Below are 57,671 nucleotides of genomic sequence, written 5' to 3' on the forward strand. Positions count from 1 at the left end.
TCACTTGTGGTTGAAAGGAAATCGCTTAACCCCATGCCGGATGAGAGTCCGATAGCTGCGATCAAAGCAAAAAATAGCCAAGTGGAGCTGATACTAAGTATTTTAACGTATCGAATATCTGTGCTGGAAATAACCGCAGCTAGAACAACACCGGCGACTAATAAATACCGAGTAAAATCATTAATGCCTTCGATGTAATCAGGTAGATAGGTTAAAAATAAAAAACCAGTAAATGCACAAGTGGTGATAATAACAAAGTTATTAATTACTTTGATAATAGGTATTTCAAAGAGTTTTAATTTGGGCTCTATGACGCTGAAATAAAAAGTAGTTAAGAAATAAAGTCCCCAAACTAAAAATCCCCAAAAACCGAATTCAATCGCTAAAGGATTTGTAAAGCTGTAGGCGCTATCTTCAGCATAGACCGGAAATTCGGTGAGCGGAAACATAATGAGTCCCACATCGAGACCGGAGGTAAACAAAATTGCGATAAACGTAAAGAGTGAAACAGGAATGGGGCCTTTGCATTTAACAGATCCCCATCGTATAACGATAAATATAGCCGTTGCTAAGACCGCAATAAATGCGGCTGATAAAATCATTTGCATGATTTTCTCCTTTTATTTTCTATTTATTTAGCCTTTAGTTACACTATATGCAACTGTTTAGCGGGAGTGGTTTTTCCTCGTACAAAAAATAGGGGACTTAAGGTTGTGCTAGTTGTTATGCCAAAGCGATATCACTATCGCTTTGGTTGGTTTAAACGTTGCTGTGTTTGCCAGTTTGGATCGATCCAAGTGGATGCATTTGCAGCAGGTAACAATGGCTTATTTAAAATCATATCGGCGGCACGCTCGGCTACCATGATCGTGGGAGCGTTAAGATTGCCATTGGTAATGCTCGGAAAAACAGATGAGTCTACGACACGTAATCCCTGAATGCCGCGCACTTGGCAAAACTCGTTGAGCACAGCAAGCGGGTCGTCATCCTGACCAATCTTGCAGGTGCAAGAGGGGTGGTATGCGCTCTCGACATTATTGCTTACCCAGGTGTCGATCTCTGCATCCGTTTGCACGGATTGGCCAGGTTGTATTTCATCACCTCTAAATTCATCCATGGCAGGCTGACGAATAATTTCACGTGTGAGGTGTATTGTATTGCGCCAATCCAATCGATCACGCTCGTCTTGTAAGTAATTAAACTGAATCAATGGCTTTTGACGGGGATCGCTGGATAGAATTCGAACAAATCCACGGCTTTTTGGTTTATTCGGCCCAACATGCATTTGAAAACCGTGACCTGAAAACGCGGCTTGGCCGTCATAACGCATGGCTGCGGGTAAAAAATGATATTGAATGTCTGGCCATTTTAAATTGGCTCTGGATCGAATAAAGCCGCAAGACTCAAAATGGTTTGTTGCTCCGAGCCCTTTTTTCTGGGTGATCCATTCCACACCGATTAATCCTTTGCTCAGAAGGTCGAGCTTACTGTTCAGGGTAATTGGCTTTAAGCATTTGTATTGAAAGTATACTTCAAGATGATCTTGAAGGTTTTCACCTACGCCCGGCAGCTCATGAACCAGAGGAACGCCAGCTGCTTGAAGAACAGGAGCAGGGCCGATACCAGAAAGTTGCAGGAGTGTTGGAGAGCCGATTGAGCCTGCGCTAAGAATGACTTCTTTGTTGGCCATCGCTTGGTAAAGCGTATTGCCGATTTGGTATTCAACCCCTTGTGCCTGTTTATCCTTGAGGATGACGCGGTGCGTTAATGCATGCGTCACTAAGGTGAGGTTTGGGCGATGCAAAATGGGTTTAAGATATGCATTGGCCGTTGACCAGCGAACGCCATTCTTAACCGTCATATGCATTTTTCCAAAGCCTTCTTGGCGATATCCATTATAATCTTCGGTGGTTGGATATCCTGCCTCTTCGCCTGCTTTAATAAAGGTTTCGTAGAGGGGGTTGAGCTTCATGTCATTGCCCGCACAGGTGTTTAGTGGACCAGATCCACCTCGATACCCGTCTTTTCCTTCAATCCATTGCTCGGCTTTCTGAAAATAGGGCAAACAGTTTTGATAGTTCCAGTGTTTAGCGCCTAGGCTTTCCCACTCGTCAAAGTCGCAGGCATGACCGCGTACATAGACCATTCCATTAATTGAAGAGCTGCCGCCAAGCACTTTTCCACGTGGGCAGTGCAACTTACGTCCATTTAGTCCAGGCTCACTAACGCTCTCGAATTCCCAGTTGTACTTTGGGTTATTCATGGGATAGGAGAGTGCGGTGGGCATCTGAATAAAGAGGCTCTTATCACTACCGCCTGCTTCAATCAGTAAAACGCTGTGCTCACCGGACTCGGTTAGGCGCATCGCCAGCACACAACCTGCTGACCCCGCACCTACTATTATGTAATCGTATGTTTTATTCATGACCTGAACTCGCCTGCTAAAAGAATTACGCGTAAGGACTGTCTACGTCGCCAAGTTCCACATAAACGCTTTTTAAACGTGTATAGTGATGGATGGCTTCTGGTCCATTTTCATGACCGATACCCGACAGTTTGAAACCTCCAATAGGCAGCTCAATCGGGGTGATGTTGTAATTGTTGATCCAGCAGGTTCCGGCATCAATTTCGGCAATGACGCGGTGAGCACGTGCGAGGTTTTGTGTAAAAATACCCGCTGCAAGTCCGTAATCTGTTTTGTTTGCACGTTCGATTACGTCGGCTTCATCGTTAAATTCAAGAATCGACATAACAGGCCCAAAAATCTCATCCTGACAAATCGTCATATCATCACGACAGTCAGCAAAGACGGTGGGTTCTACAAAATACCCCTGAGGAAGGCCTTCGACCTGAGCGGCTTGTCCGCCACAGACAAGCGTTGCACCTTCATCCACAGCCGATTGTATGTAACCGAGCACTTTTTCCATGTGATCCTGTGAAATGAGCGCTCCAACTTGGGTTGTTGGGTTCATAGGGTCGCCAATAATTAATTGCTTTGTGCGATTTACAAGGCGTTCGATGAACGCATCTTTAATATCTTTGTGGACGAACACGCGGGTGCCATTGGTGCAAATTTCACCCTGAGTGTAAAAGTTAGCCAGCATGGCGGCAGAGACGGCATTGTCTAGATTTGCATCATCAAAGATAATTAATGGCGATTTGCCTCCAAGTTCCATACTCACTTGCTTAAGTGTCGTAGCGGCGGCGGCCATTACCTTTTTGCCTGTAGCCGTGGAGCCAGTTAAGGAGATTTTGTCGATACCTGGGTGAAGTGAAAGCGCATTTCCGACGTCAGCCCCACCTGAAATAACATTGAAAACACCTGCTGGTAGACCCGCTTCTGTAAAGATTTCGGCCAGTTTATATGCGGTGAGTGGAGTCAGAGTGGCGGGCTTATAAATTAAGCTGTTGCCACAGGCAAGCGCCATGGCGGCTTTCCAGCAAGCAATCTGGATAGGGTAGTTCCATGCACCAATCCCTGCACAAACGCCTAAGGGCTCGCGGCGAGTGTAGCCAAAGGCGTGGTTTAGATCGACATGATAGCCACGAAGAGTGGGTGCTAAACCTGCAAAGTACTCAATGCAATCAGCACCGGAGGCGATATCAACAACCGAGGCTTCTTGCCAAGGTTTGCCAGTATCCAAAACTTCAAGCTGCGCTAGTTCATCGTTGCGCTCACGCAATAGGTCAACGGCGCGCATTAGAATGCGGCTACGCTCAGTTCCGGTCATTTTTGACCATATCTTAAAGCCGGCACGCGCGCTTTTAACGGCTACATCTATGTCTTCTAAGCTGGCCTCCTGAATGCTGGCCAATACTTCCCCTGTTGCAGGATTATGTGTCGTAAAGGTTTTGTTTGACGTCGCTTGGTAATATTCACCGTGAATGTAAAGTGCGTGCTCGGGAAAGCGTGTCATGTTCATTAATCCTGCATTGAGTAAGTCGAAATCGTAAAGTATAGATCAAGCAAAAAATCATTGATCTGCGTCATTCTTGTTTTGAATCTATAAAAATAATTTTGTATTGTCAAATAGGAATCTTGATGATCATCAAGTTTTGTGGTTTATTATTAGTTGTTGATAATTCAAAGAATCTTTTCATTTTTAGACGAATATCAACCGCATAGAGGTCATGCGGGTGGCGCAGATGGGATGTTATAGGTCGTGTTTGAAATAGATAAAAAAAACACAGGCAATTGATGCTGTATAGCAATACTCATTTCCGTGCATGCAACAAAAACTACATGCTAAACGTATCAAATTCAGTTACTGTTGACCCAGAACGTGCCCAAAAACGACATCGAGGTTCAGTGAGCTATCAATCTTTTCTCACAAACCATAATAACAATAAAAACGTCGCTGACAGATCGAAAGTGCAAGTTATGCTTTTTTTGGCATTAGTCTTGCTTAAGATTTTTTAGCGACACAAAAAACTCGGAGTTTTGTCAATGTCATCAGATCTTTCTTATTCTCGTGCTCGACCCAGCACAAATACCAGTGTTAAGCATATAGGTTTTTTATTACTGGATAATTTCACTTTGATTTCATTGGCATCGGCCATTGAGCCGTTGCGCATGGCAAATCAGCTTTCGGGGAAAGAGCTGTATCAATGGTATACCCTAAGCTTGGGTGGAAGGGTTGTGCAGGCAAGTGATGGCTTGAGTGTTACGCCGGATGCATCTACGCATGAAGCCCTGCCGCTGGACATGGTTATTGTCTGTGGTGGTATTGCCCCTCAGCGCAGTGCCAGTAAAGAGCATTTACAGTGGTTGCAATTGCAAGCTCGTCAGCACCGTCAGCTTGGCGCCATTTGCACGGGGAGTTGGGTATTGGCGATGGCGGGTTTATTGGATCATTATGAGGCAAGTATACACTGGGAGTGTATCGCTTCAATGCATGAAGCTTATCCGCGTGTAGAGTTAAGTTCGCGTTTGTTTAGTATCGACCGTGATCGTTTAACTTCGTCAGGTGGAACCGCGCCGTTGGATATGATGCTGACGTTAATTGCGCGTGATCATGGTAAGGACCTGTCTGCAGGTATTTCGGATATGTTTATTTATGATCGCGTCAGGGGAGAACAAGATCAGCAGCGTGTCCCTTTAAAGCATGTGTTGGGTTCAAATCAGCCTAAACTCTTAGAGATTGTGGCGTTGATGGAGTCTAATCTTGAAGAGTTGTTAACGCTTGATGAGTTGGCCAGTTATGTCGATTTGTCTCGGCGACAGCTTGAGCGTTTGTTTCAAAAATATTTGGATTGCTCACCATCACGTTACTATTTAAAGCTGCGATTAATCCGTGCTCGGCAACTGCTTAAGCAAAGTGGTTTGTCTATTATTGAGGTTGCGTCTGCATGCGGATTTGCTTCAACGCCTCATTTTTCTAAATGTTATCGAGAGTATTTCGGTATTCCACCACGTGAAGAGCGCCAAGGCATGCATTCAAAAGCGGCAGTATCAGAAGAGGTCTCGCTTGCTCCTAAGATGACGCTGACATTACCGTCTATGCCAAATGAGGGAATTAAGGATCGAGTGTCTTCGGCGATCAAGGCGTTGGCGCAGGCACGAGACGAGCCCACCTTTGCCAGTATAGCGCTTCATTAAACAAGGAGGCTTAGTCCTCTTGTGAATGAGTGTTTTTATGGAAGGGTAGATAGGTTCTTAGGTCATCCTGTTGCGCTCGGATGTGCTGATGTTCCTCTTCTAAAAATTGTGTCAGCGCTGGCTGAAACCCTGTCTCCGCCAGCCAGTGCAATGACCAAGTGTCAACGGGCTCAAAGCCGCGTGCAATTTTGTGCTCTCCTTGAGCCCCAGGATCGAAGCGCTGCAGCCCATGTCGTATTGCGTACTCGATTCCTTGATAATAGCAGGTCTCGAAGTGCAGGCCATCGATCTCTTCTGTAGCGCCCCAGTAGCGTCCAAATAAGGTCGTCGAGCTTTTAAAAAAGAGGGCGCTTGCGATGACTTCCGTGCTTCTTTCGACACTGCACAGCATAAGCTGTTCGGGTAGTTTTTGGACGATTTGTTCAAAAACGCGCGGTTTAAATAGCCTTTGCGCCCGCGTTTCAAATGCGTGATTTGGTAAAATTGATAAAAATGATTTAAAGCCGTGCTGTCAATTTCATGTCCTTCTAAACAACGAATCCTTAGATTGAGTTTGCTAATTTTATCGCGTTCCTTGCGGATGCTCTTTCGCTTTCGGGACGTCATGTGCGCTAAATAGTGTTCAAAGTCAGAGTATTGGCGGTTGAACCAGTGGTATTGGGTGCCGAGTCGAGTGAAAAGCCCTTGGTCTTTACCTATTTGCGTCAACTCAGGCTCGGTAAATAAACCGTGCCATCCGCTGGTGTTAAATGATTCACCTAGTGCTTGGATGGCTTCAATAAATAAGGGTACTATTTTATTGAGTGGGTGATGTGTGCCGATACGTGGACCCGTGGCGGGCGTGAAGGGGATGGCTGTCAGTAATTTGGGATAGTAGGGTAAACCGTAGCGTTGCCAGGCGTCTGCCCAGGCCCAGTCGAACACATATTCACCATAAGAGTGTGTCTTGATATACATGGGCATGACAGCAATAAGCTGACGACCCTCATTCATTAATAGATGACAGGGTGTCCAGCCTGTTGAAGGCGATACAGCTGAAGATGCTTCCAGCGCATGTAAGAACTCATGTCGAAGGAAAGGGTAGTCTTGGCCGCATAAATGATTCCAATCCTTAGCACTTATTTCTGAAATGCCTTCAATACTTCTGACTTGATACATAATCACCTATACTGTTTTTTAGATACCCCCATCCTATACGTATTAAGTGTATTTTTATATCACGGGAGTGAGTATGGACGAGTTAGAGTTAGAGTTTGAACTGCATCCTCGGCTTGAGGCAGATACCTTTATTATGGGGGATTTTCCTCTATGTCGCGTATTGCTGATGAATGACAGCCATTATCCTTGGTTTATTTTGGTGCCCAGAAGAGCTGGTGTAAGTGAGATTTACCATTTATCTGAAGAGGATCAGATCCAGTTGCTGAAGGAATCATCTGTATTGTCTCAGGTTTTAGCTGACTCTTTTTCGGCTCGCAAGATGAATGTAGCTGCATTAGGGAACGTTGTTCATCAGTTGCATGTTCATCATGTCGTTCGGTATGAAGATGACGTCGCTTGGCCAGCCCCTATCTGGGGAGTGGTTGATGCAAATCCTTACTCAGATGAGGAGATTGAGTCAATTCGTCAGCGTATTCATACGCTGCTTGAGGGCGAAATGAGTTTTGCACCTTTCTAAATTGAATCATAGCGCGGACGCTGTCAGGCCCGAGATAATAGGGTATAATCCCGCGCTTATTTGCTTTTACAGTTACGGGAACAGGAACAGTCAATCATGCGCAGCCATTATTGCGGCGATCTTCGCAAAGAACATATCGGCCAAGACATTACTCTCATGGGGTGGGTTCACCGTCGCCGTGATCACGGTGGTGTTATCTTTCTTGATGTTAGAGATCGTGAAGGGATCACTCAAGTCGTGTTTGATCCTGACAGGCACGAGTCTTTCAAGTTGGCAGACAGTGTGCGCAACGAATACGTCATTGAGTTGCGTGGCAGCGTTCGTGCGCGTCCTGCGGGAACTGAAAATAAAGACATGCCAACGGGCGACATAGAGGTTTTGGGTAAAGAACTGCGTATTCTGAACAAGTCAGACACGCCCCCTTTCCAGCTGGATGAACATCAACAAGTCGGTGAAGACGTTCGTTTGCGCAATCGTTTTATTGATTTGCGTCGTCCTGAAATACAGCGTAAGTTGCGTTTCCGTTCACAAATTACGCACTATATACGTAACTATTTAGAAAATAACGGGTTTATTGATATTGAAACCCCTATTTTGACGCGAGCAACACCTGAGGGTGCGCGTGATTATCTTGTTCCTAGCCGTACCCACGAAGGTCATTTCTTCGCGTTGCCACAGTCACCACAGCTGTTTAAACAGTTGTTAATGGTGTCTGGCTTTGACCGCTATTATCAAATTGCGAAGTGCTTTAGAGATGAGGATCTTCGTGCTGATCGTCAGCCTGAATTCACTCAGATTGATATCGAGACCTCGTTCTTGTCTGAGGATGAAATTATTGCCATCACCGAGACCATGATTCGCGGTTTGTTTAGCGAATTGTTGAATGTCGAGCTGGGTGACTTCCCGCACATGCCATACTCTGAGGCAATGCAGCGTTACGGTTCGGATAAGCCTGATTTACGTTTTCCGATGGAGCTTGTCGATGTGGCTGATTTGGTGGCCGCAGTGGACTTTAAAGTCTTTGCAGCGCCTGCACAGGATCCAAATGGACGAGTCGCTGCGTTGAATGTACCTGGTGGTGCTGAGTTAACGCGCAAGCAAATTGATGATTACACCAAGTTTGTCTCAATTTACGGTGCAAAAGGCTTGGCGTGGATTAAGGTCAATGATCTTGCTCAGGGTGCTGAAGGCCTACAATCTCCGATTGTTAAGTTTTTGGGCGAAGATGTCGCTTTAAAAATCATGGAGCGTGTTGGTGCGAAAAACGGAGACTTGGTCTTCTTTGGTGCAGATAAAGCGAAAGTTGTTAATGAAGCACTCGGTGCTCTGCGTTTAAAAGTCGGCGAAGACTTGAAAATGCATCAGTGCGAGTGGGCACCTTTGTGGGTCGTGGATTTCCCAATGTTCGAGGACGATGGAAAGGGTGGCTTAACCGCTCTACATCACCCATTCACTTCACCCAATTGCACACCTGCCGAGTTGATTGAGCAGCCTGAAGGCAAGTTGTCTCGTGCATATGATATGGTGTTGAATGGAACTGAGCTTGGTGGTGGATCGGTTCGTATCCATGATCAGGAAATGCAGCGTGCCGTCTTTAAGGTGCTGGGCATTACCGATGAAGAAGCGGAAGAGAAGTTCGGCTTCCTGCTAAATGCATTGCGCTACGGTGCGCCTCCGCACGGAGGTTTGGCGTTTGGTTTGGACCGTCTAGTTATGTTAATGACGGGCTCTTCATCCATTCGTGAAGTGATTGCCTTCCCGAAAACCCAAAGTGCAGCCTGTTTGTTAACAGACGCGCCGGGTGAGGTTAGCGCAGCGCAGCTGAGAGAGCTCAATATCAAAGTGCGAAAAGCACCCTGATAGATTCATATGAAATCTTAAAAGGGGTGCTCAGGTGCCCCTTTTTACTTTATACGCGTATTACTTAGAGACGTGTTCGATACGAAAGTGAGGGAGTAGCATGGCAGGTCATTCCAAATGGGCCAATATAAAGCATAGAAAAGCGGCTCAAGATGCTAAGCGTGGCAAGGTGTTCACCAAGCTGATCCGCGAATTGACGGTGGCTGCAAAAGAAGGGGGTGGTGCACCTGAGGACAATCCTCGCCTTAGGGCTGCCGTAGATAAAGCGCTGGGCGCTAACATGAAGCGCGATACAATCGATAAAGCTATTCAGCGTGGAGTGGGTGGAGCCGAAGGTGAAAACTACGATGAGCTGACGTATGAAGGCTATGCGCCAGGTGGTGTTGCGATTCTTGTTGAATGCATGACCGATAATATTAATCGTACGGTGTCGCAGGTAAGGGCTGCTTTTTCTAAACACGGTGGCAATTTAGGAACGAATGGCTCTGTTGCCTACTTGTTCACTAAGCGAGGCCAGATAGTGTTTGAGGCACCTGTCACTGAAGATATGATCATGGATGTTGCCCTTGAGGCGGGAGCAGAAGACATCGTGACCCATGAGGAAGGCACTGTAGAGGTCTTAACCAGCTCGGCAGACTTTATGGATGTTAAGCAGGCGTTGGTGGATGCGGGTTTTGCACCTGTGGACGCTGAGGTTGGCATGGTGGCGTCAACACAGATAGATCTCGATTTGGAAGCCGGGCAAAAGGTTATGCGTTTGCTGGATGTTCTGGAAGATCTTGATGATGTACAGAATGTCTTTCATAACGCCAATATACCGGAAGAGGCAATGGAGTAATGCCTCTTTATACAGAGAGATCTGAATGATTGTGTTGGGTATTGATCCGGGGTCACGGATTACAGGGTACGGTGTGATTAACAGTGTATCGGGTCGAAACGAGTATATTGCCAGCGGCTGTATCCGCATCAAAGGAGATGAGCTGCCGGACCGTTTGCGCCAAGTGTATGCCGGCGTGACGGAAATTATTGAGCGTTACCTCCCCCAAGAGTGCGCCATAGAGCAGGTTTTTATGGCTCGCAATGCAGACTCTGCATTAAAGCTCGGTCAGGCGCGTGGAGTGGCGATCGTGGCCGCGAGTAATCAGTCGTTACCTGTCTATGAATACTCGGCAAGAAAAGTAAAGCAGTCGGTAGTGGGCTCAGGCTCCGCTGATAAAACACAAGTTCAACACATGGTTTCGCATATTTTGAAATTACCTGGATTGCCACAAGCGGATGCTGCTGATGCATTAGCGATTGCGCTTTGTCATGCTCATTCTCGTAGCTCTTTATTGAGTGTTGTTACACATCACTCAGGTCGTGGAGGGCGTTGGCGATGATTGAGGTGACAGAGTTTGTCTATTATGCCGATTTGGCGGGTATTGCGGTGTTTGCTGCAACAGGGGTTTTAGCGGCGCAAGGTCGCCAAATTGATATGTTTGGTGTCATTGTGCTGGCAATTGTGACGGCTTTGGGTGGAGGAACGCTGCGAGATCTCTGCTTGAATGCACATCCATTAATTTGGATTGCAGATCCCGTGCTGTTGTGGACGGCCGTGATTGCTGCATTGTTTACCTTTGCAGTATGTCGTTATAGACCTTATCCGCGGCGAGCCTTGCTGACACTCGATGCCGCGGGTCTAGCATTGTTTGCGGTGGCTGGGGCTGAAAAAGCACTGTCGTTGGGTTTTACACCAACCATCGCGGTGGTTATGGCCGTGGTGACGGGCTGCGCGGGTGGGATGATCCGTGATTTAATGACGGTTCGAATCCCCGGTATTTTGCGACACGATGAATTCTACGCGACCTGTGCATTGCTTGGGGCAATATTTTACGTGTCATTGCATGGCATTATTGAGTCGGGTTTGCTCGCCTTAATCACGATCGCCATTATTTTTATCGTTAGAATGCTCGCGATAGTGTTGGAGTTGCGTTTACCTGTCTTTGTTTTGGCGGGTATGGATCATCCACCCCGTTTGCCCCGTCTCTTGCGGCGTTTGTTCAAAAAATCTAAACATCCAGAGGAATGATGCCCCATGATTGGACATTTGCGTGGAATCTTGCTTGAGAAAAATCCTCCCTTTATGTTGTTAGATGTTGCAGGAGTGGGGTATGAGATTGAAGCGTCAATGAATACATTTTATCGGCTACCAGAGGTGGGGAAAGAGGTTTCCTTGTACACTCATATGGTGGTCAGAGAAGATGCGCAGTTGTTGTATGGGTTTGCGGATATTCAAGAAAAAGGGTTGTTTAGAGAGCTGATTAAGACCAACGGCGTTGGGCCTAAATTGGCCATTACAATCTTGTCGGGTACGCAAGGCGATGCTTTATTCGTTGTGTAGAGTTAGAAGATGTAACGACTTTATGTAAACTTCCAGGTGTGGGTAAAAAAACAGCCGAGCGTCTGATTATTGAAATGAAAGACCGTTTGAAAAAACGTTTTTCATCTGCGCATGATTTGTTGTCTCCTGAAATTAGCACGCCTCAAGTGGAAGTTGAGCGTATGGACAGTCGCTTGGAAGCTGAAAGTGCATTGGCGGCCTTAGGTTATAAGCCTGCTCAGGCAACGAAAGCTGTAGAGCAGGTGTACAAGCAGTTGGGTGCTCAGGCGAGTTCCGAGGATCTGATTCGCCATGCGTTGAAATCGATGATTAGTTAATTGGGAAGTGTGTGCGGATGATAGAAGCAGATCGATTTTTAACGCCTAAGCCTGTCAGTCGAGTCGAGGAAGTTCAGGATCGAACGGTGCGGCCTCAGACGTTGGCGGATTATCAAGGGCAGCCTGTTGTCCGAGAACAGATGGAAATCTTTATTCATGCCGCACGTAATCGTAATGAAGCGCTTGATCATACGTTGATTTTTGGCCCGCCGGGTCTAGGAAAGACCACGCTTGCAAATATCATTGCGAATGAGATGGGGACGCAAATCAAGACAACATCAGGGCCTGTGCTTGAAAAAGCAGGGGATGTCGCTGCAATGTTGACCAACTTGGAAGCGGGCGATATTTTATTCATTGATGAGATACACCGTTTAAGCCCAAATGTCGAAGAAATTCTGTATCCAGCAATGGAGGATTATCAGCTGGATATTATGATCGGAGAAGGTCCGGCGGCTAGGTCAATCAAGATAGAGTTGCCGCCATTTACGCTGGTGGGGGCAACGACACGCGCAGGGTTGCTAACATCGCCGCTGCGAGATAGGTTTGGGATTGTTCAGCGCTTAGAGTATTACTCTGTTGATGACCTTACGTCTATTGTCTCTCGTGCTGCGGCTTTGACGAAAACCCCGATTGATCCTGATGGGGCAAGGGAGATTGCAAAGCGCTCTAGGGGGACGCCACGTATTGCGAATCGATTATTGCGACGTGCAAGAGATTATGCGGAGGTCAAGGGAGATGGTGCCATTACAGCGGCAATTGCTGACCTTGCATTGAATATGTTGAATGTAGATGAGCGCGGCTTTGATCATATGGATCGGCGTATGCTGTTAGCGATGATCGAAAAGTTTGATGGTGGGCCCGTCGGTGTCGATAGTTTGGCGGCTGCCATTAGTGAGGAGCGGGATACGCTTGAAGATGTGCTCGAACCCTACTTGATTCAGCAAGGCTTTATTATGAGAACGCCGCGAGGTCGAGTGGTTACTGATCATGCCTATGCGCACTTCGGTTTGTTAAAAAAGACGTCAGAATAATACGTTTTTCTGACGCTGATCAACGTTTCTTTGATTGTGCTTGTTACTATGGAATCTGAACGTAGCGATTGAGATTCCGGGTGAGATAATGGTTCAGTCAGTGAGGTTATCAGCACGCTCGAATGTTCAAGAAGAGCTAAAGCAGATGCGTCAATATCTGTTGGATGAAAGGGAGTTGTTGCTGCAGTCAAACAGGCAGCTTCCTCCGTCTCTGGAACTTGAGATACGTGAGTGTGAACAGGCGCTGTGCAAATGCGCTGAAGGTCGCTACGGTTATTGTGATTCGTGTGGCGAATCAATAGAATTAAACCGCTTAAAAGCTGATCCTTTGGTGCGATACTGCTTGGCTTGTTCAAGTCGGTATAAAATCGAATAAGGTATGCGAAAAAAATTTCTCTATAAAGTCCTTTGCCTCTTGTATAAATTTGAGCGGCTGATATTGTGTCGTCTGAATTATGCATATGGTGAGGGTAATGTCATTCACCCTGGAGCAAAGAGTTTATATAGAAGATACTGACTTTGGCGGTATTGTTTATTACGTAAACTACTTGAAGTTCATGGAGCGAGCGAGAACAGAAATGCTTCGTTCGTTTGGATTTTCGCAGCAGTCCTTGTCTGCGGATAATGTATTATTTGTCGTTAGTCAATTGGAGAGCCGATACCTTCAGCCCGCCTGTCTTGATGATGAACTATTAGTCGAAGCTGCAATCGAAGCTTCAGGCGCAGCAAAACTGTTGTTCAAACAGTCAATTCGCCGTAAATCCGATTCCGAATTATTATGTACAGCCCATGTAACGGTTGTCTGTGTGAGTGCTGATTCGAAAAAGCCTCGCAGGCTCCCGAGTGGGCTGAAAATGTGTGTATCAGAAACGATAGAACTCTCTACTGACCGAGCAGGAGTAAAAGGTGCAGGATAAGTTGTCAATTTGGGGCCTTATTTTAGAGGCCAGTTTGGTCGTACAGCTAGTAATGCTGGTGTTGGTTTTGGCCTCATTTTTATCATGGATCATGATTTTTGAGCGTCGAAGTTACATTCGCAACGCCAAGCGTTCGATGCAGGAGTTTGATGAGCGCTTTTGGTCGGGTATTGACTTAGGTCAACTCTACCGAGAGGTTAACCATACACCTAATGATGATTGTGGAACGGAGAATATCTTTAGGGCTGGCTTGCGTGAATTTACGCGCTTGACCCAAAAAGGCCATGCCGATCCTGATGTTGTGATGGCAGGTGTTCAACGTAGCATGAGGGTCGCTATGTCGCGTGAGCAGGAAAAGATGGAGAAGCATCTCTCCTTTCTGGCGACAGTGGGGTCTACTAGCCCCTATATCGGCTTGTTTGGAACTGTGTGGGGGATCATGAACTCCTTCCGTGGTTTGGCAAATGTAGCACAGGCTACGCTTTCGGCTGTTGCTCCAGGGATTGCAGAGGCATTGATTGCGACAGCAATTGGTCTGTTTGCGGCTATCCCAGCGGTTATAGCGTACAACCGTTTCTCGGCACAAGCCGAAGCCTTAATGGGTAATTATGAAACTTTCGCGGATGAGTTTTCTAGTATCCTTTATCGTCGCGTTCATGCACTGTAGGGGTTGAGCATGGAATGGCGGACGCGTAAAAAACGAAGCTTAAATTCTGAAATCAACGTCGTACCCTATATTGACGTGATGTTAGTACTGTTGATTATTTTCATGGTTACAACTCCAATGTTGACCCAAGGTGTGAATGTGGACTTGCCTCAGGCAAGTGCAGATCCAGTACAAACAGACGATGAAGAGCCTTTGATCGTATCCATTGATGCAATGGGGAATTACTACATTAATGTGGGTGGCGATGATCAAGAGGCCGTGTCGGGCGATATTATTCGAGATAGGGTCGAGAAAATATTGAACGTTAATCCGCAAAAGATGCTGTTGGTGCGTGGGGATAAAAAGGTTGAGTATGATCGGATTATTCAATTAATGGTCCTTTTGCAGCAAGCTGGCGCTCCTAGCGTCGGTTTGGTAACTGAATAGGTTTTGTGTTGTGAATAATCGCAATTACATTGTGCCTACGATTTTGGCAACATTTGTCCATTTAGTGGTTGTATTTATCATTGCGGGTCATTGGTTTGATCATGCAAAGCCCGAGCATAAGGTAGCAAGGCAAATTCAAGCGCAGATGATTGATCTGGCGTCTTTAAGCTTGCCGGATGCGACCGCGAGCCAGCAGGTAACGGAAAACAGAAATCAGCAGGCTGTTCAGCAAGAGCAGCAACGGCAAGAGCAGCAACGGCAAGAGCAGCAACGGCAAGAGCAGCAACGGCAAGAACAGCAGCGGCAAGAGCAGCAGCGGCAAGAGCAGCAGCGGCAAGAACAGCAGCGGCAAGAGCAGCAACGACAAGAACAGCAACGGAAGGAAGCCGAGCAGCAGCGCGAGAGAGAATTAGTGGCTCAGCGCGAGGCGGAGTCAAGGCTAAAAGCGGAACGAGAGCGGCAGGCAGCAGCAGAGGCCGAGCGTAAGCGAGAACAAGAGCTCGCAGCCCAAAAAGCGGCCGAAGAACGTAAGCGCGAAGAAGAGGCACGTAAAGCGGCAGAAGAAAAGCAGCGTCAAGAAGCAGCCGCTCAAGCTGAGCGTCAACGCCAAGAAGAGGCAAGGCAGCGTGAAGTGGCTGAACAGCAGCGCCGAGCGGCTGAGGAAAAAGCGAAGGCAGAAGCTCAAGCGGCAGCTCAGGCAGCGGCACAGGCGGCTGCAAATGCAGTAATTGGTGACATTGGTAGCTATATTAGTGCAATGTTGACGCAAAACTGGCGTATTCCAGCAACTGCGCGAAATGGGATGGAAACAGTCATTGAGTTGCACTTGATGCCAAACGGTGAAATCAGTGATGTTCGTATTATTAAAAGCAGCGGTGATGCTGCGTTCGATCGATCTGCAGAGCAGGCAGCAAGGCGTACAGAGCGGCTTCCGCGTGTTGCAGAAGTTGAACCTTTATTATTTGAACGGCGCTTGAGACGAACACAAGTCGTATTCAGGCCTGAAGGATTGAGGTGGTAGTCTATGGTTAGAGCAATAGTGTGTGCATTCGTGCTTACGATGAGTACTTGGGTTAGTGCACAGTTGGTCGTAGAAGTTACACAGGGAGTTGACAGTCAGAGTCCTATCGCAATCGTTCCATTTGAATGGCGCGGTGATCAGGCATTAGATGAAGACGTTGCTCGCGTTGTTGAGCAAAACTTGGAAAGAACGGGTTTCTTTAAGGCCTTGGCGCGTGAAAATATGCTGAGTTTTCCAACGGCTCAAAGCCAAGTCTTTTTTCGAGATTGGCGGATGTCGTCTACCGATTATCTTGTGATTGGTCGAATGGAGTCTGTTGGTGGGGATCAGGTTCGCTTAACCTTTGAGTTGTATGATGTTCTTAAAGAGCAAACGATTCATTCTCAGCAGGTCAGTGGTTCTCGCACAAATCTTAGGGATTTGGCTCACTATGTTTCAGATATTCTGTTTGAGCAGCTCACCGGAATTAAGGGTGCCTTTTCGACTCGTCTAGCCTACGTGACGGCTGAAAGTTTAGGGCCAGATCGTCAACGCTTTAGATTGCAAATGTCTGACTGGGATGGCATGCGTCCAAGAACTCTGTTGGAGTCAAGTGAGCCTATTCTGTCACCCGCTTGGTCATTTGATGGAAGTCGACTTGCCTATGTGTCTTTTGAAACATCAAGACCTGCCATCTATGTTCAGCATTTGGCTACGGGGCAGCGTGAACAGGTTCAGTCCTTCCCGGGCCTTAACGGCGCTCCTGCTTGGTCGCCTGACGGTAATCAATTGGCGATGGTATTGTCGAAGGATGGAAACCCAGAAGTGTATGTTCTGAATTTAAGCAGTCGTCATTTAGAACGTATTACCAACAACAGTGCTATTGATACTGAGCCTTTCTGGGCACCGGATGGGCGCTCATTATACTTCACCTCTGATAGGGGTGGTTCGCCACAGATTTATAAGTACAACTTTAATACCCGCGCAGTTGAGCGAGTGACCTTTGAAGGTAACTACAACGCTGCGGGAAGGCTTACTCAGGATGGTCGCTTTTTAGCGATGGTGCATCGGGGAAGCTCGCGCCGTTTTCAGATAGCCGTTCAGGACCTACAGAATGGTCGTCTGGATATTTTGACCAACAGCGATTATGATGAGTCGCCAAGTATAGCTCCAAATGGTACCATCATCATCTATGCAACTCAGCAGGGATCAAGAGGCGTTCTTGGTGCTGTTTCAATTGATGGAAGAGTGCGTTTTAATATGCCTGTTCCGCAAGGGGACGTTAGAGAGCCTGCGTGGTCGCCTTTTCTTAGATAAACTGATATTCAATAATTGATTGGGTCTGAGACCCGCTTGGGAGAAAAAAATGCGTTCAACCAACTTAAGTAAAGCTTTGGCGTTGGCGGCCGTTATGGCTTTTGCTGCAGGCTGTGGTTCAAAGAGCACCAAAACGGATTCAGGTGCAATGGGTTCTGACGCGGCAGGCGGTGCAGCGGCTTATGGATCTGGCACGGGATCTGATGTTTCTGGTGGTAGCTGGGCTGATGTTGCAAACCTTCGTACTGTTTTTTACTTTGACTTTGATCGCTCTGTGGTAAGACAGGATGGTTTCTCTGATCTTGAAGCGCATGCGCGTTACTTGTCACGTAACCCATCAGCGTCTGTTCGTTTGGAAGGTCACGCTGATGAGCGTGGTACTCGTGAATACAACATGGCACTGGGCGAGCGTCGTGCGCAAGCTGTTGAGCGTTTATTGATTGTAAACGGTGCTAATGCACGTCAAATCGAGACCATCAGCTACGGTGAAGAGCGTCCAGCTGTATCTGGCAATCACGAAGGTGCTTGGTCACAAAACCGTCGTGTTGAGCTGAAATACGTTAGTCGATAAATAACACTATGAGACACTTACTACGATCAGCCATCCTTATTGCCCTTTATCCTGTCGCCATGCACAGCATGGCACAAGTACCTGTTTTGCAAATCAGTGGCGTCAGTTCAGATCCAAGCCAGGATCTTTACCAGTCAAGCCAGTCTGAAATGGTACAGGTATTATTTCAGTTACAGGAAGAGGTGCGGCAGCTTCGCGGAGAGTTAGAAACGATGCAGCATAAAGTGGATCGTTTAGAGACTGACTCTAGAGATCGCTACCGTGATGTCGATCGTAGGATAAGTGTGCTCATGCAAGCGGCTCTTGAAAACGAAGATGCCGCTCTCTCGGCTGGAGGAGCGGCGCTGCCGCCTCCTTCGGTTGATATGGGGTCTGAATCAACAGCAACACCACCCTCTACAGCCTCAACCTCCAGCACATCCAGTCCGGCTTCGACGTCATCTCAGTCTGCTCAAGCGGGTTCGGGTTTGGTGAGTGATCAGGCGGCGTATGCGAGTGCTTTCGAGTTGGTGCGGGAGCGTAAGTTTGATGAAGCCTTAAAGGCATTTGAAGCGTTTGTAGTGACCTATCCAAATAAGGATAGCACGGCTAACGGGTATTATTGGATAGGCGAGCTTCACTTAGCTCAACAAAATCCAGAAAAAGCTAGAACAGCTTTTGAGAAAGTGATGGTTGATTTTCCATCCCACCATAAAATTCCTGATACCCTCTATAAATTAGGGGTAACCTATTCTCAGTTGGGCGAGCATGAGCGTGCTCGTAATGTGTTGAGTTTAGTCATTTCTGAGTATCCGCAAAGTACTGCGGCCTCCTTGGCTCAACGGTTTAGACCAGCAGCTAATAATTAAGGCTATAGATTCATGTTAGAAAAAAAACGTGCAGTAGTGTTGTTGTCTGGCGGTCTAGACTCGGCAACCGTGTTGGCCATTGCCAAAAATAGTGGCTATGAATGTTACGTTTTGAGTTTTGATTACGGTCAGCGCTCCCTGACGGAGTTGAATGCGGCTCGTCGTGTGTCTGAGTCTTTGCATGTTGCTGATCACAGGGTTTTACGTTTGAACCTTGAAGATTTTGGTGGATCAGCACTGACGGATCACAGTCTGCAAATGCCAGAGGAAGGGGAGCAGCCAGGTATTCCTCTTACTTATGTTCCCGCTCGTAATACGGTTTTTTTATCCCTGGCCTTAGGTTGGGCAGAAGTTTTAGATGCGCAGGCAATCTTTATAGGGGTGAATGCGGTTGATTATTCCGGTTATCCTGATTGTCGTCCAGAGTTTATTAAAGCCTTCCAAGATATGGCTGCGTTAGCAACCCGTCAAGGTGTTGAGGGGCAGCCTATACGCATCGAAACTCCTTTGATTAATTTGACTAAGGCAGAGATTATTCGTCAAGGATTAGCGCTTGGCTTGAACTATGCTGCAACTGTGTCTTGCTACCAAGCGGATGACGAAGGCAGGGCTTGCGGTCGTTGCGACAGTTGTCGTTTACGTGCGAAAGGCTTTGCTGATGCGGGTGTGGCGGATCCGACGCTCTACTCCCCACGCTAGTCGATTATCTTTAGTTAAGTCATGTGGTATTATTTGTCTTTTGGTCTTTGTGACCAGTCCTCATAGTTTTCGGATTGATAAATGACACGTAATCATGATTTCTCAGATCGTATTCTTGTGCAGGAGCATTTTGCTCAAGAGCACTTGCCCTCTGCAATGAGTCTGGACGAAGCAAATCAATTAAAAGAAGAAATTAAATCATTACTGAACGAGAAAGATGCTTGTTTAGTTGCCCATTATTATACCGATCCTGTCATTCAGCAATTGGCTGAAGAAACGGGAGGCATCGTATCTGATTCACTCGAAATGGCTCGATTTGGTAGTCGCCATAATGCCTCGACGCTTCTGGTCGCTGGGGTAAAGTTTATGGGAGAGACGGCTAAAATCATCAGCCTGAAAAGCGCATTTTAATGCCAACCTTAGAAGCAACCTGTTCTTTAGACATAGGGTGCCCTATTGATGAGTTTTCGGCGTTCTGTGATGCACATCCCGATCATGTCGTAGTGGTATATGCAAATACATCGGCGGCGGTTAAGGCTCGAGCGGATTGGGTGGTGACCTCAAGTATTGCACTCAAAGTCGTCGAGCATTTGGCAGAGCAGGGCGAAAAGATCATTTGGGCACCAGACAAACACCTAGGGGATTATGTACGACGTGAGTCAGGTGCTGACATGCTTCTGTGGGATGGTGCTTGCATTGTTCATGAAGAGTTTAAAGCAAAGGGTGTGATGGATCTTAAAAAAATCTATCCCGATGCGGCCGTGCTAGTGCACCCAGAGTCGCCAGAGGCAGTCGTTGCTTTGGCTGATGTGGTGGGCTCAACCAGTCAGTTAATTAACGCAGCGGCAAGCATGAACAACCCGATGTTTATCGTCGCAACCGATCGCGGTATTTTTTATAAAATGCAGCAAGCGGCTCCAAATAAAACCTTTATTGAAGCGCCGACAGGTGGCACAGGTGCAACCTGTCGCAGCTGTGCACATTGCCCATGGATGGCAATGAATGGCTTAGAAAATATTCGTAACGCGCTTCGCGACGGTCAAGATGAGGTCTATGTCGACTCGGACTTGATTCTGAAGGCGCGAGTTCCTTTGCAGCGAATGCTGGATTTTCCAGTTAAAAAAGCCTAACGGAATTTGGCCACTCAGGATATCTGTTGCGCAGTGGCCACTCTTTTTAAAAATCTTCTTTTATTTGTCGTCTAATTTCGTGGATTTCTGCTTCTTTTCGATCAAGTCGAGCTTGGTCTGTTGGGCTTATATTGCGTTCGCGTCTAGCAAACTCGACCTGTCGTATCGCACTGTCAAAGTTGCCAGTCAGTAAAAAATACTCAATTCGAGCGTCATGTACGCCCGCTATATTGCCCACTAAGCCTTCAGCCTCAGCAAGCTCATACCATGTCTCAACATCATTGGGATGGTCGCGAACAATCTGTTTGTATACAGCTGTTGCTTCTTGCGCTTGCCCAGATTCACGAAGTACTTTGGCGTGAAGTTTTAAAATAGGCAGCGATCCGGCGTAGAGTCGGAGCAGTTGCTGGCTTTCAGTTAAAGCTTGGGTGAGCTCTTGGCGTTTTAACAGCAGTTCAACATAGCTGGCTCGTATGTACATATGTTGCCGCCATTGTGGCGATAACGCTTGAAAATGCACATGTGCTTGTTCAAGTTGCCCTATACGTGTTGCTGCCAGCATCGCACCATAGTGATTGAGGTCGCTGGGCTCTGACTGAGCAAGTGTTTGAAAATTTCTATAGATATCATTGGCTTGGTGCGCATAATGGACTTGCATGCGCGTTCGGATGATATCAAAGTCAGGAGAGTAGGGTCTTGCTCGCGGTGTAGGTAATGCAGCGGCTCTGTTGAGGGAGTCTGCGATTCGGGCTTCAGTAACAGGATGGCTAAGTAAAAATTCAGGCATGCGCTGTCCGTAGAAGCGATAATTTCGTTGCAAGCGTGAGAACATTTGCGGCATTGCATGAGGGTCACGACCAGCGGAGACCAGGTTTTGCATGCCGACTCGGTCTGCCTCTTCTTCATTGCGTCGGCTGAAGGCAAGTTGTGACTGAGCCGATGCGGCCATTGTCGAGGATAATACGGCGGTTCCTCCTTGAGTGTCTGCGGCTGCAATCAGAATGCCCGCTAATATGCCTGCGAGAACCATTGGTCGATTGCGGCGTTCCTCCTCAATCCGTTGTGCAAAATGCCGCTGACTTAAGTGTGCCAATTCATGCGCTAAAACGGATGCGAGCTCATCCTCATTTTCAGACGCAAGGATAAGGCCCCCGTGCACACCGACAATACCTCCGGGAACAGCAAAGGCATTAAACGTTGGGTTGTCGACCATCACTAACTCTAGACGCCTGTCATTGATTTGGCTATGAGGCACTAAGTCCCAAAGTAAATCATCTACATAATGCCAAGTGAGCGGGTCGGATAGTAATGGGGCTTGTCCTCTTAGCATTCGAACCCAGTTTCGTCCTAACCGATACTCGCTATCCAGCGTCACAGATGAAGATAAACTATCGGACAGGGTTGGTAGCGATGATTGGGCTATCACCTTTGGCGATAGCAAAGGATGAAACAGCATTCCACTGATTAGAGTCGCAATTAGCAAATGTTTCAACTGTAACCTCCCAAGGTTAGGGGTGAATAGGAGATAAGGTTGTAATAAATAAAGGTTGTAATACTATACAGAGCATAAAATAGTACTATGATGGCGTGCCTTTCATTATATCGTCAGCTATTTGTCATTCGAGGGTCATTTTCATGCATCAACATACCATAGACCAGCGCTTAGATACATCCGGTCTGCATTGTCCACTGCCGCTATTAAAGGCTAAGCAGGCCTTAAATAAGATGTTGGCAGGTCAGGTCTTAGAGGTTATCGCAACTGACTCAGGATCCGTTAGAGACTTTGATGTCTATGTTCAACAGTCAGACCATTCGATGCTAGAAACGTTCACGCAGGAGGGAACCTATGTTTACATTATACGCCGTGGGTAAAGGTGAGCTTGCCATTAGTAGGAGATGCCAGCATGCTTAATATTCTGAAAAAGTGGATACATCGTTATTTTTCAGATGAAGAAGCATTGCTGTTCTTTTTCTTGTTGGCAGTGGGGTTGGTTGTCATTCTGACCTTAGGTAAAGCTTTGGCTCCAGTGTTCTTTAGCATTATTCTGGCCTTTTTGATGCAGGGAGGCGTGAATCGTCTCAGTCCGTATTTACCTAAGAAAGTCGCGGTTTTTGTAGTTTTTGTCAGTTTTATGGCCATGTTTTTGGCCTTTATGTTGTTTATCATGCCGCAGGTTTGGCGTCAGTTGATTACGCTGTTAAATGAGGCGCCACGAATGGTCATGGAGGTGCAAAATGTTCTGATTTTGTTGCCAGAGCGCTATCCTGATCTGGTGTCTGAACAGCAAATCAGGCAGTTCATTGCCATGGCTGCAAATGAGATAGGTAAAGCTTGGCAGTGGGCGCTGACCTTCTCCTTGCATTCGATTACCAATATTGTCGCACTGCTTATTTATTTGATTTTAGTTCCTATTCTAGTGTTCTTCTTCCTTAAAGATGGAGATCATTTGACTCAGAGTTTGACCGCGTATCTACCTGATAAGCGCGATATGATGCGTCGGATTTGGACCGAAATGGATGCCCAAATAGCCAATTATGTTCGAGGGAAAGTGATCGAAATTCTGATAGTGGGTGCGGTCTCATTTGTCGTATTTAAGTTTCTTGGATTAAATTACGCGGCGCTTTTGGCGCTCATGGTGGGTCTGTCGGTTGTCATACCCTACATAGGTGCAGCATTGGTGACATTGCCCGTTGCAGGTGTTGCCTTTTTCCAATGGGGGTGGGGTGGTGAGTTTATTACCCTGATGATCGCTTATTTTGTCATTCAAGCCTTAGATGGTAACGTGCTTGTTCCCATTTTATTTTCCGAGGCTGTGAATTTGCACCCTGTCTCCATCATAGTGGCTGTTTTATTGTTCGGAAGCATATGGGGAGTGTTGGGTGTCTTCTTTGCGATTCCATTGGCGACTCTTATTAAGTCAATCGTCAATGCTTGGCCAAACGCAATGGAGTTGCATGTGGCTCAGATTGAAAAGGAGTCTGAGTGATTCATGCACAGCCGACTGCTCGCCTGAGTCGGCTGTGCTTCTGGAAGGGTTAAAGTATTTTGGCCGCTTCAAGAACCTCAGCCGCATGGCCAGCGACTTTTACCTTTCTCCACTCTTGGCGTAAAACCCCCTCCTTGTCCACTAAGAATGTACTTCTTTCAATACCGAGTGATTCTTTGCCATACATTTTTTTTAATTTAATGACATCAAAGAGCTGGCAAAGTGTTTCGTCTGCGTCACTAATCAACTCGAAGGGGAAAGACTGTTTTGCCTTGAAATTTTCATGGCTGCGAAGGCTATCACGTGAAACGCCGAAAATCTCAGTGTTCGCTTCTTGAAAGGACGAATACAGATCTCTGAAATCTTGGCCTTCGGTTGTGCAGCCTGGAGTGCTGTCTTTGGGGTAAAAATAGATCACCCAGTTCCGCCCTTTAAGATCATTTAGCGCAATGGTTTTATCGCTTGTGGCGGTGGCTGTAAAGTCGGGAATGGGTTCGTGCAGCTGTACGGTTGACATATTTTGTCCTCTTGATAAAAAACCTTAACTAAAACGCCCTTTCTACTACGCTTCGGGGCCCTTATTCGTTTAGAATGGAATAAACAATAGCAAAAGCAGGATGATATATTAACCCTGTGAGTTGCGTGGTCGGTATGGACCCCCTAGCATACCCTGATATAAAGACAAGTGGAGAATAAAATGATTCGCGGCAGTATCGTAGCCCTAGTAACCCCGATGTTAGAAAATGGCGATGTTGATTGGGTTGCGCTCAAAAAGCTTGTCGAGTTTCATGTTGAAAAGGGAACCGCATCCATTGTTGCCGTCGGAACAACGGGAGAGTCGGCTACCTTGGATTGTGAAGAGCATACAAAAGTTATTCAATTTATTGTGAATGAAGTGGCAGGGCGTATCCCCGTGATTGCTGGAACAGGTGCGAACTCCACACGTGAAGCCATTGCTTTAACGCGTGACGCAAAGGCCGCTGGAGCGGACGCCTGTTTGTTGGTGACACCTTACTACAACAAACCCACTCAGGAAGGACTCTATCAACATTACAAGGCAATAGCGGAAGCCGTTGATATCCCTCAAATACTGTATAATGTCCCTGGAAGAACAGCCTGTGATATGCTTCCAGAAACCGTTCTGCGCTTAGCCGAAATTGACAATATTGTCGGTATCAAAGAAGCAACGGGTAATTTAGAGCGTGCTCGGTACTTAATTGAATCAACACCCGATGATTTTGCTGTTTATTCGGGTGATGATGTCACAGCAATAGAGCTGATTTTACTGGGTGGTGATGGAAATATTTCGGTGACCGCGAACGTTGCGCCTGCCGAGATGTCTGAATTGTGCCGTCTTGGTTTGGAAGGGCGTGCAGATGACGCTCGTGCGTTGCAGCTCAAATTGATGCCAATGCATACAAAGCTCTTTGTGGAAGCCAATCCTATCCCGGTAAAGTGGGCAATGGCTGAAATGGGACTCATGGAAGGAGGTATTCGTTTGCCCTTAACTCCTTTGTCTGAGCCCTATCATGAAGTGGTGCGGAACGCATTGATTGAAAGTGGAATCTCATTAAAGGTTAACTCATGAGAAAAGTTCGTTTATCTACCGTGATGACAGGCACTTTGCTTCTGTCTATCGGCGGATGCAGCATGGTAGAAAAAAATCCAATTTATGGTGAGCATGCGATTATTCGAGATCGAAGCCAAGACTATACTTTGGCTGAGGGGGGGCAGCGTTTGCAAATCCCTGACCATATCCGTGCTCGACCGATGCAGGATCAGTTGACCGTTCCTGATGTAGGGTTGGTCGGTACACAGAGTCAAGAGCGCTTTCAGGTGCCGAGGCCAGAGTTCTTTTATTCTGAGCCAGGTTCCGAGACAGTCAATTTGCAGCGTTTTGATGGTGATCGGGTCATCATTGTTGATGAGCCGATCGCGGATGTATGGCAAAAGGTTGTTGATTTCTGGGAGTTTAACGGCGTAAATATTGCCCGCAAGGATCCTAGAATGGGCACAATTGAGACAGAGTGGATCCGAACAGATGGGCGTGATTACAGCTTCATGGATCGCTGGATTAAGCGATTAACCCTTCAAGGCTTAGAAGGGCCGTCTGATAATAAAATTAGAGTCAGTGTGCGGCCTGATCCGGAGGACTATGCTCGGACTTCTATTCGTATGCAGCATGTACAGTTTGCTCAAGGCGCTGTTCCTGCGAATGTCGATTGGGATGCAAGCGTTGCCGATATAAGCTATCAGTCCGAGATGATGTTTGAAATGCTGCGATATCTCAGTCGCACCTCTGCTCAGCCGACGGCGCAAAGCCTTTTGGCGCTTGAACAACGTCAGCGCAGTCGTCCACAATTAGGACGTGACTCACGAGGCAATCCTGCATTACGCATTAGTACTGATGCACAAACTGCATGGGGGTTGCTAGATGCTGCTGTTGATGCTTCTGGATTTGATGTTGGGACTCGGGATGAAAGAGCCGGTATCTTTTATCTGACCTACACCACGTCAACGCCTTTTGATGATACTCAGAAAATGGGCTTCTTTGAGTGGCTTCATTCTGACCGCGGTGATATCAAGTTGAATACTAATATCATTACGAATGCATTGGGCTTATCGAATGATACGCCTGAGGGAAATGTTCGTTATAGTTCGGAAGGTATGGGAGCAGCTAGTCGTTCTCCCGAAGAAATTGCACTCGATTTGAATGACCCTGATAACCCTGCAAATCAGCAGGGCTATAAAATCTGGTTGGGTGGTCGAGTCTTGTATGTTTTCGGCAGTGGTCAAAGTGGTTTCTTTAACCGAAACACTGGAGAGGTTGAGCATACAGGTCGCTATCAAGTGAAGCTGAATCGGATGCGTCAGGGTGTCATGGTTACTGTGCTGAATGACCAGGGAATCGAAGCCCCTGGCATTGTTGCTGAAGAAATTCTCTGGCAGATCAAAGATCAGTTGCCACAGGGTATTTAATGATTTTATTCCCAGCCTCGAAAGAGGCTTGGGTAGGTGGAGACAATAGATGGAAAAGCGCGAGGAGCTTTACTCAGGTAAGGCTAAGTCTGTTTACAGCACAGACAACCCAGATTTAATGGTCATGTTGTTCAGAGATGACACGTCAGCATTTGATGGTAAAAAAGTAGAACAGCTTAACCGAAAAGGCATGGTAAATAACAAGTTCAATGCCTTTGTGATGCAAAAACTTGCCGCTGCTGGTATACCGACACATTTTGAAGCGTTGTTGTCTGATACGGAAAGTCTGGTCAAACGCTTAGACATGATGCCGATTGAGTGCGTTGTTCGCAACTTGTCAGCTGGGTCTATTTGTCGTCGTTTAGGTGTTGAAGAGGGGTTGGAGTTGAACCCACCGACATTTGAAATGTTTCTTAAAAATGATGCGTTGGGGGATCCGATGATCAATGAATCCCACATCGTTTCATTTGGTTGGGCAGATATTAAATATATCGAGAAAGCAAAAGATCTGACCTTTAGAGCCAACGCAATCTTGAAAAAAATGTTTGCCGATGCTGGTATCCTGTTAGTGGATTACAAGCTAGAGTTTGGTTTGTACAAAGGGGAAGTGGTTCTTGGGGATGAGTTCTCTCCGGATGGTTGCCGTCTGTGGGATAAAGAGACCCGTGCTAAAATGGACAAGGATCGCTTCCGTCAAGGTTTGGGCGGTGTTATCGAGGCCTACGAAGAGGTGGGGCGTAGACTAGGCATTGACTTTGATGCTCCTGTTAAATAGTTAGGTTGGATTATGCGCATTGTCTTTCTGGATACACTTGGGCTTGATGATCTTGATTTAAGCTTATTGCAAACACATGCCACTTCATGGGATACGTATCAAAAAACGGATATCCATCAGGTTGCTGAGCGCATAGCAGGTGCTGACATTATTATTACAAATAAGGTCGTCATTACTCAGGAAGACATGCAGGCAAATCCAAGCTTACGATTAATCTGTGTTATAGCAACCGGCCTCAATAACGTTGATTTGCAAGCGGCAAGTCGTTTGGGTATCGCTATATGCAATTGCCAAGCCTATGGTACGGATTCTGTCGCCCAGCATGTGATGATGCTGATGTTGGCCTTGCATACGCGTTTATTAGATTACCATCGAAGCGTTCAAGCGGGTGACTGGAACCGTTCGTCTCAGTTCTGTCTACTGGATTACCCCATATTTGAGCTTAAAAACCGTACGCTCGGTATTTTGGGGTATGGTGTGTTGGGGGCTGAAGTCGAGCGCTTGGCGCGAGCATTTGGTATGCGGGTGCTCATTGCTGAGCGCCCCGGAGAGGCGGTTGCTCGCCTAGGCAGGGTGGCTTTAGATGAAATGTTGCCACAAATAGATGTGTTGACGCTTCATTGTCCGTTAACGGATCAAACACGAAATATTATCAATGCTGAGCGTATTGCACGTATGAAGCCAGGCAGCTTTATTGTCAATGCTGCTCGGGGCGGTATTGTCAATGAGCAAGACCTTGCAGATGCTTTGCGCAGTGGGCATTTAGGTGGTGCTGCCACTGATGTACTGTCGCAAGAACCACCACGTATGGGAAATGTGCTACTGGATTCCTCTATTCCTAACCTAATAGTGACTCCTCATTCCGCATGGGGAAGTCATCAAGCAAGAATGCACTTGGTTGAGCAGACCGCCGAAAATATTGCGTCCTTTATCAAGGGTGCACCTGTACGCCAAGTGAACTAGCCTGTCACATTAAAAGGGGCACTCTGACGAGAACTCGAGCCAGTCTTGGGTTACAGGGTGTCGTAATGTCAACTGGTCAGCGTGAAGCATCATTCTAGGAAATGCTGTGTGTTGACTTTCCGGGGTGTAGAACACATCACCGAGTATAGGGTGGCCAATTGATAATAAGTGCACGCGCAGCTGGTGAGAGCGTCCAGTGTGAGGGTATAACAACAGGCGACTTGAGGATTCAGCTCTCTCGATACACTTCCAGTGTGTTTCGGATGGTTTGCCAATATCGTGGTCGACTTTCATTAAAGGACGGTTATCCCAGTCCTGTGTGAGTGGTAAAGAAATGTCTCCTTCATTGTCTTTCACGACGTGATGCACGAGCGCTTGATAGCGCTTTTTGGGAACCCTATTTTGAAACTGAATGCTTAAATGGCGATGTGATTCAGCATTGCGTGCCAGTACGATGAGGCCTGATGTGGAAAAATCCAAACGATGCACAATGCGTATACCCGGAAATTCCAGTTGTAATCGACTGACAAGGCAGTCTTTTTTGGCCTCACCAATACCAGGAACCGAAAGCAATTCGTGAGGTTTAGAAACCACCACCATTTCATCGTCAGCAAAAATAATTTCAATCATTTAGATCGCTCAAATAGGGCAACCGACTCAATATGAGCAGTGTTAGGAAACATGTCTAAAACCGTAAAACGTGAAAGTTGATATCCTGCAGCGCAGAGCACTTGGGTGTCGCGCGTTAGGGCGGCAGGGTTGCAGGCAATGTAAAGAATTTTCTTTGCCTTCTTAGAGGCAATTTGGCTGACAAGAGCGTGTGCACCTGATCGAGGCGGATCAAGTAAAATCATGGTGATGGGCTCTTTGAACCAGAATGCGTGACTGACATCAGAGCTCAGGTCTGCACAGTAAAAAACGGTATTATGGATTTGATTCTTGTCTGCATTGTCTTGGGCTTGTTTTACCATCGACATCATCCCTTCAACGCCTATTGCTTTGTGGGCCTTTTTAGCAAGCGGTAGCGTGAAGTTGCCAAGGCCACAAAATAAGTCCAATACATAATCCTCAGCACTGGGTTGTAGCCACTCCAGTGCAAGTTGAATCAGTGCTTGGTTGATCTGACTGTTTACTTGCAAGAAGTTGCCAGGTTTGAAGCTCAGTTCGACTTCAGGCGACGGGCGGTAGGTTAGCGCCGGATAGTTGCTTTGTACTGGCGATAGATTGCCATCGTTGTCTTCCACCCAGCCTTGTAGATTTAGATCATTGCAAAGGTTGATCATTGCGGACATGAATGAATTCGTGGGCTTGCGAGTGACTCTAAACGTTAGCGCCCCTGAGTCATCTCCCAACAGCGCGTCAATATGCGTTAAGGATTTGTTATCTGGCTGCTCAGAAAAATAATGGCGTGTGAGTTCAAATACCCGTTCAAGGCGTGTATCGAGAACTGGGCAAGTCTCTATATTGACAAGTTTGGAGCTTTGTCTGCGTCTAAAGCCCACCGCTAGACTTTGATCGCGTTGCAAACGATTAACACCAATTCGTGCGCTACGACGATAGTTAAATGAAGGCGAGGGTATGGCGTTATCCATGTGTATGGGTTGACACTGTGCAAATCGCTGCAATTGATCCAGCACTAGTGCATATTTTAAGCTAAGGGCCTTTTGAGGGTTTAAATGCTGCAGGTCACAGCCACCACAGAGCTGGTAATGATCACAGGGGGGGATTTGACGATCAGGGCTTGCGCTGAGTACCTCAAGGGTCTCTGCCTCATCAAACCGTTTGTGCTGAGCTGTGATTCTTGCCACAATTTGCTCATTGGGCAAGGCGCCGCGCACAAAGACAGTTTTGCCATCTAGATGACTAATACCTCTTCCTTCAATGCTGAGGTGGCTGATGGATAGTTCGACTGGAGTAGCAGGGAGGGTCGGCTTAGATGGTTTTTTTTGACGATTTAAATGGCGCATACCGAATTCCTTAAAAGATGTGTGAATTCTAGCAACTTTTGTCGGTTAGGGCAGTAGGATTTTTTGACTGAATAATATCCGATAAATTTACTCGGGTTTATTTTCGGTGTATGCTTCCAACAATAATGGTAATAGGTGAGTGCTGAATTATTATGAGTATAAACGTTACGAAAGGTGCAGAAAATTATCTTGCTCAGCTTCTTGAGAAACAGAACGTAGAGGGAATTGCTGTTCGTCTTTTTGTTACTCAGCCAGGAACGCCTTACGCAGAGACCTGTCTAGCATACTGCCGGCCGGATGAAGTGAATTCTGAAGATGAAGTGTTGGATTACGAACTGCTCCGCTTTTATTTGGAAAAAAACAGTCTTCCTTATCTCGATGAAGCGGTCATTGATTTTTCAGAAGACAGAATGGGTGGGCAGCTAACAATCAAAGCCCCCAACGCAAAAATGCCAAAAGTAACAGCCGACAGTCCAATGCAGGATCAAATCAACTACATTTTATACTCCGACATCAATCCGGGCCTGTCGGCTCATGGTGGTGAGGTGAAATTGGTCGAGTTGGTTGAAGAGGAGCAGGGGGTTTTGGCAATTTTGAAATTTGGAGGCGGGTGCCAAGGGTGTAGCGCAGTGGATTTAACCCTTAAAGACGGTGTGGAAAAAACATTGATTGAAAAGGTACCCGGCTTAATCGGCGTCAGGGACGTTACGGATCACACCAACACATCTAACGCTTACTATAAGTAAATTTCTTGCACTAAATCGGAAAACAAGTCGTACAAATGTAACCTTCTTATGGGTTATCGGCTTGTTTTTTTCGGTTGATGTCCCCATAGTCTTAGAAAGTATTTTTGCACAACTCAACCTGAGTTGTTGCTCGGCACAGAGGCACGCATATTATGGATCATTTAGAAGCAAAAGATGGCGCAATTCACGTTGAGCTTCCCGTATTGCCGCTTCGTGATGTTGTTGTCTACCCTCATATGGTTATTCCATTGTTTGTAGGCCGTGCGAAGTCAATCAATGCGCTAGATAAGGCGTTAGCACAAGATAAGCAGATACTATTGGTCGCGCAAAAGAGTGCTTCAGAAGATGAACCTGTGGCGTCTGATTTGTTTCATGTGGGAACGGTTGCCAATATATTACAAATGCTAAAGCTCCCAGATGGAACAGTAAAGGTTCTCGTCGAAGGCGAGTACCGCGCTGAGATCCAATGTTTGACAGACGAAGGGAGTAACTTTGAGTGTACATTGGGTCCCTTAGTCACTGAAGAAATCTCTGAAGCTGAGTCCGAAATCTATAAACGTTCGGCGCTGGATCAGTTCGAGCGTTTTATTCAAGTAAATAAGAAAATTCCATCAGAAGTTCTCTCCTCGCTTCAGAATATTGATGATATTGGTCGGTTGGCTGACACGCTGGCAGCTCATATGTCACTTAAGTTGGAAGAGAAGCAGCAAGTATTGGAAATGCTAGGTGCCCGTGAGCGCTTAGAATTATTAATGGCCAAAATGGAAGCGAGATTGACTTGGTTGAAGTCGAAAAACGCATTCGTGGTCGTGTTAAAAAGCAAATGGAAAAAAGTCAGCGCGAGTATTATCTGAATGAGCAAATGAAGGCCATTCAGAAAGAGCTGGGCGATATGGATGATACGGGCGCGAACGATATGGATGAACTGCGTCGCCGTATAGAGAGTGCTGGTATGCCTCAAGAGGCATTAAATAAAGCACTTGCTGAGCATAAAAAATTGCAAATGATGTCTCCTATGAGTGCTGAAGCCACGGTGGTGAGAAGTTACATTGATTGGATGTTGCAAATTCCGTGGAATAAGCGTTCTAAAGTACGCCTAGATATGCAACGTGCGGATAAGATTCTCAACGAAGATCACTTTGGCTTAGAAGAGGTCAAAGAGCGGATTATTGAGTACTTGGCGGTACAGAAGCGCGTTAAAAAACTGAAAGGGCCAATTTTATGCTTAGTTGGGCCTCCTGGGGTAGGTAAGACCTCTTTAGGTAAATCGATTGCACGTGCAACTAATCGAGAGTATGTCCGAATGGCGCTGGGCGGTGTTCGAGATGAAGCTGAGATTCGAGGTCATAGACGCACGTACATAGGTTCGATGCCGGGCAAGCTGGTCCAAAAAATTGTCAAAGCGGGCGTCAAAAACCCTCTATTCTTGTTAGATGAAATTGATAAAATGGGTATGGATCATCGTGGGGATCCATCGTCTGCACTGCTAGAGGTGTTAGACCCAGAGCAAAACAGTACGTTTAATGACCATTACCTTGAGGTTGATTTGGATCTTTCGGACGTTATGTTCGTCTGTACATCCAACTCAATGAACATTCCTGGTCCATTGCTTGATCGTATGGAAGTCATCCGTATTCCGGGTTATACCGAGGATGAGAAGCTAAATATTGCGCGTAACTATCTTATTCCGAAACAATTGAAGCAAAATGGATTAAAAGATAGTGAAGTTGTGATTTCAGATGCTGCAGTTATTGATCTGATCCGTTATTATACGCGCGAAGCTGGTGTTCGTGGGCTTGAAAGAGAAATCGCGAAAATTTGCCGTAAGGCTGTTCGTGAGATGGCGTTAGCCAAAGTGGCTGCAGGCTCGTTAACGATTGCATCTGAAAATCTAGAAGATTACTCCGGTGTTCGTAAACATACATATGGCAAAGCCGAAGAAGATGATCTGGTAGGACAAGTTACAGGTTTGGCTTGGACTCAAGTTGGAGGAGAGATCCTGACAATTGAGTCAGCCGTTGTGCCTGGAAAGGGACGTCAGATACATACCGGATCTTTAGGTGATGTCATGAAAGAGTCGATTCAGGCAGCGCTGACAGTCGTGCGTCATCGTGGTAAGTCTCTGGGCATAGCTCCAGACTTTCATGAGAAGCATGATCTACATATTCATGTACCCGAAGGTGCCACACCGAAGGATGGTCCTAGCGCTGGTATCGGAATGTGTACAGCGTTAGTGTCAGCTTTAACAGGTATCCCTGTTCGCTCTGATGTTGCGATGACGGGTGAGATTACACTTCGAGGTCAAGTGCTTCCCATCGGAGGTCTGAAGGAGAAGTTACTGGCGGCTCATCGTGGTGGTATCAAGACGGTCATCATACCGGATGAGAACAAGCGGGACTTAAAAGAAATACCTGAAAATATTAAAGCTGATCTGAACATAAAAGCGGTAAAATGGATTGATGAGGTATTGGAGATAGCGCTTGTTCGTTACCCCGAGCCTTTACCGGAAACAGATCCTGAAATCGTAGGTAAGGAAGCGAGTGGCGTAAAACCTGAGCCAGGGCAAGTAAGTACACATTAATGTGAGCCCTCGCAAAGAAAGCCCTTCGGGCGTGTTGACACTCGTTTCTTTGAGTTGGTATAAAGTGCACTAAGGTTGCAGGGTACATAACTGATTTAGTAAAAAATAATGATGCATTAAGGGGAACAATGTGAATAAATCTGAACTAATCGATGCAATTGCGGCTTCTGCGGATCTGCCAAAAGCAGCTGCAGGGCGTGCATTGGATGCTACACTAGAAGCCGTAACAAAAGCTTTGCAGAATAACGAATCTGTTGCACTTGTTGGTTTTGGTACTTTTTCAGTTAAAGAGCGTGCTGCACGTACCGGTCGTAATCCACAGACAGGTCAACCTATTGAGATCGCAGCTGCTACTCTGCCGACGTTTAAGCCTGGCAAGGCGCTGAAAGACGCTGTTAATAAGTAATGGGGCTGTGCTAGCTCAGTTTTTTAGACAAGGCAGTTTGATTATAATCTTACCCTTATTTGAACGAACTGATGCTGGTTAGTCATTGTCAAAAAAAGCGCATTCAGAAAGGGTGCGCTTTTTTTATTTTTACTAAGGTGTATTGCGAACAATGCTTCAATCCATAAGGGACAACTCAAAAGGTATAATTGCCAAAATTATCGTAGGTCTGATCGCTCTGACATTTGCACTTTTTGGTGTAGAGTCACTGGTTGGACTCGGTTCATCCGAAAAGCCAGTAGCAACAGTCAATGGTGAGGCTGTTAGCACTCAAGAGCTTATGCGAGGTGTTGAGCTGCAGCGCCGACAAATACTGTCACAAATGGGCCCCGATGCAGATCCTACGATGCTGGATGACAATCTGCTCAACCGTATGGTGTTAGAAAGCTTAATAGAGCGCTCGTTACTATCACAATCTGTTGAGAAACAAGGCCTGTATTTCTCTGAAGAAATGCTTGATCAGTTGATTGTTAATACGCCTCAGTTTCAAGTGGATGGTCGCTTTGATCGAAACCAATTCGAAATGGTTTTGCGCAGTGCTGGCTTCACTCCATTGACCTATCGAGAGTTGTTGAGACTGGAAACCTTGATCGATCAAGAGCGGGCAGGCTATGTGCTGTCCTCATTTATGACTCGACCAGAAATAGAGCGTATTGTGTCGTTAGATCAGCAGACACGTGATTTTGCCTATGTAAATTTGCCCTTGTTGCCAATTTTGAATCAAGTGAGTGTGACTGAGGAGGAGATCCGTGCGCGCTACGATCAAAATGCAGCGGCATTACAGACGGAAGAACAAGTAATACTGGACTATGTATTGCTTGAAAAAGTCGCTTTTGTTGATCCTGAGCAAGTGAGTGACTCGGAGGTTGAGTCCCTTTACCAGCAAGCCCTAGCTGAGTTTAGAAGTGAGGAGTTACGTGATGCTGCCCATATTTTGATTGAGGTTGATGAGCAGCGAGATGCTTTGGCAGCGTTGGCCCGAATTCAGGAAGTTAAGTTGAAGCTAGAGGAAGGGGAGGATTTTGCTACCCTCGCCCAAATGTATTCTGACGACATAGGTTCAGCATCTGAGGGTGGTGCGCTAGGCTTCATGTCACGTGAGATGCTGGTGGGTGCATTTGCAGAAACACTGTTTGCCATGGAAACCGTGGGCAGTATTTCTGAGCCTTTTCAAACGGAGTTTGGTTATCACCTCATTAAGCTTGAAGGTGTGAAGCAGGAAGAAATGCCGTCTCGTGCAGACCTAGAAATGGAACTGCGTTATGAAATTGCAGAGCGTGATGCAGAGCGTTTTTATGTCGAAGCATTGGAACGTTTAGCGGATTTATCATTTTCTTCAGCTGATCTTGTTGCACCCTCTGAAGAGCTAGGTTTAGAGGTCATGACATCCGAAGCGATATCTCGAAAGGGTGGGACGGGTTTGTTAGGTGGTCACCCTCGAGTTTTAGATGCCGCTTTTAGTCAAGATGTCTTAAGGGATAGGTTGAATAGTCTCCCAATCGAATTGGATCGTGAGCGGGCCGTAGTTGTGCGTCTGAATCAGCATCAGCCCTCTCGGCAGGTGACGTTTGAAGAGGCAAGAGATTCGATAGAGCTCGAGCTCATAACTGAAGTCGCCAAACAGCAGCTTCGTGGGCAAGCGGATGCTTGGCTTGCCAGTTTTAAAAATGGTGAAGTTCCGCAGGATATGAGTGATGAATATTCTTGGGTTGATATAACGGGTGTAAACCGTGGCGCTCAAGATGTTTCTTCCGAGATACGCAATGCGGCTTTTGCTATGAGTTCTGACCAGTTGCCAGCATTTGAAGTGATCTCGTTACGAAATGGTAACTTCGCTCTATTAAGATTAGACAGCGTTAATCGTGTAGAAGCGGATCTAACAGAAGATGAAATGGCGTTTATGCTCTCTTTCCTAGGTTCAAATCAGGGGCAGATAGAGTATGAGGGTCGTGTACAAGGGTTGCGACAAGCGGCGACAATTGAACGTAACTAAGGCGACAATTCGTTTTTCGTTTTAACAAAAACCCCAGCCAAGTGCTGGGGTTTTTTGTAGGTGTTTAGTGAAGTGCGAAGGCTGCATTCATTAACGATTGTGTATAGGGGTGTTTGGGCGATGCAAAGACTTCATCTGTGAGCCCTGATTCAACCGTAATCCCATCTTTAACCACCATGACGCGATGACTAAGTGCTTTAACAACGGATAAGTCATGGCTGATAAACAGATAGCTGAGCTCATAACGCTTTTGTAGCTCTCTGAGAAGTTCGACGATTTGTCTTTGTACCGTGCGGTCTAAAGCAGAGGTAGGTTCATCGAGGACGATAAGGTCGGGACGGAGTACTAGGGCTCTGGCAATGGCAATGCGTTGACGTTGGCCACCCGAAAACTCATGGGGGTAGCGCTCAGCCGATGACGGTTCTAGGCCCACATCAACCAAGGCTTCTTCAACACGCCGCCGAATTTCGTTGGGGTCTTTAACGCCATGAACCTCAAGCCCCTCGGCAATCGATTCTCCGATCAACATTCGAGGGCTCAGGCTGCCAAATGGGTCCTGAAACACAATTTGCATTTGCTTACGTAAGGGTTTGACGTGCTTTTGCGTGAGTGAGTGCAAGGGGTGAGATTGAAAATGTATTTCACCTGACGATTGGATTAAACGTAGGATAGCCAGGGCTAAGGTTGTTTTGCCTGAGCCTGATTCCCCCACAACTCCTAGAGTCTCTCCTTTTCTAAGCTCAAAGTCAGCGCCTGTGATGGCTTTGTGGTAATCGGTGACGCGTTTAAATAAACCGGTGTAGATGGGAAACCATACATTTAATTGACGAACGTTTAAAATCACAGGGCTATTCGGTTTTAGGGGGTAAGGTTGGCCAGAAGGATCTGCTGATAGTAATTTTTGCGTGTAGCTTTGTTGGGGGTGATTAAACAGTAATTCAGTGCTTTGGGTTTCAATAAGCTTCCCTTTGCACATGACGCATACACGGTCAGCAAAATGCTTCACAATACCTAAATCGTGAGTGATCAGCAGTACGGCCATATTGAGTTTTGTCTGGAGAGTGCGCAGCAGTTCGAGTATTTGTTTTTGAATTGTGACATCTAAGGCTGTTGTTGGCTCATCCGCAATCAAAAGTTCTGGTTGGTTTGCAAGAGCCATTGCAATCATTACACGCTGACGTAATCCACCTGAAAGTTCATGAGGGTATTGTTTGAGTCGTTTTTCTGGAGCAGGGATTCCGACGAGTGCAAGCAGTTCTAAACTTCGCGATTTTATCTCTGCTTTTTTCAATGCTTGATGTAACTGTAAAGACTCAGCCAATTGCTTTTCAACCGTATGTAAGGGATTGAGTGAGGTCATGGGCTCCTGAAAGATCATGCTTACTTTGTTTCCTCGAACGTTTCTTAGACGCTCTTCTGGTTCATTCAGTAATGATTCTCCTCGATACAGTATCTCACCGCTCGGGTAGCGGGTTATGTTTTTCGGCAATAGCTGTAAAATAGATAAAGCTGTCACTGATTTACCTGAACCTGATTCACCAACCAATGCTAAGCACTCACCCGGTGCTATTTCGAAGCTGACGTTATCAACGACTGTTTTATTTGAAAAAGCAATCGACAAGTTCTTTACGGAAATCAGAGACGTGTCCTTCATATTAATGCACCTGTAGCTGGATATTAAAGGTTGTGCCATAGTGAGGATCGGAGGTCACAGCAATATGTCCTTGGTGTTGCTCGGTAATGATGAAGTGCGCAAAAGACAGGCGTTTACTCATGTCTTCACTTGCTGAATCGGAAGGGTTATTGAAAAAAGGTTCAAACAGTGTCATTTGCTCATCATCCGATAGTGTTGCGCCGTTATGATGAATTTTAATCCAGATAGCATCATATATCCGTTCAATCTCTATTCGAATAAGAGGATTGGTTGTACGCGCTGCAATGAGAGCATCGTAAGTATGCCGGAACAGGCTTAGCAATGCCTGTTGCATTTCAATGATATAGCAGGCTATTTTCGGTAGGTGAGTATCAAATGATTTCTCAATCCGGATTTCAGAGAAGTTAAGGTAGTCGGAAGACGTAAGTACATCACCGGCAAGTGTTAAGGCATGTTGGGTAATTTCAGTTAGATCCGCGGCTTGGCGAATATCACTACGTTTACGGGCAAAGGTGAGTAAATTGTTAATGATTGCGGTGACATTCCGACCTTTTTCCGATGCGTCTGCCAGAAGGTGGTTGAGTCGCTGGATCTCTTTACCGCATGATGAGTTTTCTGCCATAAGTTGACCTGATGTCAGTAATCCTTGAAAACTCGACAAATCCAAAAGTATTCCTTGTAATGGAGCGTTAATGTCATGTGCCATAGTGGCGGCTAGCTCGCCCATGGAAGACATTTTGTCGTTATGGATCAGCATGTTTTCAGCTAAGATTTTTTGGGTAACATCATCAATCAGAATAACAACGCCCGCGTCCATCTGATTGTGCAAGGGGTAAATGGTTATGTTGAAATAATACAGACCATTTTGGCTTTGCTTAATATACACGGCTTCTCGGCTATTAAGGGCGCTGTTGAGATGCTCTTCGGTGATATTTAACGTGGGGTACGTATCCCATAACCGCGTGCCCAGCGCTTGTTCACGACTGACTCCAGAAATTGCTTCTGCTTTGTTGTTCCATTGGGTGATGAGATGGTGTTTATCTAAACCGATGAGCATAAGAGGGAGTGAACATAGAATATCGTCTAGATAGGCTTGTGAGGATTTTAGTGCAGACGTGCGTTGAACGACTCGTTCCTCAAGTTGACCTTTAATCAGCGTTAGTTCTTTGTTCGTCTTAAATGCTTTTCTCCAAGTCATGAATAGAAAAAAAGCGGCCACGGACAATAGTATTATTAAAACGCCGCTCGAAAAGTTTGCAATGTATTGCCAATTGGTGCGGCCGTCAGCAGTTTTGAAATAGTTTACCAAGCTCGCTTGGGCAAGAGGACTGATTGGGATAAGTAGGCAGCTTAAAAAAATATGTCTCATGGTATGCAATGGGGCGGCCCCGTCTCCTTTCGAGATGTTAGCAGGGTTGCAGAGTGCAACATGTGTTGAGCTATATTGGCATTATTGTGCGCAGGTTTGATCCCGCATGTTACAAACATTTGAGCGGTTTAAAGTTGCTTGCCAATGTTGTATTTCCGCATTGGGTAATCCGATTTCATTAACGGAAGAAAAGGGAATGGTTCTCCAAGACTTACTCAGGGTGTAAAGAGCTGATTCACCTCGAATGACACGCGTCAGAATAATTTCGCCCCAGGCTGCATCAAGGACTTGTCCACACCAGCTAATAATCATTGCACTTTCATAACGAGGTTGCGTTACGGTTTGCAGGGGTTGAGAGTAACTGAAACGACACTCCTTACTCAGGGTGGATTTCAGATCATTAAGATAGTGTTGAGGCAGTAACACCGGATTGTCGATGACTTGGAATGCGAGCATTTGCTTCCAATTAATAAGGTTTTGTTCTTGGGGGACAAGTTCATCCACTCCACGGTTGTTAAGCCACTCTCGATAGACTGAATGCCAATTAGCGGGAACATAAGCTTGTAGCAGTTCTCCACCCTCTGGGTGGGCCAGGACTTGAGGAGTTGCGAGTATACGAAAACCAGCAGGTGAGCCCTGCGCTAATCCTTGTATGGGCATCAAAATAGCCGATACAGCAAACAATGTGGCCAAAGCAGGGTGTCGTTGGGTTAATGATGAGCGTGTTGAGTGTCTCACTAAAAAAGAGAATAAACGCTTCTCGAATGTCATCATGCGCGTAACCTACGTGTCAAAAGTGTCAGACTAAATATTAACAGCATCTTGTCGTGTTTTCTTCAATCTTATTTAATTTACTCAGGTGGGTTTAAGCGTATTGCTGCCAAATTAAGCGCGCACAGATAATCATGGAGACACTGACAAGTAGGGGCTTTATTAAGCGGGTACCTTGCTAATAACTAACGTTGAGCCGAGGCGGGCGCCTAAAATTTGTCCTGCAGCCATGACTAGGCCGGCACTCCATAAAACTTGGCCGGCAAAGGTGAAAAAAAGAAGGGATGCGAGGTTGGATGTGAAATTCAAAAGCTTGGTATGTGCTGTCGCTTTCACTAAGCCAAAGCCAGCAAGTGCAACAAATGCAAACGCAAAAAATGAGCCAGTGCCTGGCCCAAAAAAGCCATCATAAAATCCGACGCTTGTTCCAATCAGTAAAGCAAAAGCCGAGTGTGATAAACGTCGTTCACTATCGTCATTGGTGATTCGAGGAGAGAGTAAAAAGTAGATGGCAAATGCATGAGTAAGAAGGGTAATAGTTGACTTAAAAAGCCAGAGTCGACACGTTGCACTAAGAGTGTCCCTAAGGCACTGCCAATGAATGTGCAAAAAATGGGAAGCTTCATTGTTGATAGTTTAATGAGGCCCTTTCGCCAAAAAAATAATGTCGCTGTAAAAGCCCCAAAACTACTTTGTAGTTTGTTTGTTGCCAACGCCATAGTAGGAGGCATGCCAGTTGCTAGCAAAGCCGGAATTGAGATTAAACCGCCTCCGCCCGCGATTGAGTCAACAAATCCGGCAGCAAATCCGGCAAGCCCCAGTAGCATGAGAATGGATAAATCGAGTTCCATTATTGACGTTTCATAGTGATCTAAAAAAGGACGAAGCTCTATTCTTATGCTTCATTAGAGAGTGTTTCAAAAAGTTGTTCATTTAAGTACAACTTAGCTTCCAGGTTGGTTAGCATTTTGAGAGCGCATTGCAATTTGCTCTTGGCTAGCGACTTCCATCACACTAACCAGTTGTTCGACCCGTTGGTTGAACTTCGCCAGTTGCTCTCTAGGAACAGAAAGTGCCATCGGAAGATTAGCGGTCATCGGGTTTACAGGCCTACCGTTAACATGGAGTTCGAAGTGTAGGTGGGGGCCTGTCGAGCGGCCTGTGTTGCCTGAGAGAGCGATGCGTTGGCCGCGTTTAACGGTGTCACCACGCTTCACCAATTGACGATTTAAATGTAAATAACGGGTCTTGTAGGTAGAGCCGTGTTGGATCTCAATATACTTGCCTGCAAATGGATGATTTTCGACACGTGTAACAACACCATCACCGATGCTGACAACGGGGGTGCCAATGGGCATAGCGAAATCAGTCCCATTGTGGGGAGCGACACGTCGTGTCACTGGATGAAGGCGTGTTGGGTTAAAAGGTGAACTAATGCGGAAATTCTGATCGTGAGGAATGCGTCGGAATGCACGTGTTAGGCTTTCACCTTTTGCATCGTAATAGTTTCCATCTTCAAACAAAAAGGCGGTATAGGTCGATCTATTTTGTTGTAAGCGGATGCCTTCGATAGTCGATTGCCCTGTATGTTCATCGTTGACACGCTGCGAACTGCGTACAATCTGAAATCGATCACCGGCTTGAATTTGTCTATTAAAATCGATTTGTTCCCCCATCAGTTTATTGACTTCGAGGATTTCAGATTTTGTTAGACCCGCTCGAATGGCAGAGACATAAAAACTTCCGTAGATTTCGCCAGCAATAATTTCTTGTTCCCAGACCCCCGGATTAATGAGCTCCTCAAACTCAAACATCGTCTCGTCAACGCGACGATAAATAACGCGATTGCCTGCATGAATAAAGAGCTCCATCTCTAGCAGGTCAGATGTTTCAAGGTCTTTACGGAAGGTTAAGTGGTGTCCGGGCCGAATAATGTCTAGCGCGAGTACTTGTTCGTCCGCAGCTAGAATTTGATACATGATGGTTTGGCCGATTTCAAATTTGTCGAAAATAGAACTGAGCGTATCGCCTGCTTCAATTGAATAACGGACGATGCCAGGCTCTTCCTCGACGGTTTCGACAACATCGAGTGCGATTTCATGCTCAAATGTGAGCAGGTTCTCATCGTGAAAAATATCACTAAATTCAGCATCAAGACGTATTTCTTGAGCAAAGTCATGCGGGTCTTCATTCATTTTGACACTTACAGAGGTCTCGTCATTTGATGTCTCTGGCATAAGGAAAGCAGAAGCCAGCAAAAAAACAGCGATCAGTAGAGCACATAAGTGTGGTAGGGGAAGAGCGGATGTTAAGTGCTTAGGTAAATAAACTTTTCTCAATTGCATAAAAAACCCACAATCCTGCAATTAATATGACGAACCAAAATTTGATGCCATTATCACTTTATTAATGAGGTAATTGCAATCTTATGAGCGATTTATCTTGTATTTGTGATCCAGATCAAGAGTCCGTTGAGCCCAACAGGCAGACAAGCGAATAAGACTAGAGGCTAAAAGACAGCAGAACCTTTAGGCGCTATACCTAGCGAATAATAATTAAAGGAAATAGACATGTTCGAAACGCAACGCGCCCTTGTGTTGGGCTGGAGAATGCTGTTTTCTCAGACTCGTTTACCGGATACCCAAGGTTGGCCGGATTGTCTATCGGGACTTGCCAGTGTCTTAAGTGCGATGTCTTCATCTGATGTAACGCGTGTTAAAGCCTTGCAAGTTCCGCTTGTTGAAGCTTTGATGGAGTTACAGTTGCCAGCGTGGCACATCAGTCAAATTCTAAGTGATCATAATGATTGGCTTTATCGTTTTGCTATTCAAGAGTCCATTGCTGAAATGCAGCAGCAAGGTTGGGGTGAAGCACCCTGTCGATTTTGTGTGCTGTGTATGGGCTCGGGAGCACGATCCGAGAGTTTATTAAACCCTGACCAAGACAATGCTTTGATTATTGAAGATTATCCAGATGCTCGACAGGGGGAAATCGATCTTTGGTTTCAGACATTATCAGAGCGCTTTACCGATAAATTAGATTTAGTAGGCATCCCGTTATGTAAAGGGCATGTTATGGCGCGCTGGCCTCTGTGGCGTAAGACGCTATCTCAGTGGTGTGAACAGTTCAGGCAATGGACGTCTCGCAGAACCGTTCGTCAGGTACAATTTTCCAATATTTTGTTGGATTTCAAACCTGTGTTTGGTGACTCTTCATTAGCTGATGCGTTTCGTGAGTATGCATTGAGCCGAATGCCAAGAGCGGGTTTGTTTTTACATGAAATGAGCGAGTTGTTGGATGAGACTCCCGTGGCATTGGATCGTTTTGAACGTCTTCATGGCGATGGGAAAGAGACACCCCATCAAGATGCAATTAATCTAAAGAAGCAAGGATTATTGCCTTTGCAAGCCGCCTTGAGGTTACTTGCGCTAAGAAAGGGCGTAAGTGAGCAAAGTTGCCAAGCGCGTTTAGCGGCCTTGGCCGAGCAGAGGGTGATTCATCAGGATCATGCAGAGGCGTTGCTGCTGTCGTTGCATCATATACAAGATCTCCTGCTTCACTCGCAATTGAGCGCTTTTAAAGAGGGGCGTCCGATCGATGGCTGGGTGGATTTACGAACATTGAATCCTATGAGTAAGCAGGTGTTGCGCTTAGGTTTACTATCCATTAAGGAGTTGCAAAAGAAAGCGCGTATTTCCGTCTGATTTAGTCTGGAAGAGTAGCGATGCGTTCATAGATCAGGTGCTTTCGGTAATTCCATTATGATATGAGCCCCTTCAAGCGAGGCGGGGTCATCAATCCAGAGCCGCCCTCCCATATGGGCTAAGATGCCGCGGCAAATAGGCAAGCCTAATCCTGTCCCTTTTGGGCGTCCTTTGGGTCTAGCTTGATTGCCTTGCTCAACTTGATGAAATTTTTCGAACACCAGCTCGCGTTGGTCTTGAGGTATTCCCTCTCCATTGTCTTCTACACTGAGTCGAAAGCAACGTTTGTTTTGAGTGAGTGTGACGTTAACTTTTCCTTTCGTTGAGTTCGCAAATTTACGAGCATTGTCCAACAGGTTTATAATCACTTGCTGTAGTCGATCAGTGTCTGCAATCACCCAAGCCTCCTCCAGACATAGATTTACTTGGATTTTAATGTCTCGCTCTTCATAAAGACGAATAACGGCCTCAATTGATTGCTCTAAGGCTTCAATTAAATTAATGCGCTCGGGTTTCAGCTGCATACGCCCCGATTCGATTCGGGCTAAATCAAGAATTTCTTCTATTAACCGTGACAGTCGTTCGCTTTCTCTCACAATCACATCTAAAAAATGGGCGCGTTTTTCTGAAGCAATGTTGGGTGTGTCTCTGAGTATTTCGGCAAATGCGCGTATTGATGTCAGTGGGGTTCTGAGTTCGTGGCTGACCATAGCGATGAACTCATCTTTGAGTCTGTCGAGTTCTCTCAGTCGATCATTGGCTTCACGTAGCTCTTTGCCGATTAGGGATAGTTCGGTAGATTTTTGTTCTAAACGACGATTGTATTCGAGCGTTTGCGAGGTTGTATCTAAAATGCTTAAAACGGCCTGTAGATCTAAGGCCTCTCCTTTAACGACTGAGTTAATCAGAACGCGTGCGGACGCGCTTCCAAGAGACCCTGCTAATTGTTTTTCAGCCGCATTAATCAACGCTGGAGAAGCAGGGTCTTCTGCACCGCCGGTTCGTTGCTCATGAATAAATGAAGAAAAAAGCCGCTCAGTTGCGGAGGCGCCCAAGTATCGATGGACGAGTTCATGTAATTCACCGCGGCTGGTGTGTCCATGCCACATAGGTGTATGTAGCTGGTCTTGTTCGAGAGCTCCACAGAAGATGGCGGCTTGCGTTTGTTCAAATTGTGTTTGTCGGGTGAATTGGGAAATTAGGACAATTAATCCTATATTGACGAACAAGCTCCAAAACAAGGAGTGGGTATAGATATCTAAGCCGTCAAATCCAAACAATTGGTAGGGCCTGAGTACTTCGATACCCCAAGGTCCTTGGGTAATGAGTTCAATTCCAATCCATCCAGATTGGGCAAAACCCGGAATTAACAAGGTATGACACCATACAATAAACCCCCCGATCAATCCTATCATAGCCCCTGTTTGAGTGGCGCCACGCCAGTACAGTCCTAATAAAAGTGCCGGGGCAAACTGTGCGGCGGCGGCGAATGAAACCAAGCCAATCGTTACAAGGGTGTAGGACTCCCCTATGAGTGCATGATACAAATACCCAAGTAAGAGTATGAATAGAATTGTGATGCGCCTAATTCCCAGCAGCCAAGGGCTCAAATCCGATTGTCGATCAAGATGCAAGCGCCGCCAGCGTAATAGAATGGGCATCACTAACTGATTGCTGACCATTGTTGAGAGCGCAATGGTTTCAACGATAACCATTCCTGTTGCAGCTGATAAGCCACCGATAAATACCAGCATCGGTAAGGTTTTAGCGCCTTCAATCAGCGGCAGTGTCAAGACGTAGCTATCCGGACTTAGATTGGGATCGTTTAACATCATGCCTGCCAGCGCGACAGGAATGACAAAAATATTGATGGCCAGTAGGTAGAGAGGAAACATCCAAGAGGCGCGTTTGATATGACTTTCATCAACATTTTCGACCACCATTACCTGAAATTGTCGTGGTAGTGTGATAAATGCGAGCATGGATAAAATCAGCAATCCAACCCAACCGGAAGCGCCACCAGGAATTTTTTCAAGACCGAGTGTCGACATGAGTGCTGGATGGTTAGCAGCCTGTTCAAATAGGTCAACAGGACCTGCATACAGATAAAAGGTGACAAAGATACCCACGGCTAAGAACGCCATGAGCTTAACTAAAGACTCAAACGCGATGGCTGAGACCATTCCTTCATGGCGCTCACTGGCATCGAGTTGCCGCGTTCCAAATAAAATAATAAACACGGCCAGTACGAGCGAAATCCAAAAAGATTTATCGGCAAAGAACAGCATTGATTGGCTTGCGTCTGTTGTGGGTAGGTTAAAGTCAGCAAGAATAGAGTAGCTGTAGGTGATGGCTTTGAGCTGCAGTGCAATGTAGGGAATGATGCCGATCACTGCAATAATGGTAATGATGGCGCCAATGCGTTGGCTCTTTCCATACCGAGCACTGATAAAGTCTGCAATGGAGGTTAGGCGTTGCGCTCTAGCAATCCGTACCATTTTGCGGATTAGCATCCAGCCACTTAACATAACCAGTGTTGGCCCTAAATAAATTAATAAAAAGCTGGGGCCTGCTTCAGTCGTGCGACCTACACTTCCATAAAACGTCCAAGCGGTGCAATAAACGGCAATGGATAAGGTATATACCGTTGGGGAACCAATGATGGACCGTCCTTGTTCAGCTCGTTTATCGCCAAAAGCAGCGATTATGAAGAGCAGTGCCAAGTAGCCAAATGCAAAGACGAGAATAATGGCTTCACTCATCAGAGGTTTCCAAAAAATAGGCAGCGATAAGAATGATGCCAAGCCAAACGGAAAATATCCAAATGGTTAGGCGTGACAGTCCTGAGCTTGACGGAGTGTCAAACAAGAAAATGAACGGCGGTGAAAACAACAGGCCACATAATAGGACGATGGCGATCATGCGGCTGGATAAGCTTTTTTTTTGCATGGGGCTTTAGCCTACTCTGATGGTTTCTGCCTTCGCTTGCAGGGCGAGTGCCTGTTGAAGAGTACGAACACCACGCGCTTCTAACCTTGGAAGTAATGTCAGCAGGAGTTCGGCCGTTACGCGGGCATCGCCGAGTGCCGTATGGCGGGTGCCTGCAGGAAAATGTATTTGGAAGCGTTCCGCCAATGCATCTAAGCTATGCTCATCAATATCAGGATCAATGACGCGCGATAGCAGTAGAGTATCAAGAATGGGCATGTCAAACACAACGCCTGACTCCTCTTGATGCATTTGAATGGCTAAAAGATCAAATGCGGCATTGTGAGCTACTAATACACCTTGGCCTATAAAGGCTCTGAAGCGAGGCAGGACAATTTTTAAGGGAGGGGCGTGTTTGACATCTTCATCTGTTAGACCATGTATAGCCGTGCTTGTTGCTGGAATGGGGCGTTCTGGGTTGACTAGCTGATCAAACTTCTCTGTTGCCAGTAGTCGTCCGTTGACAACTCGGCAGGCTCCAATACTGACAATCGTGTCGCCTGAACGCAGTTTTAGCCCCGTGGTCTCTGTATCAAAGACAATCATTTCAAGTTGGTTGAGGTTTAGATCAGCCAGTTCACTTTTGGGTGGGGGGAGGTCGGCGATACTGAAATCATGAAACTCGGGTCTAGGTTGAATGGATTTATTGGGCTCTGCATGTCGGTCGGTAGCCGGTAGAGGAATACGCAGACGAGCATGTTCACGGTCATGGTCGGGCAGAGACCACCAATCTGAGTTATGTTGGTTGAGTACATCGCAGATGCGAGGAGCGAGAGGTTGCTCACTTAGAGGTAAATCTCTCCAAGTTTCCAATGTCTGCTGCGTTAAGGCGGCTCCTTTCCAGATAATATCTAGGTATACACGCTTATTGCCAAGGCAAATCTCAAACTCAATGCTTGACGCTTGAGTGGTTTGAATGAGCTCAGGTAACAAGCGTTCAAGCATGGCTAAAAGTGTTGGGCTGTCGGCACGAAACCATGCAGGAATGCCGATTGGGACAATCATGACATGGGGGTTTTGCCAGCTGTCGACCAACGCACTGATGAAGTCATTTGACCAAGTGTCGCTTAATCGGCCTTGATCAAGTTGTAAAGACTCTAAAAGATGCGCAAGTTGATCAATTAATCCCCCTAGTTTTTGGCTTTCTTGGTGCATTGCATTTTCAAGTTTTTCTTTAATCAGGCTGTTGTTTGCAGCGCTGGAGAGTGCTTCCGCTGTGGTTGATAAGGTTGCGGCATGGCCTCTAAGTTTGGGCAGTAGCTCGGCAAGTGGTTGGCGCCAACGTTGGTGAGTCGTGTGCGCTTCTGTTGTGTCCTCTAGGGTTAGCAGGGCTTCACCTTGGTTAGCGCTTACTCGCCGTATGTTGCATCTAAGCCATCTGTCTTCATGGTGGAGAAGCAGTTGACGAGGACTGCCATCAACAGGCAGTTTTTTGAGGGTTTCCGATAGATTGGGTAAAGGGAGTAGTTGTTGTAGGTGGCGGCCCAGTCCAAGTGCAGGGTGATCATGAAACAAAGCCTCAGCCGCGGGATTTAGCATTAAAACGCGCTGGTGTTGGTCGCATAGGAGTAGGGGGACCTCAAGAAACTGAACGACAGCTTCAAGCTCGTGGCGAATGCGCATGGCATCTTCCGCACCCGATTGTCTTGCTGAAATGAGTTTTTGTCGATCTTCTCGCCAGCCTTTTTTTAGGTGGTCGAAATCGGGTGCTAAATGGTTTAACCAGCCTTCTGGTGTAAAATCATCGTTTGCATCAGGATTAGCAACTAAGCGCGAGAACTGGACTTGTAGTCGTCTTAGGGGGGCAAAAAGATTTTGTTCTAAAATTATCCCTCCAAGTGTCATTAGCACAGGAGTCATGCAGGCTAGGATTACTAGCATTATGCGATGAGATGTCGATGTTGTCGGTAAAATGGAATCGAGTAACAGCCCTAAAATCAAACAGACCAAAGCTGTGATGCCTGTTAGAGCGAGCCAGATACCAAGTAGATGCTGACGCTTTGGCATAATGTTAACCTGTGTGTAAGAGGTTTTTGACTTTCTGAACCAGAGCCTGGGTTGAAAAAGGCTTTGTTATGTAATCATCAGCCCTAGAGCCATGCCTTTTTCACGCTCGACCTCTCGCCCATGTGCTGTCAGCATAATTACGGGGAGGTGTTGAAAACGTTCGTTTTCTCTTAGCTCTGCGAGTACGTCAAAACCACTGATACCGGGTAGGCTGATGTCCAAGAGGACAAGGTTAGGGTCGAGCTCGTGAATTTTTTGTAGGGCGGTCTCGCCATCCTCAGCCGTGAACACAGTAAATCCAGCTTGCTCCATTAAAAACTCTAGCGATAAAAGAATATTCGGTTCATCATCTACGACCAGCACTTTAGTCATGCTGTACTCCTTTTATATTTATTTATAATTCAGTCTAGTGCGCTGGCGGTCAGGTTGAAAGTCTACTATACCAATTGATGAGAGTGGCCTATGACTTGCTTAATAAACACGTTTAGATTCATTGAAACATTCAATCATTACACAACAAGGTCTTAAGATGAACGTATTCCCTTGGTTTCAGCCCATCATTGAAATCGCCAGTGGCGAAGTGGCGGGCTATGAAGCCCTTGCTAGAACCGCCGATGTACAGGGACAGATTATTTCAGCGGCCAATTTATTTTCGTCTTCAAGTTTGAGTCGTGAAGAGCGGTTAAGTCTCGATAGAGATATCCGATTGCAGGCCTTAACAAAATTCAACTCATTGCCTCAGGGGCAGTTTTTATCCTTGAATATCTCGCCTGAGTGGATTAATTCCGTTACGGCAACGGGTGAGTTGCCAACCCTAGAGATGCTGAAGCAAGTCGGTGTTCGCCCTGAACAAGTGGTTCTTGAAATAACAGAGCTCGATGGTGATTTAGACCGAATATGCTTATTTGCCGAGCGTTATCGCTCGGAAGGGGTCAAGATTGCCTATGACGACTTTGGCGCGGGGTTTCAGCAGATGGATCGGGTATTGGCATTTACTCCAGATTTTATCAAGCTGGATATGCGTATGTTCCAAAGAGGTCCTAAAACGCACTTTCATAGTGCACTTATGCAGACGGTTGGGGAGATGAGTGCACGATTAGGGTGCAAAGTGATTTTTGAAGGTGTTGAAACGCCTGATGAATTTTTTGCCGCCTTGCACTGCAATGCAAGCTATATTCAAGGGTTTATCTTTTCACCCGCAAGAGCCGAGTTTATGGGTGTTGATTCCATGAAGGCGCAGACGATGGAGCTCATCAGTCAGCACCTGGATATGGCCATTGATGAGGTTGCGCGTCGGCAGTTTTACACTGAGGGCCTTCACAGTGAGTTAATGTTGTTAAAAGATTTATTACTCAGTGGTGGAACGGACAACTTGAATACTTGGCATCCAGACCCAGACGTTCTTCGGTTTTATATTTGCAATCGCAATGGAACCCAGATCTCTTCAAACTTTACCTACGACGTCTCTCAGGGTGTTTGGGTGGAAGATGCGGCTTACGCAGGCCATAATTGGAGCTGGAGACCTTACTTTTACCAGTTATTAGGGGCTACTGATTTTGAACGGCGGATTATGAGTTCTTCGCCTTATTACGATCTGGAAACGGGGCAAGAGTGCTCTACACTTTCATTGTCATTGGATGATGCGCGGATTTTACTGGTTGATATCCGTGAAGAGCGTAAGTCTCAGGGGCGTCTGGCGTCTCTGATATCCTGCCACAGCGATCTGATACCTGCATTGTCTTGAGGCTTTTAGTGCGTAAGTTAATCGTACACTAAAAGCTCTTTAAGCATTAAGCTCATGCGATTGCCATCAGGTTCAATTTGCGTGAGCTTAATAATCATGTAGTTCAATTCTGGAGCTAACCAAATAAATGTCTCGCGATCGGAGTTTTCACCTCTATCACGTTCAATTTTAATGGCGTCATAATCCCCGGCAGGGGTTGAAACGCGCTCTTGTCCTATGACATTGAAGACGTAGTTTTGTATATGTCCACCGTCAGCGACAGGGTAGGAAAGGAGTGTTTTTCCTGCAGCAATATCAATAGGTATTTGCAGTTGATAGCTCAGTTTATCGTGAACACCGGGAGATATGTTCATTTTCCATGGCTTGTCGTCAATGTCGGTTGTGACTTTTTTTTGATTCCAATCAAACTTAAGCTCAGCCGTTCTACGTTTGCCTAGAATGCGACGGTGATAGTGGTAATGGATCGGTAGAATGTAGCCATCAGCCAGGCGAATCTGTGTTGTTTCTTCCGCTCTTGCCATCATTGCTGAGGCTACCGCGGACAGCTTCCAGTCCCCGTTATCCATACGGGTTAGCTCACGAGACGCTTCCCCACTGATGGTAAGTGCGGCATCAATTTCTGAAGCATAGGTTGCTTTGAAAGGCTGCAGGGATATAAGCGATGCTTGAGCAGAGCTTGTTGCTGAAAAGCTCAAGAGTAGCAGTAGAGTTGTTAGCGCTAACCACTTCTTGCTTACACCCATACAATCTCCCAAAATGCTGTAGGTTAGGCCTTGAGTTCAAATCCAGAACTGGGTAAACAGTTGTCATCTAGCATCACGCCATCATCTGTGACGCGTAAGCGACCGCTGCAGAACCAACTCACGGCTAAAGGATAAATCTTATGTTCTAGAGTATGCACGCGTGCCTGAAGGCTGGCTGAATCATCCTCCATTAATATTGGGGTCTTTGCTTGAATGATGATAGGTCCACCATCTAGTTCTTCAGTAACAAAATGCACGCTGCAACCATGCTCGGCATCCCCTGCATCAAGGGCGCGTTGATGGGTGTTCAGTCCTTTATACCTAGGCAGCAGAGATGGGTGAATGTTCATTAAGTGCCCTTGGTAGCGGCGAACAAACTCTGCACTGAGGATGCGCATGAAGCCTGCAAGAACAACGAGGTCTGGCTTAAATGAATCAATATGTTCGATTAACGCCAGATCAAAGTCCTCGCGGCTTGCGAATGTCTTATGATCTAAGACAAGGCTCGGAATGCTGGCATTCTGAGCTCTTACCAAGCCAAAGGCATCCGCTTTGTTGCTGATGACACCCACGATATTACCATGAAGATCACCCTTTTGAGAGTGATCAATCAAGGTTTGAAGATTTGAGCCACTGCCTGAAATCAAGACAACGATGCGCTGTGTCATGCCGTGCGGCCTTCTCGCATTTCAACTTGTTCTTCTTCTGGATCAGCAGATTCGATAACGCCAATTTCCCACGCATTTTCACCTAGCTCTCTAAGTAAGCTGAGTGCTTGATCCTTGGTGTGACTTGGTACCGCGATCACCATACCCACTCCACAGTTAAATGTACGGTACATTTCGCGAATTTCTACATTGCCTGCGGTTTGTAGCCATTGGAAGACAGGTGGAAGCTGCCAGCTATCGGTAAAGAGGACGGCTTTGGTGGACTTGGGTAACACACGCGGTATGTTTTCAAGTAAGCCGCCGCCAGTGATATGGGATAAGGCATTGACTTGGACTTGTTTAATCAAACTGAGCAGGGATTTTACATAAATGCGAGTTGGCTCAAGTAGAGCTGCCGCTAAGGTGGTATCACCGATAGGCTGTTGGAGGTCAGCTTGAGAGACATCAATGATTTTACGAATCAATGAGTAGCCATTGGAGTGAGGGCCAGAAGACGCGAGCGCGATGAGGCTGTCGCCTGCTTGTACTGAGGAGCCGTCGATAATTTGGTCCTTCTCAACGACGCCGACACAAAAGCCCGCTAAATCATAATCGTCGCCTTCATACATGCCTGGCATTTCAGCCGTTTCACCACCGACTAGAGCTGCGCCCGCGAGTTCGCAACCACGGCCTATGCCAGTGACAACATCCGCAGCCATATCGACATTTAAGCGGCCTGTTGCATAGTAGTCTAGGAATAGAAGGGGTTCGGCTCCCGCCACCACAAGATCGTTGACACACATTGCTACTAAGTCGATACCAATGGTGTCATGTTTGTTTAGATCCATCGCAAGGCGAAGTTTAGTGCCCACACCATCAGTGCCTGACACTAAAACTGGCTTTTTATACCCTTCGGGTATTTCGCACAACGCACCAAAACCACCCAGCCCACCAAGTACCTCTGGACGTGCTGTGCGCTTGGCCACACCCTTGATACGCTCAACCAGCGCGTTACCTGCGTCGATATCGACACCAGCATCTTTGTAGCTTAGGGAAGTTTTTTCAGAACCTGTTGACATTACGTACCTGACCTTTAAAACCGGATGGACTCAATAGAAATTTAGTACAATAGTTTATCAGGTTGATGGTGAAGGGGCTATTGTGTGTTAAAGTTGAACATAAATTAATTCACAGCTATCGGCTTTTATTGAGTGTTGAACGAATGTTATGCGGAGTTTTTTAAACGCAATTTTAGTGGTTGTATTGGGTTTGCAGGCTCAAGTCGGTTTTGCTGAAGTCGTTGTCCCCAAAAAAACACTTGTTTTGTTGGTTGAGTCGAATGACCAACAGAGTCTTTTTGTACGTCCAGCCCACCCTGTTGCTCACGCGTTGGTTGAGCACTCCAGCGATGCTTACACTTTCTTGTTGCCCTTGATGGATCTTGTCGATCAACAAGCGTTGCGTGAACAGGATGTGATTGAGTCGCGTATCCAAGCGTTATTAGACGGTGTGGCACGTTACGAGCCGGATCAATTGCTGATAGGGCACTGGCGTGATCCGGGGGTGAACTTAAACGCACAGTGGTTGTTGTACACTCCAGAAGGTCAAGCCCGGCTTGAGACAGAAGGTGAGATAGAGCAGCAGATTGATGCGTTGGTTGCGTGGTTGCAAACGCAGTTATTTGATCAAGACGAGGGTTTAATTGATCCTTCGCTGGACTTGAGTATGCGTCCTGCACCTATTGATACCGAGAGTCTGAGTCCTGATCGAGTTGAGTTGCCCCAACCAGAAGATGGCAGTCTACAAATGAGTGTGTATGGTGTTCATGATGCAGCCAGTTATCTAGCACTAACGAGTCTCTTGTCTGAGTTGGTTGATCGTTCAGCGATTCAGCCTGTGTTGTTCAGTCAGGGTGTGGTCGTGTTAAGATTGCAAGTGGAAAATCGAGACGAAATTAGCGAGCAGCTAAACAAGTTTGAGCGTCTGGTGCCTAGAGGGCAATCCTTATTGGAGTTTGATTGGAACTAAGTTATGGCTCATGTTAAGGCGCCTGTTCAGTTGCCTCTTGGCATCGCTCTTCGTGATGAGGCGCGATTTGAAAACTTTGTAGTGGGTGATAACGGTTTATTGATCTCAACGCTTAAGCAAGCGGCCAGTGGTCGTGGTGAGCAGTATGCGTATTTTTGGGGTGGACATAGTCATGGTTGTTCACATCTTTTGCAAAGTTGTTGCCATTTAGCTGATGAACACCGTCGACACTCTGTGTACTTGCCTATCGCAACTTTAATTGATCATGATCCGTCAATCTTTGAAAATATGGACCAGTTGGATCTGGTGTGTATTGACGATATTGAATTGATTGCTGGGCGTAAAGAGTGGGAAGAAGCGGTGTTTCATTTGTACAATCGGATGCGCGCTGCCGGAAAAACGCTCTTAATCGCTGGAAAAAAAGCACCTGCTCATTTAGGGCTTACGTTGGTTGATTTGGAGTCGCGATTGCTCTGGGGGATGGTGCTGCATGCATATGCCATTGATGATGAAGCAAAAATCCTAGCACTAAAAGCCAGAGCCGCTGAGAGGGGCTTTGAGTTGAGTCAAGAAGTGCTTCGATATTTGTTGCATCATGCAGTCGTGATATGGCGCACTTGTTGTCCGTGCTTGAAAAGCTGGATCATGCATCTTTAAGTGCCCAGCGTCGAATTACAATTCCTTTCGTTAAACAAGTTATGGGTTGGTAGTGTGGTCGATAATTCATTGAGTGGAACACTTGAGGGCATGGTTGCACGCGATTTTGAAGAGCGTTCACATGAAGATAAAGCCGATTTTTTACAGCATACCTGGTGCAATCATTGCTCAGAAGCCGATTTAGGCATGGATCAGCCGATTGAGTATGAGTATAAGGGCATTATCACAATTGAAGGTCGCTGTTTGGTGTGCCGTCAGCCCGTATACACAGAATTAACCGACGATAGCTTTTAAGGCAGAGAAACGTGTCTGATGATTTTAATTTGCGCTTTGGTGGAACGCAGCGTTTGTATGGTGAGCGTTTAACTGAGCATTTTACGCGGTCTCATGTTGTTGTCGTTGGCATTGGTGGCGTTGGTTCTTGGGTGGCAGAAGCGCTGGCGCGAACGGCGATAGGTAAAATCACGCTGATTGATTTGGATGATGTGTGTACAAGTAATACCAATCGTCAAATTCATGCGATGCAATCTACCGTTGGTCAGCCAAAAACCACGTTGATGGCGGCTCGAATCCGAGACATTAATCCTGACTGCCAAGTGCATGAGGTTGCTGCCTTTCTAAGTAAAGAGAATGTGTCAGACCTAATTGCTTCTGATATCGACTATGTTGTTGATGCAATCGATAATGTGCGTGATAAGGCCGTTATGGTTGCCCATTGCCGCCGCCGTAAAATACCCATCATCACCATCGGAGGGGCCGGTGGTCAAATCGATCCGACTCAAATCAGAGTGGATGATTTAACCAAAACCTCTCAAGACCCTTTGGCGGCTAAACTTCGATCGGTTTTACGTCGCCATTATGGATTCTCCAAGACCGAGAAATTTGGCGTTGACTGTGTATTTTCGACTGAGCAGTTGCGCTATCCGCAACCGGATGGACAGGTTTGCCATCAAAAACCAAAACAGGGGCAGTCCGTAAAGCTTGATTGCCAAGGTGGCTTTGGTGCTGCAACCTGTGTAACCGCTACCTTTGCATTTTTTGCAGTGGCACGTTTACTCAAGAAAATGGAAGCGCGCTTTGAGCGCATGCACAAGCTTTAAATTCTAGGAAATCAACTCATGTCTTCTTCCTCTTTTTACCGCGCTTATTGCTCATTTGCCTTGTTACTGCTGGTCTTAGTCCTTGTTGGATGCAGTCCTTCTCAGCCCGAAAAAACGGTGACTCGCTTAGAAGGGCATATTTTTGGAACTTTTTGGCAAGTGACGCTTTCTGGCAATCTGACGGATGATGTCCAAGCAACGCTTCGCAAAGGAATTCTTGAGCGTTTGCAGGCCGTTGATAAAAGTATGTCTACATATCGTGATGATTCTGAGTTAATTGGTTTTAACCGCCATCCTGTAGGTGAGTGGAAACCCCTGTCGCCAGAGTTGATGCAGGTGCTGGTGTTAAGTCAGTCAATTTCAGAGAAAAGCCAGGGTGCATTCGATGTGACCGTTGGAAATTTGGTGAACCTTTGGAGTTTTGGTCCTGAGCGGCGGCCCGATGCTATCCCAGATCCAGATTTGCTTGACGAGCGGCTTCATGAGTCAGGATACGCTTGGTTGATTTTAAATGAAGAGATAGGGCAGGCTCGACGATTAAAGGATTTTTTTGTTGATTTGTCGGGGGTTGCGAAAGGGTATGGCGTTGATGAAGTCGGGCGTTTTCTTTCAGAAATGGGATACGAGCACTACCTGGTGAATATCGGCGGTGATTTGCTTGCAAAAGGAGCACGTTCGGCAGAAGAGGCATGGAGAGTGGGAATTGAACTGCCCCATGAAGGTGTCCAGCAAGCGCATCATATCATTGAAATTCGAGATATGTCGGTTGCGACCTCTGGTGATTATCGTAATTATTTTGAAGTGGATGGGCAGAGATTTTCACATACGATCAGTCCTGTGACGGGCTGGCCTGTCAATCACAGCCTTGCCTCAGTTACGGTTTTGTCACCGGACAATGCCAGTGCAGATGCCTGGGCAACCGCGATGATGGTCATGGGTGTTGAGGCCGGTCTTGCGGTTGCTGAGCGTGAAAACTTAAAAGTGCTGATGCTAGAACGCTCTGGAGATACATGGCTGACCCATATTTCCAGTGAATTTAAAGCCTATGTAGGAGAGACAGCTGCTCAAGCCTTGTTGCGCAAATAGTCCCTATGCATAGGATTCTTGTAACCTAAGCCAAGTGTCTGAAAAACTTTGGCTTAGGTTGACTATTTAAGTGATTTTCAATATATTCGCGAACCCTAACTATCCATTAAATCACATGAGAACTCTGATGGACCCTAGCAGTTGCTGCTTACTCATTCACAGAATATTGACATCGAGTTTGTTCGCCCGCTAAGGGTATCTTTTTGATACCTGTCTTCGGCGAGTAACGCTCGCACAACGGAGACCTTTATGACCTACGCTGATCTTGCCAACGCCCTTCGCAGCGCCATGGAAAAACAAGACACGGTTGCCATCGAAAACACGGTGACTGAATTCCAGCCTGCCGATCTTGCTGAATTTCTTCGACATGAATCAACAGATGTTTGTTTGAAGGTCCTAGCCCATCTTGCGCTGACTGAGCGAGCCGAAATTTTTGGCTATTTACCTATGTCATTGCAGTTTGAAATAGCGGAGGAGATGACTATTGAGGGCTTGGCTCAACTACTCTCTTCAATGGAATCAGATGAGCGCGCAGACCTTTTTAACATGATGTCAGAAGAGCGCCAAACATCAGTATTAAAGCGAATGGCAAAGGAAGAACGTGAAGATCTTCGCCGAATGGCGAGCTATGCGGAAGGGACTGTTGGCGCGATTATGACCAGTAACTATTGCAGTGTTCCTGAACTTAGCAGTGTAGAACAAGCATTAGAACGGGTACGTAAAACAGCACCCGATGCCGAAACCATCTATCAAATTTATGTTTTGGATATGCAGCATAGGTTAGTAGGCACCCTTTCTTTACGAGAGTTGATTCTAACCAAGCCCTCGGCAGCAATCAGCTCCATTATGACCACCGAGCTGATTACGCTAGGCCCAAATGAAGCGCAGGAAAACGCGGCAAAATGCATCAGTCGTTATGACTTATTGGCCGTTCCTGTTGTTGATGAGCATGCGCGGCTCGTGGGTATCGTTACCTATGATGATGCGATGGATATTGCTGAAGCTGAAGCAACAGAAGATATCTTAAAAAGCGGTTCAATCGGTGACTTAGAAGGGAGCTTCAGAGATGCCAGTGGTTTTACATTGTACAAAAAGCGTATTTTTTGGCTGCTATTGTTAGTGTTTGCCAATATCTTTACCGCTGCAGGTATTGCCATTTATGAAGACACTATCTCTAAATATGCAGTATTGGTCTTTTTCATGCCTTTGTTGATTGGCAGTGCAGGTAACGCAGGCTCGCAAGCATCCACCTTAATGGTGAGGGGGTTGGGAACAGGTGATGTGCAGATGTCCGACTGGT

49 protein-coding genes and 7 pseudogenes (2 of these 56 cut by a window edge) are annotated in these 57,671 nt (G+C 46.4%); 36 read left to right on the forward strand and 20 right to left on the reverse strand.

Annotated features, from left to right (window positions below; all coding sequences use genetic code 11):
- The 3 genes from D791_RS07345 to betB all read right to left on the reverse strand — a co-directional run.
- Positions 1-608 carry the 5' portion of a BCCT family transporter gene (locus D791_RS07345; protein WP_036509730.1) on the reverse strand. 541 nt of this gene lie to the left of the window's left edge, so only the first 608 of its 1,149 coding nucleotides appear in the window; it begins with the start codon at positions 606-608; its stop codon lies off the left edge, out of view.
- A gap of 134 nt (positions 609-742) precedes the next feature.
- Positions 743-2,425 carry a choline dehydrogenase gene (gene betA / locus D791_RS07350; RefSeq protein WP_036509732.1) on the reverse strand — a complete coding sequence of 561 codons (1,683 nt, stop codon included), beginning with the start codon at positions 2,423-2,425 and terminating at the stop codon, positions 743-745.
- Between the two features lie 25 nt (positions 2,426-2,450).
- Positions 2,451-3,917, reverse strand: coding sequence for a betaine-aldehyde dehydrogenase (gene betB, locus D791_RS07355; RefSeq protein ID WP_036509734.1), 1,467 nt, complete (start codon positions 3,915-3,917; stop codon positions 2,451-2,453).
- A gap of 530 nt (positions 3,918-4,447) precedes the next feature.
- On the opposite strand from betB, the gene gbdR reads away from it, so the two are divergent.
- Positions 4,448-5,599 carry a choline metabolism transcriptional regulator GbdR gene (gene gbdR / locus D791_RS07360; RefSeq protein WP_036509737.1) on the forward strand — a complete coding sequence of 384 codons (1,152 nt, stop codon included), beginning with the start codon at positions 4,448-4,450 and terminating at the stop codon, positions 5,597-5,599.
- Between the two features lie 10 nt (positions 5,600-5,609).
- Here the strand turns inward: gbdR and D791_RS22185 are convergent.
- Positions 5,610-6,757: pseudogene (locus D791_RS22185) on the reverse strand (GNAT family N-acetyltransferase).
- Between the two features lie 73 nt (positions 6,758-6,830).
- Between D791_RS22185 and D791_RS07370 the strand changes: the two are divergent.
- From D791_RS07370 to nadA, 17 genes and pseudogenes are all read left to right on the forward strand, one after another.
- Positions 6,831-7,274 (forward strand): HIT domain-containing protein, encoded by a 444-nt coding sequence (locus D791_RS07370; protein ID WP_036509739.1) that lies wholly within the window; start codon positions 6,831-6,833, stop codon positions 7,272-7,274.
- Positions 7,275-7,370: 96 nt separating this feature from the next.
- Positions 7,371-9,134: an aspartate--tRNA ligase gene (gene aspS / locus D791_RS07375; protein WP_036509741.1), complete on the forward strand. Its 1,764-nt coding sequence runs from the start codon at positions 7,371-7,373 to the stop codon at positions 9,132-9,134.
- 100 nt (positions 9,135-9,234) lie between these two features.
- Positions 9,235-9,972: a YebC/PmpR family DNA-binding transcriptional regulator gene (locus tag D791_RS07380; RefSeq protein WP_036509743.1), complete on the forward strand. Its 738-nt coding sequence runs from the start codon at positions 9,235-9,237 to the stop codon at positions 9,970-9,972.
- A 25-nt stretch (positions 9,973-9,997) separates the two neighbouring features.
- The gene (gene ruvC / locus D791_RS07385; protein ID WP_036509745.1) at positions 9,998-10,513 is read left to right on the forward strand and encodes a crossover junction endodeoxyribonuclease RuvC; all 516 of its coding nucleotides are present in this window, start codon (positions 9,998-10,000) and stop codon (positions 10,511-10,513) included.
- Complete coding sequence (locus D791_RS07390; protein WP_036509747.1) at positions 10,510-11,202, forward strand: trimeric intracellular cation channel family protein; 693 nt, start codon at positions 10,510-10,512, stop codon at positions 11,200-11,202. Before ruvC ends, D791_RS07390 begins: the two co-directional genes overlap by 4 nt.
- Before the next feature lie 6 nt (positions 11,203-11,208).
- Positions 11,209-11,831, forward strand: a pseudogene (gene ruvA / locus D791_RS07395) (Holliday junction branch migration protein RuvA).
- Positions 11,832-11,848: 17 nt separating this feature from the next.
- Positions 11,849-12,862, forward strand: coding sequence for a Holliday junction branch migration DNA helicase RuvB (gene ruvB / locus D791_RS07400; protein ID WP_036509749.1), 1,014 nt, complete (start codon positions 11,849-11,851; stop codon positions 12,860-12,862).
- An 88-nt stretch (positions 12,863-12,950) separates the two neighbouring features.
- Complete coding sequence (locus D791_RS07405; protein WP_036509751.1) at positions 12,951-13,238, forward strand: TraR/DksA family transcriptional regulator; 288 nt, start codon at positions 12,951-12,953, stop codon at positions 13,236-13,238.
- A gap of 97 nt (positions 13,239-13,335) precedes the next feature.
- Positions 13,336-13,779, forward strand: a complete 444-nt coding sequence (gene ybgC, locus D791_RS07410; protein WP_081763775.1) for a tol-pal system-associated acyl-CoA thioesterase — start codon at positions 13,336-13,338, stop codon at positions 13,777-13,779.
- A complete protein-coding gene (gene tolQ / locus D791_RS07415) occupies positions 13,769-14,446 on the forward strand; it encodes a protein TolQ (RefSeq protein ID WP_036509755.1) in 678 nt (225 codons plus the stop codon). The genes ybgC and tolQ overlap by 11 nt, the downstream gene beginning before the upstream one ends.
- Positions 14,447-14,455: 9 nt before the next feature.
- Positions 14,456-14,872, forward strand: coding sequence for a protein TolR (gene tolR, locus D791_RS07420; RefSeq protein ID WP_036509757.1), 417 nt, complete (start codon positions 14,456-14,458; stop codon positions 14,870-14,872).
- A 10-nt stretch (positions 14,873-14,882) separates the two neighbouring features.
- Positions 14,883-15,893, forward strand: a complete 1,011-nt coding sequence (gene tolA, locus D791_RS07425) for a cell envelope integrity protein TolA (protein WP_036509759.1) — start codon at positions 14,883-14,885, stop codon at positions 15,891-15,893.
- A gap of 3 nt (positions 15,894-15,896) precedes the next feature.
- Entirely contained in the window at positions 15,897-17,189 is a 1,293-nt protein-coding gene (tolB, locus tag D791_RS07430; protein WP_036509761.1) for a Tol-Pal system beta propeller repeat protein TolB, read from the forward strand.
- A 49-nt stretch (positions 17,190-17,238) separates the two neighbouring features.
- Complete coding sequence (pal, locus tag D791_RS07435; protein ID WP_036509763.1) at positions 17,239-17,760, forward strand: peptidoglycan-associated lipoprotein Pal; 522 nt, start codon at positions 17,239-17,241, stop codon at positions 17,758-17,760.
- Positions 17,761-17,768: 8 nt separating this feature from the next.
- On the forward strand, positions 17,769-18,608 hold the full coding sequence (ybgF, locus tag D791_RS07440) for a tol-pal system protein YbgF (protein WP_051514326.1): 840 nt from the start codon (positions 17,769-17,771) through the stop codon (positions 18,606-18,608).
- Positions 18,609-18,620: 12 nt separating this feature from the next.
- Positions 18,621-19,307, forward strand: a complete 687-nt coding sequence (gene queC, locus D791_RS07445) for a 7-cyano-7-deazaguanine synthase QueC (RefSeq protein ID WP_036509765.1) — start codon at positions 18,621-18,623, stop codon at positions 19,305-19,307.
- Between the two features lie 156 nt (positions 19,308-19,463).
- Positions 19,464-20,437: pseudogene (nadA, locus tag D791_RS07450) on the forward strand (quinolinate synthase NadA).
- A 46-nt stretch (positions 20,438-20,483) separates the two neighbouring features.
- Here the strand turns inward: nadA and D791_RS07455 are convergent.
- Positions 20,484-21,929 carry a M48 family metalloprotease gene (locus D791_RS07455; protein WP_036509767.1) on the reverse strand — a complete coding sequence of 482 codons (1,446 nt, stop codon included), beginning with the start codon at positions 21,927-21,929 and terminating at the stop codon, positions 20,484-20,486.
- Positions 21,930-22,072: 143 nt separating this feature from the next.
- On the opposite strand from D791_RS07455, the gene D791_RS07460 reads away from it, so the two are divergent.
- Both D791_RS07460 and D791_RS07465 read left to right on the forward strand, forming a co-directional pair.
- Complete coding sequence (locus tag D791_RS07460; RefSeq protein ID WP_036509769.1) at positions 22,073-22,309, forward strand: sulfurtransferase TusA family protein; 237 nt, start codon at positions 22,073-22,075, stop codon at positions 22,307-22,309.
- Between the two features lie 32 nt (positions 22,310-22,341).
- Positions 22,342-23,424: an AI-2E family transporter gene (locus tag D791_RS07465; RefSeq protein ID WP_036509771.1), complete on the forward strand. Its 1,083-nt coding sequence runs from the start codon at positions 22,342-22,344 to the stop codon at positions 23,422-23,424.
- Positions 23,425-23,473: 49 nt separating this feature from the next.
- On the opposite strand, the gene D791_RS07470 is transcribed toward D791_RS07465, so the two are convergent.
- On the reverse strand, positions 23,474-23,941 hold the full coding sequence (locus D791_RS07470; protein ID WP_036509773.1) for a peroxiredoxin: 468 nt from the start codon (positions 23,939-23,941) through the stop codon (positions 23,474-23,476).
- Positions 23,942-24,121: 180 nt separating this feature from the next.
- Between D791_RS07470 and dapA the strand changes: the two genes are divergently transcribed.
- The 4 genes from dapA to D791_RS07490 are packed head-to-tail and all read left to right on the forward strand — an operon-like array spanning position 24,122 to position 28,141.
- Positions 24,122-25,012, forward strand: a complete 891-nt coding sequence (dapA, locus tag D791_RS07475) for a 4-hydroxy-tetrahydrodipicolinate synthase (RefSeq protein ID WP_036509775.1) — start codon at positions 24,122-24,124, stop codon at positions 25,010-25,012.
- Positions 25,009-26,403 (forward strand): outer membrane protein assembly factor BamC, encoded by a 1,395-nt coding sequence (gene bamC / locus D791_RS07480; protein WP_036509777.1) that lies wholly within the window; start codon positions 25,009-25,011, stop codon positions 26,401-26,403. The genes dapA and bamC overlap by 4 nt, the downstream gene beginning before the upstream one ends.
- 49 nt (positions 26,404-26,452) lie before the next feature.
- Complete coding sequence (purC, locus tag D791_RS07485) at positions 26,453-27,178, forward strand: phosphoribosylaminoimidazolesuccinocarboxamide synthase (protein ID WP_036509779.1); 726 nt, start codon at positions 26,453-26,455, stop codon at positions 27,176-27,178.
- Positions 27,179-27,190: 12 nt separating this feature from the next.
- Positions 27,191-28,141, forward strand: a complete 951-nt coding sequence (locus D791_RS07490; protein WP_036509781.1) for a 2-hydroxyacid dehydrogenase — start codon at positions 27,191-27,193, stop codon at positions 28,139-28,141.
- A 9-nt stretch (positions 28,142-28,150) separates the two neighbouring features.
- On the opposite strand, the gene D791_RS07495 is transcribed toward D791_RS07490, so the two are convergent.
- Both D791_RS07495 and rlmD read right to left on the reverse strand, forming a co-directional pair.
- The gene (locus D791_RS07495; RefSeq protein ID WP_036509783.1) at positions 28,151-28,771 is read right to left on the reverse strand and encodes an RluA family pseudouridine synthase; all 621 of its coding nucleotides are present in this window, start codon (positions 28,769-28,771) and stop codon (positions 28,151-28,153) included.
- Positions 28,768-30,108 carry a 23S rRNA (uracil(1939)-C(5))-methyltransferase RlmD gene (gene rlmD / locus D791_RS07500; RefSeq protein WP_036509785.1) on the reverse strand — a complete coding sequence of 447 codons (1,341 nt, stop codon included), beginning with the start codon at positions 30,106-30,108 and terminating at the stop codon, positions 28,768-28,770. The genes D791_RS07495 and rlmD overlap by 4 nt, the downstream gene beginning before the upstream one ends.
- A 152-nt stretch (positions 30,109-30,260) precedes the next feature.
- Here rlmD and nfuA point away from each other — a divergent pair, with 152 nt between their 5' ends.
- From nfuA to D791_RS07520, 4 genes and pseudogenes are all read left to right on the forward strand, one after another.
- Positions 30,261-30,854 (forward strand): Fe-S biogenesis protein NfuA, encoded by a 594-nt coding sequence (nfuA, locus tag D791_RS07505; protein ID WP_036509787.1) that lies wholly within the window; start codon positions 30,261-30,263, stop codon positions 30,852-30,854.
- A gap of 152 nt (positions 30,855-31,006) precedes the next feature.
- Positions 31,007-33,435, forward strand: a pseudogene (gene lon, locus D791_RS07510) (endopeptidase La).
- A gap of 130 nt (positions 33,436-33,565) precedes the next feature.
- Positions 33,566-33,841, forward strand: coding sequence for an HU family DNA-binding protein (locus tag D791_RS07515; protein ID WP_036509790.1), 276 nt, complete (start codon positions 33,566-33,568; stop codon positions 33,839-33,841).
- A gap of 151 nt (positions 33,842-33,992) precedes the next feature.
- On the forward strand, positions 33,993-35,873 hold the full coding sequence (locus D791_RS07520; RefSeq protein ID WP_036509792.1) for a SurA N-terminal domain-containing protein: 1,881 nt from the start codon (positions 33,993-33,995) through the stop codon (positions 35,871-35,873).
- A 64-nt stretch (positions 35,874-35,937) separates the two neighbouring features.
- Here the strand turns inward: D791_RS07520 and D791_RS07525 are convergent, their stop codons facing one another.
- The 5 genes and pseudogenes from D791_RS07525 to D791_RS07545 form a co-directional block, all read right to left on the reverse strand.
- Positions 35,938-37,527: an ABC transporter ATP-binding protein gene (locus tag D791_RS07525; protein ID WP_036509793.1), complete on the reverse strand. Its 1,590-nt coding sequence runs from the start codon at positions 37,525-37,527 to the stop codon at positions 35,938-35,940.
- 1 nt (position 37,528) lies between these two features.
- Positions 37,529-38,725 (reverse strand): two-component system sensor histidine kinase NtrB, encoded by a 1,197-nt coding sequence (locus D791_RS07530; RefSeq protein ID WP_237748551.1) that lies wholly within the window; start codon positions 38,723-38,725, stop codon positions 37,529-37,531.
- Between the two features lie 252 nt (positions 38,726-38,977).
- On the reverse strand, positions 38,978-39,670 hold the full coding sequence (locus tag D791_RS07535; RefSeq protein WP_036509795.1) for a hypothetical protein: 693 nt from the start codon (positions 39,668-39,670) through the stop codon (positions 38,978-38,980).
- 159 nt (positions 39,671-39,829) lie between these two features.
- Positions 39,830-40,518: pseudogene (locus tag D791_RS21995) on the reverse strand (TSUP family transporter).
- Between the two features lie 93 nt (positions 40,519-40,611).
- Complete coding sequence (locus tag D791_RS07545; RefSeq protein ID WP_157682264.1) at positions 40,612-41,862, reverse strand: peptidoglycan DD-metalloendopeptidase family protein; 1,251 nt, start codon at positions 41,860-41,862, stop codon at positions 40,612-40,614.
- Between the two features lie 375 nt (positions 41,863-42,237).
- Between D791_RS07545 and D791_RS07550 the strand changes: the two genes are divergently transcribed.
- The gene (locus D791_RS07550) at positions 42,238-43,371 is read left to right on the forward strand and encodes a DUF294 nucleotidyltransferase-like domain-containing protein (protein ID WP_036509796.1); all 1,134 of its coding nucleotides are present in this window, start codon (positions 42,238-42,240) and stop codon (positions 43,369-43,371) included.
- 26 nt (positions 43,372-43,397) lie between these two features.
- Here D791_RS07550 and D791_RS07555 read toward each other — a convergent pair whose 3' ends face one another.
- The 4 genes and pseudogenes from D791_RS07555 to D791_RS07570 form a co-directional block, all read right to left on the reverse strand.
- The gene (locus D791_RS07555; RefSeq protein WP_036509889.1) at positions 43,398-46,136 is read right to left on the reverse strand and encodes a sensor histidine kinase; all 2,739 of its coding nucleotides are present in this window, start codon (positions 46,134-46,136) and stop codon (positions 43,398-43,400) included.
- Positions 46,126-46,320 carry a hypothetical protein gene (locus D791_RS20160; RefSeq protein WP_036509798.1) on the reverse strand — a complete coding sequence of 65 codons (195 nt, stop codon included), beginning with the start codon at positions 46,318-46,320 and terminating at the stop codon, positions 46,126-46,128. The genes D791_RS07555 and D791_RS20160 overlap by 11 nt, the downstream gene beginning before the upstream one ends.
- 6 nt (positions 46,321-46,326) lie before the next feature.
- Positions 46,327-48,366, reverse strand: coding sequence for a 3'-5' exonuclease (locus D791_RS07565; protein ID WP_036509800.1), 2,040 nt, complete (start codon positions 48,364-48,366; stop codon positions 46,327-46,329).
- Positions 48,367-48,370: 4 nt separating this feature from the next.
- Positions 48,371-48,738: pseudogene (locus tag D791_RS07570) on the reverse strand (response regulator transcription factor).
- A 157-nt stretch (positions 48,739-48,895) separates the two neighbouring features.
- Here D791_RS07570 and D791_RS07575 point away from each other — a divergent pair.
- Positions 48,896-50,110: an EAL domain-containing protein gene (locus tag D791_RS07575; RefSeq protein WP_036509802.1), complete on the forward strand. Its 1,215-nt coding sequence runs from the start codon at positions 48,896-48,898 to the stop codon at positions 50,108-50,110.
- A 17-nt stretch (positions 50,111-50,127) separates the two neighbouring features.
- On the opposite strand, the gene D791_RS07580 is transcribed toward D791_RS07575, so the two are convergent.
- Genes D791_RS07580 through purM form a run of 3 tightly spaced genes read right to left on the reverse strand, consistent with a single transcriptional unit; the run spans position 50,128 to position 52,579 of the window.
- Positions 50,128-50,853: a DUF3108 domain-containing protein gene (locus D791_RS07580; RefSeq protein WP_051514328.1), complete on the reverse strand. Its 726-nt coding sequence runs from the start codon at positions 50,851-50,853 to the stop codon at positions 50,128-50,130.
- A gap of 23 nt (positions 50,854-50,876) precedes the next feature.
- Entirely contained in the window at positions 50,877-51,521 is a 645-nt protein-coding gene (purN, locus tag D791_RS07585) for a phosphoribosylglycinamide formyltransferase (RefSeq protein ID WP_036509804.1), read from the reverse strand.
- Positions 51,518-52,579 (reverse strand): phosphoribosylformylglycinamidine cyclo-ligase, encoded by a 1,062-nt coding sequence (gene purM, locus D791_RS07590; protein ID WP_036509806.1) that lies wholly within the window; start codon positions 52,577-52,579, stop codon positions 51,518-51,520. The genes purN and purM overlap by 4 nt, the downstream gene beginning before the upstream one ends.
- 148 nt (positions 52,580-52,727) lie before the next feature.
- Here purM and D791_RS07595 point away from each other — a divergent pair, with 148 nt between their 5' ends.
- The 6 genes and pseudogenes from D791_RS07595 to mgtE form a co-directional block, all read left to right on the forward strand.
- Positions 52,728-53,528 (forward strand): DUF2066 domain-containing protein, encoded by an 801-nt coding sequence (locus D791_RS07595; RefSeq protein ID WP_036509808.1) that lies wholly within the window; start codon positions 52,728-52,730, stop codon positions 53,526-53,528.
- Positions 53,529-53,531: 3 nt separating this feature from the next.
- A pseudogene (gene hda / locus D791_RS07600) lies at positions 53,532-54,238 on the forward strand (DnaA regulatory inactivator Hda).
- 1 nt (position 54,239) lies between these two features.
- Positions 54,240-54,479, forward strand: a complete 240-nt coding sequence (locus D791_RS07605; protein ID WP_237748554.1) for a hypothetical protein — start codon at positions 54,240-54,242, stop codon at positions 54,477-54,479.
- 11 nt (positions 54,480-54,490) lie between these two features.
- Positions 54,491-55,285, forward strand: a complete 795-nt coding sequence (gene tcdA, locus D791_RS07610; protein ID WP_036509810.1) for a tRNA cyclic N6-threonylcarbamoyladenosine(37) synthase TcdA — start codon at positions 54,491-54,493, stop codon at positions 55,283-55,285.
- Positions 55,286-55,303: 18 nt separating this feature from the next.
- Positions 55,304-56,371 (forward strand): FAD:protein FMN transferase, encoded by a 1,068-nt coding sequence (locus tag D791_RS07615; protein WP_036509812.1) that lies wholly within the window; start codon positions 55,304-55,306, stop codon positions 56,369-56,371.
- Between the two features lie 249 nt (positions 56,372-56,620).
- Positions 56,621-57,671, forward strand: partial view of a magnesium transporter gene (gene mgtE, locus D791_RS07620; protein WP_036509814.1) — the 5' portion only. The gene runs 293 nt beyond the window's last position; the window shows 1,051 of its 1,344 coding nt (coding positions 1-1,051); its start codon is at positions 56,621-56,623; its stop codon lies off the right edge, out of view.

This window comes from Nitrincola nitratireducens, from assembly GCF_000585235.1.
Lineage (GTDB): Bacteria > Pseudomonadota > Gammaproteobacteria > Pseudomonadales > Balneatricaceae > Nitrincola > Nitrincola alkalisediminis.

Bases quoted from the DNA above. Each gene is read 5' to 3' on its own strand.
- betA (WP_036509732.1), bottom strand. From the start codon at position 2,425: ATGAATAAAACATACGATTACATAATAGTAGGTGCGGGGTCAGCAGGT.
- betB (WP_036509734.1), bottom strand. From the start codon at position 3,917: ATGACACGCTTTCCCGAGCACGCACTTTACATTCACGGTGAATATTAC.
- gbdR (WP_036509737.1), top strand. From the start codon at position 4,448: ATGTCATCAGATCTTTCTTATTCTCGTGCTCGACCCAGCACAAATACC.
- D791_RS07370 (WP_036509739.1), top strand. From the start codon at position 6,831: ATGGACGAGTTAGAGTTAGAGTTTGAACTGCATCCTCGGCTTGAGGCA.
- aspS (WP_036509741.1), top strand. From the start codon at position 7,371: ATGCGCAGCCATTATTGCGGCGATCTTCGCAAAGAACATATCGGCCAA.
- D791_RS07380 (WP_036509743.1), top strand. From the start codon at position 9,235: ATGGCAGGTCATTCCAAATGGGCCAATATAAAGCATAGAAAAGCGGCT.
- ruvC (WP_036509745.1), top strand. From the start codon at position 9,998: ATGATTGTGTTGGGTATTGATCCGGGGTCACGGATTACAGGGTACGGT.
- D791_RS07390 (WP_036509747.1), top strand. From the start codon at position 10,510: ATGATTGAGGTGACAGAGTTTGTCTATTATGCCGATTTGGCGGGTATT.
- ruvB (WP_036509749.1), top strand. From the start codon at position 11,849: ATGATAGAAGCAGATCGATTTTTAACGCCTAAGCCTGTCAGTCGAGTC.
- D791_RS07405 (WP_036509751.1), top strand. From the start codon at position 12,951: ATGGTTCAGTCAGTGAGGTTATCAGCACGCTCGAATGTTCAAGAAGAG.
- ybgC (WP_081763775.1), top strand. From the start codon at position 13,336: ATGTCATTCACCCTGGAGCAAAGAGTTTATATAGAAGATACTGACTTT.
- tolR (WP_036509757.1), top strand. From the start codon at position 14,456: ATGGAATGGCGGACGCGTAAAAAACGAAGCTTAAATTCTGAAATCAAC.
- tolB (WP_036509761.1), top strand. From the start codon at position 15,897: ATGGTTAGAGCAATAGTGTGTGCATTCGTGCTTACGATGAGTACTTGG.
- pal (WP_036509763.1), top strand. From the start codon at position 17,239: ATGCGTTCAACCAACTTAAGTAAAGCTTTGGCGTTGGCGGCCGTTATG.
- ybgF (WP_051514326.1), top strand. From the start codon at position 17,769: ATGAGACACTTACTACGATCAGCCATCCTTATTGCCCTTTATCCTGTC.
- queC (WP_036509765.1), top strand. From the start codon at position 18,621: ATGTTAGAAAAAAAACGTGCAGTAGTGTTGTTGTCTGGCGGTCTAGAC.
- D791_RS07460 (WP_036509769.1), top strand. From the start codon at position 22,073: ATGCATCAACATACCATAGACCAGCGCTTAGATACATCCGGTCTGCAT.
- D791_RS07465 (WP_036509771.1), top strand. From the start codon at position 22,342: ATGCTTAATATTCTGAAAAAGTGGATACATCGTTATTTTTCAGATGAA.
- D791_RS07470 (WP_036509773.1), bottom strand. From the start codon at position 23,941: ATGTCAACCGTACAGCTGCACGAACCCATTCCCGACTTTACAGCCACC.
- dapA (WP_036509775.1), top strand. From the start codon at position 24,122: ATGATTCGCGGCAGTATCGTAGCCCTAGTAACCCCGATGTTAGAAAAT.
- bamC (WP_036509777.1), top strand. From the start codon at position 25,009: ATGAGAAAAGTTCGTTTATCTACCGTGATGACAGGCACTTTGCTTCTG.
- purC (WP_036509779.1), top strand. From the start codon at position 26,453: ATGGAAAAGCGCGAGGAGCTTTACTCAGGTAAGGCTAAGTCTGTTTAC.
- D791_RS07490 (WP_036509781.1), top strand. From the start codon at position 27,191: ATGCGCATTGTCTTTCTGGATACACTTGGGCTTGATGATCTTGATTTA.
- D791_RS07495 (WP_036509783.1), bottom strand. From the start codon at position 28,771: ATGATTGAAATTATTTTTGCTGACGATGAAATGGTGGTGGTTTCTAAA.
- rlmD (WP_036509785.1), bottom strand. From the start codon at position 30,108: ATGCGCCATTTAAATCGTCAAAAAAAACCATCTAAGCCGACCCTCCCT.
- nfuA (WP_036509787.1), top strand. From the start codon at position 30,261: ATGAGTATAAACGTTACGAAAGGTGCAGAAAATTATCTTGCTCAGCTT.
- D791_RS07520 (WP_036509792.1), top strand. From the start codon at position 33,993: ATGCTTCAATCCATAAGGGACAACTCAAAAGGTATAATTGCCAAAATT.
- D791_RS07525 (WP_036509793.1), bottom strand. From the start codon at position 37,527: ATGAAGGACACGTCTCTGATTTCCGTAAAGAACTTGTCGATTGCTTTT.
- D791_RS07530 (WP_237748551.1), bottom strand. From the start codon at position 38,725: ATGACTTGGAGAAAAGCATTTAAGACGAACAAAGAACTAACGCTGATT.
- D791_RS07535 (WP_036509795.1), bottom strand. From the start codon at position 39,670: ATGATGACATTCGAGAAGCGTTTATTCTCTTTTTTAGTGAGACACTCA.
- D791_RS07545 (WP_157682264.1), bottom strand. From the start codon at position 41,862: ATGAATGAAGACCCGCATGACTTTGCTCAAGAAATACGTCTTGATGCT.
- D791_RS07550 (WP_036509796.1), top strand. From the start codon at position 42,238: ATGTTCGAAACGCAACGCGCCCTTGTGTTGGGCTGGAGAATGCTGTTT.
- D791_RS20160 (WP_036509798.1), bottom strand. From the start codon at position 46,320: ATGCAAAAAAAAAGCTTATCCAGCCGCATGATCGCCATCGTCCTATTA.
- D791_RS07565 (WP_036509800.1), bottom strand. From the start codon at position 48,366: ATGCCAAAGCGTCAGCATCTACTTGGTATCTGGCTCGCTCTAACAGGC.
- D791_RS07575 (WP_036509802.1), top strand. From the start codon at position 48,896: ATGAACGTATTCCCTTGGTTTCAGCCCATCATTGAAATCGCCAGTGGC.
- D791_RS07580 (WP_051514328.1), bottom strand. From the start codon at position 50,853: ATGGGTGTAAGCAAGAAGTGGTTAGCGCTAACAACTCTACTGCTACTC.
- purN (WP_036509804.1), bottom strand. From the start codon at position 51,521: ATGACACAGCGCATCGTTGTCTTGATTTCAGGCAGTGGCTCAAATCTT.
- purM (WP_036509806.1), bottom strand. From the start codon at position 52,579: ATGTCAACAGGTTCTGAAAAAACTTCCCTAAGCTACAAAGATGCTGGT.
- D791_RS07595 (WP_036509808.1), top strand. From the start codon at position 52,728: ATGCGGAGTTTTTTAAACGCAATTTTAGTGGTTGTATTGGGTTTGCAG.
- D791_RS07615 (WP_036509812.1), top strand. From the start codon at position 55,304: ATGTCTTCTTCCTCTTTTTACCGCGCTTATTGCTCATTTGCCTTGTTA.